This window comes from Neorhizobium sp. P12A, from assembly GCF_008365395.1.
GTDB lineage: Bacteria > Pseudomonadota > Alphaproteobacteria > Rhizobiales > Rhizobiaceae > Rhizobium.
Genome location: NZ_QOVX01000002.1, coordinates 620,654 through 678,324 on the forward strand (window position 1 = coordinate 620,654; position 57,671 = coordinate 678,324).

Annotated in this window: 48 protein-coding genes, 1 tRNA gene and 1 pseudogene (1 of these 50 cut by a window edge); 31 read left to right on the forward strand and 19 right to left on the reverse strand. The window is 60.6% G+C overall.

Features of this window, described 5'->3' with window-relative positions:
• From DTW90_RS09055 to DTW90_RS09070, 4 genes are all read left to right on the forward strand, one after another.
• On the forward strand, positions 1-170 hold the 3' end of the coding sequence (locus tag DTW90_RS09055) for a hypothetical protein (protein WP_132521207.1). It extends 196 nt beyond the left edge of the window; only the last 170 of its 366 coding nucleotides appear in the window; its start codon lies beyond the left edge, outside the window; it ends in the stop codon at positions 168-170.
• Positions 170-709 (forward strand): hypothetical protein, encoded by a 540-nt coding sequence (locus DTW90_RS09060; protein ID WP_149337762.1) that lies wholly within the window; start codon positions 170-172, stop codon positions 707-709. The genes DTW90_RS09055 and DTW90_RS09060 overlap by 1 nt, the downstream gene beginning before the upstream one ends.
• Before the next feature lie 472 nt (positions 710-1,181).
• Positions 1,182-2,030 (forward strand): WecB/TagA/CpsF family glycosyltransferase, encoded by an 849-nt coding sequence (locus DTW90_RS09065; RefSeq protein WP_132521211.1) that lies wholly within the window; start codon positions 1,182-1,184, stop codon positions 2,028-2,030.
• Positions 2,031-2,173: 143 nt separating this feature from the next.
• Complete coding sequence (locus DTW90_RS09070; RefSeq protein WP_188079909.1) at positions 2,174-4,219, forward strand: succinoglycan biosynthesis protein exop; 2,046 nt, start codon at positions 2,174-2,176, stop codon at positions 4,217-4,219.
• Here DTW90_RS09070 and DTW90_RS09075 read toward each other — a convergent pair.
• The 7 genes from DTW90_RS09075 to DTW90_RS09105 all read right to left on the reverse strand — a co-directional run bounded on the left by DTW90_RS09075 (position 4,216) and on the right by DTW90_RS09105 (position 9,631).
• A complete protein-coding gene (locus tag DTW90_RS09075) occupies positions 4,216-6,027 on the reverse strand; it encodes a tetratricopeptide repeat protein (RefSeq protein ID WP_149337765.1) in 1,812 nt (603 codons plus the stop codon). The two genes, DTW90_RS09070 and DTW90_RS09075, sit on opposite strands and share 4 nt — an antisense overlap.
• Before the next feature lie 131 nt (positions 6,028-6,158).
• Positions 6,159-6,455: a hypothetical protein gene (locus tag DTW90_RS09080; protein WP_246664915.1), complete on the reverse strand. Its 297-nt coding sequence runs from the start codon at positions 6,453-6,455 to the stop codon at positions 6,159-6,161.
• Positions 6,456-6,535: 80 nt separating this feature from the next.
• Positions 6,536-7,327: a thioredoxin family protein gene (locus tag DTW90_RS09085; protein WP_149337767.1), complete on the reverse strand. Its 792-nt coding sequence runs from the start codon at positions 7,325-7,327 to the stop codon at positions 6,536-6,538.
• Between the two features lie 147 nt (positions 7,328-7,474).
• Positions 7,475-8,008: an SRPBCC family protein gene (locus tag DTW90_RS09090; protein ID WP_149337769.1), complete on the reverse strand. Its 534-nt coding sequence runs from the start codon at positions 8,006-8,008 to the stop codon at positions 7,475-7,477.
• Positions 8,005-8,373 (reverse strand): metalloregulator ArsR/SmtB family transcription factor, encoded by a 369-nt coding sequence (locus tag DTW90_RS09095; protein ID WP_149337771.1) that lies wholly within the window; start codon positions 8,371-8,373, stop codon positions 8,005-8,007. Before DTW90_RS09095 ends, DTW90_RS09090 begins: the two co-directional genes overlap by 4 nt.
• A gap of 96 nt (positions 8,374-8,469) precedes the next feature.
• Positions 8,470-9,027 (reverse strand): DUF6790 family protein, encoded by a 558-nt coding sequence (locus DTW90_RS09100; protein ID WP_149337773.1) that lies wholly within the window; start codon positions 9,025-9,027, stop codon positions 8,470-8,472.
• 52 nt (positions 9,028-9,079) lie between these two features.
• Positions 9,080-9,631, reverse strand: a complete 552-nt coding sequence (locus tag DTW90_RS09105; protein WP_149337775.1) for a hypothetical protein — start codon at positions 9,629-9,631, stop codon at positions 9,080-9,082.
• Between the two features lie 329 nt (positions 9,632-9,960).
• Between DTW90_RS09105 and folD the strand changes: the two genes are divergently transcribed.
• Positions 9,961-10,860 carry a bifunctional methylenetetrahydrofolate dehydrogenase/methenyltetrahydrofolate cyclohydrolase FolD gene (gene folD, locus DTW90_RS09110; RefSeq protein ID WP_149337777.1) on the forward strand — a complete coding sequence of 300 codons (900 nt, stop codon included), beginning with the start codon at positions 9,961-9,963 and terminating at the stop codon, positions 10,858-10,860.
• Between the two features lie 208 nt (positions 10,861-11,068).
• On the opposite strand, the gene DTW90_RS09115 is transcribed toward folD, so the two are convergent.
• Complete coding sequence (locus tag DTW90_RS09115) at positions 11,069-12,094, reverse strand: substrate-binding domain-containing protein (protein ID WP_149337778.1); 1,026 nt, start codon at positions 12,092-12,094, stop codon at positions 11,069-11,071.
• A gap of 316 nt (positions 12,095-12,410) precedes the next feature.
• Here DTW90_RS09115 and DTW90_RS09120 point away from each other — a divergent pair, with 316 nt between their 5' ends.
• The 6 genes from DTW90_RS09120 to DTW90_RS09145 all read left to right on the forward strand — a co-directional run bounded on the left by DTW90_RS09120 (position 12,411) and on the right by DTW90_RS09145 (position 19,421).
• Positions 12,411-13,772: an ABC transporter substrate-binding protein gene (locus tag DTW90_RS09120; protein ID WP_149337780.1), complete on the forward strand. Its 1,362-nt coding sequence runs from the start codon at positions 12,411-12,413 to the stop codon at positions 13,770-13,772.
• Between the two features lie 93 nt (positions 13,773-13,865).
• The gene (locus tag DTW90_RS09125; protein WP_149337782.1) at positions 13,866-14,876 is read left to right on the forward strand and encodes a sugar ABC transporter permease; all 1,011 of its coding nucleotides are present in this window, start codon (positions 13,866-13,868) and stop codon (positions 14,874-14,876) included.
• Position 14,877: 1 nt separating this feature from the next.
• Positions 14,878-16,038 carry a carbohydrate ABC transporter permease gene (locus tag DTW90_RS09130; protein ID WP_132521236.1) on the forward strand — a complete coding sequence of 387 codons (1,161 nt, stop codon included), beginning with the start codon at positions 14,878-14,880 and terminating at the stop codon, positions 16,036-16,038.
• Positions 16,039-16,071: 33 nt separating this feature from the next.
• Complete coding sequence (locus DTW90_RS09135; protein WP_132521238.1) at positions 16,072-17,724, forward strand: alpha-glucosidase; 1,653 nt, start codon at positions 16,072-16,074, stop codon at positions 17,722-17,724.
• Between the two features lie 80 nt (positions 17,725-17,804).
• Positions 17,805-18,893: a sn-glycerol-3-phosphate ABC transporter ATP-binding protein UgpC gene (ugpC, locus tag DTW90_RS09140; protein WP_149337784.1), complete on the forward strand. Its 1,089-nt coding sequence runs from the start codon at positions 17,805-17,807 to the stop codon at positions 18,891-18,893.
• 174 nt (positions 18,894-19,067) lie between these two features.
• Complete coding sequence (locus tag DTW90_RS09145) at positions 19,068-19,421, forward strand: hypothetical protein (RefSeq protein ID WP_165927793.1); 354 nt, start codon at positions 19,068-19,070, stop codon at positions 19,419-19,421.
• A gap of 220 nt (positions 19,422-19,641) precedes the next feature.
• On the opposite strand, the gene edd is transcribed toward DTW90_RS09145, so the two are convergent.
• The 5 genes from edd to DTW90_RS09170 all read right to left on the reverse strand — a co-directional run bounded on the left by edd (position 19,642) and on the right by DTW90_RS09170 (position 26,680).
• Complete coding sequence (gene edd, locus DTW90_RS09150; RefSeq protein WP_149337786.1) at positions 19,642-21,465, reverse strand: phosphogluconate dehydratase; 1,824 nt, start codon at positions 21,463-21,465, stop codon at positions 19,642-19,644.
• Positions 21,466-21,617: 152 nt separating this feature from the next.
• Positions 21,618-22,316: a 6-phosphogluconolactonase gene (gene pgl / locus DTW90_RS09155; protein WP_132521246.1), complete on the reverse strand. Its 699-nt coding sequence runs from the start codon at positions 22,314-22,316 to the stop codon at positions 21,618-21,620.
• Between the two features lie 10 nt (positions 22,317-22,326).
• Entirely contained in the window at positions 22,327-23,802 is a 1,476-nt protein-coding gene (gene zwf, locus DTW90_RS09160; RefSeq protein WP_149337788.1) for a glucose-6-phosphate dehydrogenase, read from the reverse strand.
• Positions 23,803-23,931: 129 nt separating this feature from the next.
• Positions 23,932-25,230 carry an FAD-binding oxidoreductase gene (locus tag DTW90_RS09165; RefSeq protein WP_149337790.1) on the reverse strand — a complete coding sequence of 433 codons (1,299 nt, stop codon included), beginning with the start codon at positions 25,228-25,230 and terminating at the stop codon, positions 23,932-23,934.
• A gap of 13 nt (positions 25,231-25,243) precedes the next feature.
• The gene (locus DTW90_RS09170; RefSeq protein WP_132521252.1) at positions 25,244-26,680 is read right to left on the reverse strand and encodes a glutamine synthetase family protein; all 1,437 of its coding nucleotides are present in this window, start codon (positions 26,678-26,680) and stop codon (positions 25,244-25,246) included.
• A 178-nt stretch (positions 26,681-26,858) separates the two neighbouring features.
• Here DTW90_RS09170 and DTW90_RS09175 point away from each other — a divergent pair, with 178 nt between their 5' ends.
• The 3 genes from DTW90_RS09175 to DTW90_RS09180 all read left to right on the forward strand — a co-directional run bounded on the left by DTW90_RS09175 (position 26,859) and on the right by DTW90_RS09180 (position 31,204).
• Positions 26,859-27,992, forward strand: coding sequence for an NAD(P)/FAD-dependent oxidoreductase (locus tag DTW90_RS09175; protein WP_246664933.1), 1,134 nt, complete (start codon positions 26,859-26,861; stop codon positions 27,990-27,992).
• Positions 27,993-28,191: 199 nt separating this feature from the next.
• Positions 28,192-28,332, forward strand: coding sequence for a hypothetical protein (locus DTW90_RS37060; RefSeq protein ID WP_188079910.1), 141 nt, complete (start codon positions 28,192-28,194; stop codon positions 28,330-28,332).
• 337 nt (positions 28,333-28,669) lie between these two features.
• On the forward strand, positions 28,670-31,204 hold the full coding sequence (locus DTW90_RS09180) for a HAMP domain-containing methyl-accepting chemotaxis protein (protein WP_149337794.1): 2,535 nt from the start codon (positions 28,670-28,672) through the stop codon (positions 31,202-31,204).
• Positions 31,205-31,279: 75 nt separating this feature from the next.
• On the opposite strand, the gene DTW90_RS09185 is transcribed toward DTW90_RS09180, so the two are convergent.
• Positions 31,280-32,275 (reverse strand): aldo/keto reductase, encoded by a 996-nt coding sequence (locus DTW90_RS09185; RefSeq protein ID WP_149337796.1) that lies wholly within the window; start codon positions 32,273-32,275, stop codon positions 31,280-31,282.
• A 374-nt stretch (positions 32,276-32,649) separates the two neighbouring features.
• Between DTW90_RS09185 and DTW90_RS09190 the strand changes: the two are divergent.
• From DTW90_RS09190 to DTW90_RS09230, 9 genes and pseudogenes are all read left to right on the forward strand, one after another.
• Positions 32,650-34,434, forward strand: a pseudogene (locus tag DTW90_RS09190) (methyl-accepting chemotaxis protein); the annotation flags it as partial.
• 428 nt (positions 34,435-34,862) lie between these two features.
• The gene (locus DTW90_RS09195) at positions 34,863-35,324 is read left to right on the forward strand and encodes a cupin domain-containing protein (RefSeq protein ID WP_149337800.1); all 462 of its coding nucleotides are present in this window, start codon (positions 34,863-34,865) and stop codon (positions 35,322-35,324) included.
• Positions 35,325-35,517: 193 nt separating this feature from the next.
• Positions 35,518-36,888, forward strand: a complete 1,371-nt coding sequence (locus DTW90_RS09200; RefSeq protein ID WP_149338408.1) for a DUF1254 domain-containing protein — start codon at positions 35,518-35,520, stop codon at positions 36,886-36,888.
• 17 nt (positions 36,889-36,905) lie between these two features.
• Positions 36,906-37,934: a DUF1254 domain-containing protein gene (locus DTW90_RS09205; RefSeq protein WP_149337802.1), complete on the forward strand. Its 1,029-nt coding sequence runs from the start codon at positions 36,906-36,908 to the stop codon at positions 37,932-37,934.
• A 144-nt stretch (positions 37,935-38,078) separates the two neighbouring features.
• Positions 38,079-38,465 (forward strand): hypothetical protein, encoded by a 387-nt coding sequence (locus DTW90_RS09210; RefSeq protein ID WP_149337804.1) that lies wholly within the window; start codon positions 38,079-38,081, stop codon positions 38,463-38,465.
• 247 nt (positions 38,466-38,712) lie between these two features.
• Complete coding sequence (locus tag DTW90_RS09215; RefSeq protein ID WP_149337806.1) at positions 38,713-39,813, forward strand: polyamine ABC transporter substrate-binding protein; 1,101 nt, start codon at positions 38,713-38,715, stop codon at positions 39,811-39,813.
• A 135-nt stretch (positions 39,814-39,948) separates the two neighbouring features.
• Positions 39,949-41,091, forward strand: a complete 1,143-nt coding sequence (locus DTW90_RS09220; protein WP_149338410.1) for an ABC transporter ATP-binding protein — start codon at positions 39,949-39,951, stop codon at positions 41,089-41,091.
• 4 nt (positions 41,092-41,095) lie between these two features.
• Positions 41,096-42,007, forward strand: a complete 912-nt coding sequence (locus DTW90_RS09225) for an ABC transporter permease subunit (RefSeq protein ID WP_132521664.1) — start codon at positions 41,096-41,098, stop codon at positions 42,005-42,007.
• Between the two features lie 3 nt (positions 42,008-42,010).
• Complete coding sequence (locus DTW90_RS09230) at positions 42,011-42,829, forward strand: ABC transporter permease subunit (RefSeq protein ID WP_132521276.1); 819 nt, start codon at positions 42,011-42,013, stop codon at positions 42,827-42,829.
• A 64-nt stretch (positions 42,830-42,893) separates the two neighbouring features.
• On the opposite strand, the gene DTW90_RS09235 is transcribed toward DTW90_RS09230, so the two are convergent.
• The gene (locus DTW90_RS09235) at positions 42,894-44,783 is read right to left on the reverse strand and encodes an AsmA-like C-terminal region-containing protein (RefSeq protein WP_149337808.1); all 1,890 of its coding nucleotides are present in this window, start codon (positions 44,781-44,783) and stop codon (positions 42,894-42,896) included.
• A gap of 151 nt (positions 44,784-44,934) precedes the next feature.
• Between DTW90_RS09235 and DTW90_RS09240 the strand changes: the two genes are divergently transcribed.
• The gene (locus DTW90_RS09240) at positions 44,935-46,887 is read left to right on the forward strand and encodes an acetoacetate--CoA ligase (RefSeq protein WP_149337810.1); all 1,953 of its coding nucleotides are present in this window, start codon (positions 44,935-44,937) and stop codon (positions 46,885-46,887) included.
• A gap of 238 nt (positions 46,888-47,125) precedes the next feature.
• Here DTW90_RS09240 and DTW90_RS09245 read toward each other — a convergent pair whose 3' ends face one another.
• Positions 47,126-51,199 (reverse strand): ATP-binding protein, encoded by a 4,074-nt coding sequence (locus DTW90_RS09245; RefSeq protein WP_149337811.1) that lies wholly within the window; start codon positions 51,197-51,199, stop codon positions 47,126-47,128.
• A 228-nt stretch (positions 51,200-51,427) separates the two neighbouring features.
• Between DTW90_RS09245 and DTW90_RS09250 the strand changes: the two genes are divergently transcribed.
• The 4 genes from DTW90_RS09250 to DTW90_RS09265 all read left to right on the forward strand — a co-directional run bounded on the left by DTW90_RS09250 (position 51,428) and on the right by DTW90_RS09265 (position 52,908).
• A complete protein-coding gene (locus DTW90_RS09250; RefSeq protein WP_132521284.1) occupies positions 51,428-51,877 on the forward strand; it encodes a phasin in 450 nt (149 codons plus the stop codon).
• Between the two features lie 129 nt (positions 51,878-52,006).
• A tRNA-His gene (locus tag DTW90_RS09255) sits at positions 52,007-52,083 on the forward strand.
• A gap of 106 nt (positions 52,084-52,189) precedes the next feature.
• Complete coding sequence (locus DTW90_RS09260; protein WP_149337812.1) at positions 52,190-52,630, forward strand: DUF4174 domain-containing protein; 441 nt, start codon at positions 52,190-52,192, stop codon at positions 52,628-52,630.
• Positions 52,631-52,692: 62 nt separating this feature from the next.
• Positions 52,693-52,908 carry a hypothetical protein gene (locus tag DTW90_RS09265; protein ID WP_149337814.1) on the forward strand — a complete coding sequence of 72 codons (216 nt, stop codon included), beginning with the start codon at positions 52,693-52,695 and terminating at the stop codon, positions 52,906-52,908.
• Here DTW90_RS09265 and DTW90_RS09270 read toward each other — a convergent pair.
• Positions 52,867-53,748, reverse strand: a complete 882-nt coding sequence (locus DTW90_RS09270; RefSeq protein WP_149337816.1) for a LysR family transcriptional regulator — start codon at positions 53,746-53,748, stop codon at positions 52,867-52,869. The genes DTW90_RS09265 and DTW90_RS09270 overlap by 42 nt on opposite strands.
• On the reverse strand, positions 53,745-54,059 hold the full coding sequence (locus DTW90_RS09275) for a putative quinol monooxygenase (RefSeq protein ID WP_149337818.1): 315 nt from the start codon (positions 54,057-54,059) through the stop codon (positions 53,745-53,747). The genes DTW90_RS09270 and DTW90_RS09275 overlap by 4 nt, the downstream gene beginning before the upstream one ends.
• Positions 54,060-54,254: 195 nt before the next feature.
• Here DTW90_RS09275 and DTW90_RS09280 point away from each other — a divergent pair, with 195 nt between their 5' ends.
• Together DTW90_RS09280 and DTW90_RS09285 are read left to right on the forward strand one after the other, a co-directional pair.
• Positions 54,255-55,751, forward strand: a complete 1,497-nt coding sequence (locus tag DTW90_RS09280) for a CoA-acylating methylmalonate-semialdehyde dehydrogenase (protein WP_149337820.1) — start codon at positions 54,255-54,257, stop codon at positions 55,749-55,751.
• Between the two features lie 229 nt (positions 55,752-55,980).
• Positions 55,981-56,322: a VOC family protein gene (locus DTW90_RS09285; RefSeq protein ID WP_132521296.1), complete on the forward strand. Its 342-nt coding sequence runs from the start codon at positions 55,981-55,983 to the stop codon at positions 56,320-56,322.
• 29 nt (positions 56,323-56,351) lie between these two features.
• Here DTW90_RS09285 and DTW90_RS09290 read toward each other — a convergent pair whose 3' ends face one another.
• Complete coding sequence (locus DTW90_RS09290; RefSeq protein ID WP_188079912.1) at positions 56,352-56,786, reverse strand: NUDIX domain-containing protein; 435 nt, start codon at positions 56,784-56,786, stop codon at positions 56,352-56,354.
• A 142-nt stretch (positions 56,787-56,928) separates the two neighbouring features.
• On the opposite strand from DTW90_RS09290, the gene rirA reads away from it, so the two are divergent.
• Positions 56,929-57,417, forward strand: coding sequence for an iron-responsive transcriptional regulator RirA (rirA, locus tag DTW90_RS09295; protein WP_132521300.1), 489 nt, complete (start codon positions 56,929-56,931; stop codon positions 57,415-57,417).
• Positions 57,418-57,671: the final 254 nt, after the last annotated feature.

Sequence of the window (57,671 nt, forward strand, 5' to 3'; positions counted from 1 at the left end):
ATATCGAGCAGCTTCATGGCCTGAAGAAAAAGCTGGTACTCAACGCCCGGCGCGTAGAGGCGCATCTGGAGGCGGTTCGCGCCGTCACCGAGATCCTGAAGAACGCCATGCATGATGCCGAAACCGATGGCACCTATTCCCAGGAACAATTCATCGTCCGTGAGGCCTGATGGTCAAGTTCATCATTACAGGTGTTTGGGCATGCGTGGTCGCGCTCGGAGCCGTCTATGGCTCCGTGTGGATGGCGACGAGGCCTGCGCCTGATCCGGCTGCTACCGAAAAGGCGCAGCAGGAATATGTGAAGGGCGAGTCGATCAACATTCCCGTGATCGCCAATGAGCAGGTAACCGGCTATTTTCTGACCACGATCTCCTTCATGATGGACAAGGACAAGGCGAAGGATCTCAAGGTCCCGCTCACTCAGCTGACCACGGACGAGCTCTTCTCTCTATTGGTCGGCAACAAGATGATCGACCTCTCGCACACTTCTAACTTCAACCTTGCTGCGTTTCGCGACGACATCAAGAAGAACATGAACGAGCGGCTTGGCGGCGAGTATGTCGAGAGCGTTCTGGTCGAACAGCTGGACTATCTCTCCAAGGACGAGGTTCGTGCCAACGATGCCGCTCCTGTCAAGAAGAACCTGAAGCCGGTAAAGATCGTCCCGGGCGATCCCGTGCCGGCCGACGCCAAGGCCCCTGCGCACTGATACTTGCGGGCTGATTATTCGATCCATGGTTTTATTGGAAAGAGGCCGCTTCGCTCGCGTTGCGGCCTCTTCTGCGTTAACCGCTTGTTCGCTCCTGGGGCAAAGCAGGGTTAAAGAGCCGTAAACGGGCTCACCGGCGCGCAGATGGAAATGGGACGCTTCCCAAAGGCGAGGCGGCGTTCGGCGCGTCCATAGTTAACAATGTGTTGCGGGACCAATGCAATTTCTAGTGGTTTCCGTAAGGGAAGCTTGTGAGAGCTTTGTTATAAGCATCGCAAGCGATCGCTTTTTCCTTGTCCATGGCCGCTGCGACAGACCGCAGAGGCTTTAAGCCGGGCAGACGGGTCCCACCCGATCATAAGAAGAGTGACTGCCATAGGGGTTGGCCGGCCGCTGCTGCGTGCCGGCGCGTTGCGTGCGTAACGGGTTTGCCAGAGTAGGGCGCATGACGCGTCCATGGCAGGAGGTGTAAGTGAACTTGATCGCGAACTTTGCCGTTCTTGCGTCACGTCGAATGATATTCGACTTGCCGGTTTGCGACCTCGGCTGGGATGATGCCCTGACATTCATAAACGAGCTGGCTTCCCTGCCGCTCGGGCAGACGGTCATTTCCTTCGTCAACGCGCATAATATGCTCGTCATGCTGCGCGATGAGCACTACCGCGATGTCTTGGTGCACAACCTCGTTCTCCCCGATGGCATCGGCGTGGACATTGCCTCGCGCGTCGCTCACGGCGCCTCCTTCCCGGCCAATCTGAACGGTACTGACTTCGTGCCGGCCCTCCTGACTTTCATGGAACAGCCGAAGCGTATCGGTCTCGTCGGCGGTCGCCGCGACATCGTCGAAAAGGCGGCCGAGAATTTTCGCAATCATGCGCCATGGCACGAATTCGTCGTGATATCCGACGGCTATTTCGACAAGGTCGACAGCAGCGCCGTTACATCGGAGATCGAACGGCAGAAGCTCGATGTCCTGATCGTCGGAATGGGGACGCCGTTGCAGGAAAAATGGGTGGCCGATCATATCCGACCGCAGCATGCACGCCTTGTCATGACCGTGGGCGCTCTGTTCGATTTCGTATCCGGAACGGTTCCGCGTGCGCCCCGCATGGTACGTGCGCTCAGGCTGGAGTGGATCTTCCGCCTCCTGCAGGAGCCGTCCCGACTTTGGCGCCGCTATATCGTCGGCGTGCCGGTCTTCCTCTTCCAGGTCGTGTGGCATCGCTTCGGCCCACGCTATTCGACACTGCGGCAGACGGTCGGTTCCGTACGCGCCGACGCCCAAAGGAGACTGCCGGCGCCCGAAAAGTTCGGTCGCTAATGGCTGCCGGCAGGCCGTCCCGGCAGCTCGTCATTGCCGCCACGTTAACACTTTCTTTGCCATAGTAATTTAGAGTGGGTTAATCAATCGGACCTTGAGCGGCGATGTTGCGTCGGCCAAGAAGTGCGCGAGATGGGCCCTCAATGTCGTTCAGCCATGCGAACAGGAACTCGCCTTTTCCTGAGATCGATGCCCAAAAGGCATCGCGCGGAGGCAGTGCGCCCTATCGCGAGGACGACCGCTATCCCGCTCCCGCCAATATCCAGGGACCCAGCGATGCCGAGCTGATCGACATCCTGCAGCGCGCTCTCCGCGGCGACCCCTATCCCGTTTCCGGACGCAAGACTGTTTCCGAGCCAGTCGCCGAACCTCCATTGACAGACCGCATCCGCGGCATATTGCGTAGCGATCCGCCGATGACGAGAAACACGGCGCGAGCCGTTGTTTCGGCAGCATTGCCAACTCCTGCAGCATTGCCGCCCCAGCCTCAAATCTTGCCGAAGCAGGAGATTGCCGAGGAACGCATCGCACCGCCGGCGCCTCAGCCCGTGGCCAAGGTCGCACCGCGGGAAGCGAAAATCGGCCCAGCACCCGAAATCGTGAAAATCAACCAAGCAGCGAAGCCTACCCGTCGGGGCTGGAGCTTTGGCCTATCGTCCATCGCCTTCGTTGCCGCCGTCGCGATTTCAGGCGCAGTTCTGCCGGCATTCCTGGCAGGGCCGCCACAATATGTTGCGACCGCTCGTCTCCAGCTTCAGTCGGGAGCGGCGTCGCAACCCGGCTTTATGGATATTCTTACCAAGCGGATCGCCTCCCCACACCTCCTGTCCCAGGTGGTGGCGAAGCTCAAGCTTGACCGTGACCCGGAATTCACCGGCGGGACGGCAGGGCCGATCGGCGTCGCCGTCGATCTCCTGTCCAGCAGCGGTGCGGCGTCGGACGCCCTGTCCCGCGCCCAGGCTACCTTACGAAGCGCGATCGAGGTGACCCCGAACCGTCCGGCAGGACTGTTGTATCTTTCCGTCACGGCGGGCAGCGCAGAGAAATCGGCGCGGATCGCCAATATGCTGGCCGATGCGACAGTCTATGACGCCGTCATCTCGCCGGGAACAGAAATGCCGGGACAGGCATCCGCCATCGATGCGAACCGCAAGGCCTATGACCAGGCATCGGCAGCGCTTGCCGCCTTCAACACGCAAACTGGCCAGGACAAGATAAAGGCTGCGATTGACCTGCAGCAGGACAAGAGTGAGCTCGATAAGCAGGCTGCTGATGCCGATAAGGCCGTCGACGCCACCCGCATCCGACTCACCGCGGCAAAGACCGCGAAGCTGTCGGATGTTCTCGATGGTTCCCTTTCGCCGGACCTACGCTCCTCGCCGGCGCTCGAGGATATGCGCGACCGTTATGCTGCGGCGAAGACGACGCTTTCGCAGCTCTCAGCCGAGCTTGGCCCGCGCCACCCGCGCTTGCTCGCCCAGCAGGCGACCGTCGATGACCTGCGTGCCAATATACAGACGGAACTTCTGCGCCTCGTCGCCGCCAGCGATTCCGACCTGAAGGCAGCGCTTGCCGACCAGAAGGCGACTGCGGATCGCGTAGCCGCGCTGAGCCGCAAGGATATCGGCGTCGACATGGCACGCTTCGGGCAGTTGCAGGCCGCAGTCGAGGCCGCCCGCGAGCGCTACGAAAACAGCCTTCAGAGGACCGCTGAGACAAAGCCCTCGGCAGCACCCGTGCCGCTGTCAGTGGCCAGCCCCGCCATTGCTCCGAGCGCGCCGATCGAAGACAATCTCACGGCTGCTGAGACCGTCGGCTTCCTGATGGGCCTTGGCATTGCCCTTTGCCTGGTATTCCTTCGCAAGTGGATTGTTGATGCCCTGCTCGATGGAGCGGAAGGCGAGGCGGTTATCGCTGCAGAGCAGTCATCCCTCCGCAGCGAGCCGGTCATGGAGCCGCGCCGCCCGTCGATCGCTCCGTCGCCGCAGAAATTCGACGCCGCCATTCCCGTTGCCAACGATCTGCCGAAGGCTCCGCCCGCCGCCCCTCTGCCGGTCGCGACCCAGACCCCCGGGGTCACCGAGAATCCTGGGGTCACCGAAGATATCGCCGCACTCCAGGCTCGCATGGCATCCCTGCGGGCGAAGGTGGAAAGCTATGCCGCGAAGCGAAACGGCGCCCGCCGCTAGGCTTCGAGCGCCCGCTGCTCCAGCAGGCGCTCGAAAGCGGCCTTGATTCTCATGACGTGCGGCGTCTTGTAGTCGAACCCTTCATTGTGAAGGTGGATGAGCATCGAGGCATTCACCTCGAAGATCACGATCCGTCCGTCGGAATCGACCGAACAATCTATGCCGAAATAATCGAGACCGATTTCCTTGCGGATCGCATCAAGGGTCGCCATCGCCTCCGGTCCGAAGACACGGCCCGGGTTGTCGAGAAATGCCTGCTCTTCGTTGCGCATCCATTCCGCTTCGGCCATCCGAGTCGACGCGTGATGCACTTTCCAGGCATCGCCGATCGCCAGATGATAGGGAAGGATCTCTTCGCCGACGAAGACCAGCCGGTATTTCCGGAAAAAGCCGTCCGGGGAACTGTAGTCGACGAACTCGGTCAGATAGAGGGTGCGGTCTCCCGCCTCTTCGGCAAAGCCAAGCAACGCGGCCGGATCGGAAACCAGTTCCATCTTCTCCCCGCCATGTGTACCGGCGTGGCGAACGATCAACGGAAAGCCCTGGATCTCGCTTTCACTGAGCAGGTGCCGAAGATCGGCGCCATCCATGCGGACCGTCGTTGGCATGACCGCACCCGAAATCCCGGCAAGACGCTGCGAGATCGATTGGCGATCCGTTCCTGATATCAATTTGGGATGATTGATGACCGGCTTTTGAAGGGTGCTGATGAGGTCGGCAACAGAGGCGATCACATCAAGTCCGAAATCAGTCTCCGAAACCAGATTGACGACGACGTCGGCCTTGTCACCCAAGACGCCTGGATCGTAGCGGTAATCCGGCAGCACGATCGCGACATCCGCATCGAAGCTGGCGCCCTTGATCAAATCCTCATAGGGCGTGTTGCCGGCCATGGGCGAGAAAAGCATGAGCGCGCGAAGTCTTGCGGGCTGGTGCGCTGCCGGGTAGCTGCGAACTGCTCCCAGGCTGGCGAGGGAGCGAAAGCAGATGCGCGCTGCCTGCTCGTTGCCGAGTTCGTATTCGAGGTTTCCGCAAAGGAGCAGCGCTTCCCGATTGGTCGGGTCGGCCCGCAGCGCGTTCTGGGCGCATGCCAGCGCCGGCTCCGTGAGCCCTGCCTTCTTCAGCGCCTGCGCCTTGTTGCAAAGGCAGTAAAAATCAGTCGGGGCAAGCGACAGCCCCCGGTCGTAGGCCGCGATTGCCTGCTGAAGATTACCATCCGTCTGCAGCGCATCGCCAAGCAGCACCCAGGACGATACCTCGCCCGGCGCCAGCCGGCAGCACCGCGCCGCCGAGGCAACGGCCTCCGCCAAGTTGCCGGCGGACATAAGCAGACGGCTGCGTCTCGCCCATGCCAGGTTATAGTCGTCCTTCAGGGCGACTGCCCGGTCGAGACTGGAGAGGGCTTCGTCCGAGCGGCCGAGGTCCGCAAGTACCACCCCATGGTGATACCAGTGCCCGGCATCTTTCGGCCTTAGCGCAATTGCCTTGTCGTAACATTCCAATGCTCGCCCGAGATCGCCGACGGTCTGAGAGGCCATTCCGAGGCCGGCAACCACCTGGGCATCGTCAGGCTTGATGGCGAGCGACGCGTCGAACCACGCAACCGCTTCCTGCGGTCTGTCCGCCTGCAGAAGCAGAAATGCCAGCATGTTGCAGGCAACAGGCGCGCGGCGAACGAGATGATCCGACGACAGGAGCAGGGCGATCGCTCCGTCATTGTCGCCCGCACCCATCAGATCGCTGACCTGCGTCAGGACGGACAGAAGCGCCGAAGCATCAAACGAGGAAGCGGCTGGCGACTGGTTCATTCAAGGCGGCTTTCAAAAACGGAAGGACGGCAGCTGAACGCTGTAACTCTCGTATTTTAGAGGTTCAGCCTTGCCATAGGCTGACCAGTCCGACCTTTTCGCCGCGCGTCCGGGGATCGCGGAACGCCATTTCAGGATTGAAGGGCGCCACTTCGATAATTGGTGATCAACCGCAGCCAGGGCGCTGAGTGAAAGACGCTCATCAGCAGGTACATCGGCACCATGCCGCCCAGCAGCGACGCGTCTTGCGTGGTCGAGCACATCATCGCCATCTGGTCGCCGCCGAGGGCAACCGTCAGCAGCGCCATGATCGCAAAGGTCGGCGCGGTCGCGAGGCATAGCAAGTCGATTGCGCCGAAGGCGGCGGCGTTGCCGCCATTCTCGTTGCCAGCGCCGCGGGCGCCGTCGTCAATATGAATATTGCTCATGTTTTCCTCCTCCGCCGAGATGCGGCTACGCGGCGCAGGGCCGGGAGTTGAAATCCCGGTCCCGCCTTTGCGCGTCTCACTCAGCCCAGCTTGTATTCGTCGTGGCGGCGCCACCACATGCCTGTCTCGTTTCGGCCTCTCGGGGCGCGGTCGAGCCACTGGTACATGCCCCACAGCCCATCGAGCCCGCGGGAATAGGCGGAATAGGTATGGTAGACGACGCCGTCTTCAATCGCGAAAGCGCTCAGGCCCGGCCTTTCCCGTGCGTAAGTCGCCGTGTCGGTTCCGGACATTGCAGCACCAGAGGCTGCTCCGTCAGGTGTCTTGCGCGAGGGGACTGCGACAGAACCTTCGTCCTCGCGTGGCTGCCACGCCGCTTCGCGCCGGTAATTGTAGTCGATGCCTCCGCCGCGCTGTTGCTCCTCGCTGAACCAGACATTGAAATCGGCGTTGAAGTCGCCGCCATAGGACGAGGCCCAGGGAAAGGTCCATCCCATCCGCTCCTGATACGCTTTGAGCTTCGCAAGGGGAGCGCGCGACACGGCGGAAAACATCACGTCGTGGTTCTGCAAGTGGACGGCGATGCCGTTGAACCCGTCGGCGATCGACGAACAGGACGGGCAGCCCGCGCTATAGTCTGGCCCGAACATGAAATGGTAGACGAGAAGCTGGGAGCGTCCCTTGAAGAGATCGACCAGAGAAACGGTTCCCTTGTCGGTTTCGAATCGATACTCATTGTCGATCCGAACCCAGGGCATCTTCTGACGCCATTGCGCCAGTTCGTCGCTGCGCCGCGTCAGTTCCTTCTCCTCCTGGAGCAGCCCGAGCCGCGCCTTCAACCATTCATCGCGTGAAACAACTTGATTAAGCATAGCGAACCTCCTGTTGGTGTATGCCTGTTGCGTTGACGATCAATTCCGGTCGAGCTCCGTTTCAGCGGGTCGACCTCGCCCGCCCGCCGGCGCAGCGCGCCGTCGGCATGGGTTTCGATTTCTGTCGTTCAGTTCGTCTGCCTGCCGTCAGGCCGGCAGCATGCGGTCATAATCCGCCCTGAGGCGGCTCCAGCCGTCCCAGTAAGGCTCGGGCTCCGTGGCCGTGACGCGGGCGACCAGAATGTCGAGGTGCATGTGCCAGCCGGCACCGACCATCAAGGTGATTGCGCGGTCGGGCAGGCGACGATGGATAACTGTCAGCAAGACCTCGGCACCTTTCGAGGCCAGCTCAAAGGAAACCTCGCCGCCAGTTCCCCAGGTGAAGGTGAGCTTGTTGGGAGGATCGAGCTCGACAATACGGCTTTCCATCCGATGCTCATCGGAGAAGCCGGACGGCCGATGACCGGGCGGGTTAGTAAGTTCATTGTTTCGCCAGACCAGCTCGAAAGGCGCACCAACCTTCATCTCCATCTGGCCCGCGGCCAGCCACTGGCGGCGCAGATCTCCATCGGTGAGATACGCCCATATGCGCTCGATCGGGCCAGGCAGAAGGCGCTGGATCTTCATCGTCGCCGGTTCGGTCAGCATGCCATAGGCACTCGGGCTCGCAAGCTCGGTCATTTCTCATCTCCTCTTTTTGGGTTGGTGGATTCGCGTGCGTCCTCTTCGCGCAGCAGCCGTTCGAGTACATCCAGACGACCGCTCCAGAAGCGTTCGTAGAAGCTCAGCCATTGATGGGCGCTGGCGAGCGGTCCGGGCTCAAGACGGCACAAATGGGTTCTGCCGCGTATTTCGCGACGGATCAGCCCGGCACCTTCCAGCACCTTGATGTGCTTCGAGGCCGCCGCAAGCGAGATTGCGAAGGGTTCGGCAAGCTGGCCGACCGTTCGCTCGCCATCGGCGAGTTCATGAAGCATCTCTCGGCGCGTGGCGTCGGAAAGGGCGTGAAAGATCGAATCCATCTCAATCGCCTCTAATTCAACCATGTGGTTGAATATGGACTGGAACGAATTAATAGTCAACCGATTAGTTGAATGACGAGCTGGCGCCCGAATTGCCCATCATTGTGCGGCGTCGCGAATTTACCGTCTCTGCGTCTCGAACTTCGGCCGCAAACCCAATGAGGCCAGCCCGTAGCGATGCTGCAGCCACAGCAGCAGAAAACCGAACAGCGGGATGATGATGTCCATGTAGAAAATGACGCCCGCGTTGCCGGGAGCGAAATTGTGCTGCGTGATCATCTGCCACACATGTCCCGCGGCGGCGCCGAGCGTGAAGACGCTCGGACCGATGATGGCTGCGAGGCGCAGATCGAAGCTGCGGAATGCCGCGATGAAGCCGACGACGGCAAAGCCGAGGCTCGCAGTCGCGACTTCGAACTGGAACGGGCTGTCTGCCCAACCGATGAAGGCGGCGGACATCCGCCCGAAAAAGGCATGCATGACGAAGTTGTAGAAGTTGCCGACCCCAACGACCCAGAACACGTGCCAGGCAAGCACCTTTTCGATGATGACCGACCAGCCGGCGGGCTTCGGCGCTCGCGCGATGGCGACGATCGAAAACAACAGGCCGATGACGAGAAAGGTGAAGGAGTAATTCGACGCGGCGAAGGAAATTGTCCCTTTGATGATGTCTGCCATCACGGCTCCTCCCTGTTGCGCCTCCCTGTTGCCCCCATGGGCGAAGGTCAATTCAACTCGTTGCCCTTGCCCGTATGCTCTCGGGATACCATTGGGTAAATTTGACCGCCGCGACGAGTGCCGCGATCGTTGCGATAATGCCGACCCGCTGCGGCAACGAGGGGACATAGAGAAGCAGGAGATCGGCGATAACCATGACGACGGAGGCCAGGGCCCATACCGCCGTGATGATATAGTTCGTGCGGATGAATACCGGACTGTCCCAAAGCTCGCGGGGAACGCTTTCCCTTGCATATTGCAGAGTGAACGGCCGCCGAAGCGCCATGGAAACGAGCACGATGAAAAGGAGGCCGAGATCGACTCGCAGCCTGATGGCCACGATCGGCCATGTCGGATTGGCAAGGATGGCGTAGAGCGCGAGCGCGGCAAACAGGATCACTGTTCCGATCTCAAGCACCTTCGGAGCGCGACCGGGCATCACGAGATCGCGGATGAGCATTGCCGCCGATATCACGGCGCCGGCAATCAGCCCCTCTGTCGCACCGACGAAATGGTCGACGAGCGCGAAAACGACAAACGGAACGAAGGCCAGTACAATTCCCATCACTTCCTCTGGCACTGCGAAATGTCTGGGCTGGTCAGGTTTCCTTGCGCATCGGCCTTGGCCGAATGGCGAGCATCCGCTTGGGGGATGCTTCTGTCTATATGATGCTATAGGTAGAATCTTAACGTACGAGCAAACGGTAGCGTTGTAAATGGAAATTCGGCGCAGGTCCCGAAGGATGGGGCAATATCCGCGAAGGTCCTTGCGTCCCAGTGGCGTTGGATTCTCCTTGCAATTGGCGCTTTTTGACAGCATAGGGCGCTAGGAGGCAAATCTGCTCGTCCTTCGGCTTGTAGATTGCCGCAGAAACCATTCTCGGGGAGAAACGCGTGGCTGATGTGATCGACGGCAAGCAGGTTGCAGCTTCGGTAATCGATAAGGTCAAGGCCGCTGCGAGCGCCCTTGAGACGGAAACCGTCTTGAAGACGGGCCTTGCCGTCGTCATCGTCGGCGACGATCCGGCAAGCCACACCTATGTCGCCGCCAAGAGCCGCATGGCCAAGGAATGCGGCTTCAATTCCATCCAGCACACGCTGCCGGCCGAGACCACGCAAGTCGAGCTTGCAGCTCTGGTCGCAACGCTCAATGCGGATCCGGCGGTCAACGGCATCCTCGTCCAGCTGCCGCTGCCAAAGCACCTGAACTCAGACGCCATCATCCAGTCGATCCTGCCGGAAAAGGATGTCGATGGCCTGCATGTCGTCAATGCCGGCAAGCTTGCGACCGGCGATCTCGCAACCGGCCTGATCTCCTGCACGCCGGCTGGCGCCATGCTCTTCGTGCGCCGCACCCATGGCGAGGACCTGTCGGGCCTGAACGCCGTCGTCATCGGCCGCTCCAACCTCTTCGGCAAGCCGATGGCGCAGCTTCTGCTCAATGCCAACGCGACCGTCACCATTGCCCATTCGCGCACCAGGGACCTGCCATCCGTCGCCCGCAACGCCGATATCCTGGTCGCCGCCGTCGGTCGTCCGGAAATGGTGAGGGCCGATTGGGTAAAGCCCGGTGCAACCGTCATTGACGTCGGTATCAACCGCATCGATGCGCCGGAGCGCGGCGAGGGCAAGAGCCGCCTCGTCGGCGACGTCGCCTTTGCGGAATGCGCCGAAGTCGCCTGCGTCATCACCCCGGTCCCGGGTGGCGTCGGTCCGATGACGATCGCCATGCTGATGGCAAACACCGTCATCGCCGCCTACCGCGCCGCCGGGAAGGTCGCGCCGACGTTTTGAGGATTTGTTGCTGAGGAATTGCCTGCCGTCGGATGGTCCAGTATGCCCCTCATCCGCCTGCCGGCACCTTCTCCCCGCTTGCGGGGCCAAGGGGACTCTCGGCAACGCTCCAGTTCCTCTCCAGCGTAGCACAAGGCACGTCCTCTCGCCCCGCCTGCGGGGAGAGGGGCAAAGCCAGGACGGAAAATGCCAGTGGTCCGGGATTTATTCACCCTGCCGGCGCCGCCCCCGTAGACGCCCGCACGATCAGCTCCGCCTTCCACAATTCCTGTTCCGGATAGCTGCCGAGATCCTTGATCTGGCCGATCAGACGCTCGGCGATGCGCACGCCCGCGGCGCGCAGCGGCGAGCGGGTGGTCGTCAGCGGAACGGAGAAATTTTCCGGTTTCAAGAGCGGCAGCACGTCGTCATGGGCAATCAGCGAGATATCCTCGCCGAGTTTCAGGCCGGCCTGGTTGATGATGCGGATGGCGCCGAGCGCAAGCACCGTGCTCGAACAGAGGATGGCCGTCGGCCGCTCGGGCAGCTGCAGGAAGCGCTCCATGGCAAACAGCCCCTGTTCATCCGTCATTGCGGTGTGGGTAACACAGACCTCGTCAAGCGTCAGCCCTCGTTCGGCAAGGGCAGCACCCACGCCCATCTTCCGGCGGATCGCGAAGTCGAGATGCTCTGGCCCGTTCATGACGGCGAACCGGCGATGTCCGAGCTGGAGCAGCAGTTTCGTCGCGTCGTAGAAGGCCGCCTCGTTGTCGATGTCGAGATAGGGATAGTCAGGCTCGCTGCCGATTGAGCGGCCATGCACGACAAAAGGGATGGACAGCGATTTCAGCATGTCGAGCCGCGGATCGTGGCCGCGCATATAGGCGACGAACAACGCGTCCACGTTGCCGCTGATCGCAAGCCGCCGAAGTGCACCCACTTCGTCGTTCGGGTCGGCGGGGGTGATGACGAAGTGAAAGTCGTGCCGCAGCGCCTCCTCGCCAAGGCCGGTCAGGAACTCGCCGAAATGCACGTCGGAGGGATGGCCGGGCGCCGTCGGCATGACGAGGCCGAGCGACCCGGCCTTTCCGGTCGCCAGCCGTTGTGCGGCCTTGTTGGGACGATATCCTGTCTCGCGGACGGCCTGAAGCACGCGTTCGCGCGTTTCCCTGTTGACTTCCGGATATCCGTTGAGGGCGCGGCTGACTGTGGTCTGCGACAGGCCTAACATTTGCGATAGCTGCTTCAGATTCACGGCCTGCAATCCTCTTCCCGGCGCGCATGAACGTCTTCGAAACGTTACGAGCCGCGCTGCTTCAGCGCCTTAATGTCTTCCAAAGCGCTTTAAAATATGTAGCACGCGAACGGCTTGACTCAAGAAAAATCGCTCCATATTTCCGTTTAATCGATGCTGCATTGCGAGATTTCCGCTGCGTAACAGTCGATTTCGCAAATTCACTTGACTTCAAACGCGCCTCAGTAGAATGAATTTAGTAGCCAAAGCGCTTTGAGGAATTGCGCATTTTGAGCTTTGGGGGGACGATCCCCTTATGTGATGGGAGGTTGATCACATGAAGAAGATACTTTTGCTGAGCGTTGCCGTGGCGGCAATGGTCGCCGGCACCGCATCCGCCGCCGACCTGAAATTTCCGCCTGGCCAGGATTCCAAGTTCAACTGGAAGAGCTATGACGATTTCAAGGCCGGCCATGCCGACCTGAAGGGTCAGGAACTGACCATCTTCGGCCCGTGGCGCGGCGAAGACGAAGCGCTGTTCACCAGCGTTCTCAATTATTTCACCGAAGCGACCGGCGTGAACGCCAAGTATTCCTCCTCCGAAAACTATGAGCAGCAGATCGTCATCGACACGCAGGCCGGTTCGCCGCCGAATGTCGCGATCCTGCCGCAGCCGGGTCTTCTGGCAAACCTCGCAAGTCAGGGGCACCTGACGCCGCTCGGCGACGATCTGGCAAAGTGGGTCAAGGATAATTACGGCGCCGGCGACAGCTGGGTCAGCTACGGCACCTACAAGGGCAAGGACGGCAAGGAGGCCTTCTATGCCTTCCCCTACAAGGCCGACCTGAAGTCGCTCGTCTGGTACGTGCCGGAGAATTTCAAGGAAGGCGGCTATCAGGTCCCGACCACCCTGGAAGACCTTGAAAAGCTGACCGACCAGATCGCCAAGGATGGCGGCGTTCCCTGGTGCATCGGCCTTGGTTCCGGCGGTGCGACGGGTTGGCCGGCAACCGACTGGGTCGAAGACATCATGCTGCGCATCAACACGCCGCAGGATTACGATCACTGGACGACCAACGAGCTGAAGTTCAACGATCCGAAGGTCGTTGCCGCGATCGACGAGTTCGGCAAGTTTGCCAAGAACCCGAAATATGTCGACGGCGGCGTTGCAGCCGTGGCCTCGACCGACTTCCGCGACAGCCCGAAGGGTCTCTTCTCGGTGCCGCCGAAGTGCTACATGCACAAGCAGGCCTCGTTCATTCCGTCCTTCTTCCCTGAAGGCACGAAGCTTGGCCAGGACGCCGACTTCTTCTACTTCCCGCCCGCTGCCGCCCATCCGGAACTCGGCAAGCCCGTGCTCGGCGCCGGTACGCTTGCAACCATCACCAAGGATTCGCCGGCTGCCCGCGCCTTCATCCAGTTCCTGCAGACGCCGATCGCCCAGGAAATCTGGATGGCGCAATCAGGTTTCCTGACCCCGTATAAGGGCGTCAACAAGGCCGCCTACGCCAACGATACGCTCCGCAAGGAAGGTGAACTCCTGACGACGGCTACGACCTTCCGCTTCGACGGCTCGGACCTGATGCCCGGCAAGATCGGTGCAGGCTCCTTCTGGACCGGCATGGTCGACTTCGTCGGCGGCAAGTCGGCGCAGGAAGCCGGCGACGCCATCCAGAAGTCCTGGGACGGCATCAAGTAAGCGACCCCATCGCTCAGATCATCGGCCACGAGGGGTGGCCGGTGATCTCGCCTGCCGCGACTGCCAATAAAAATGAGATAAAGGGAGGGGTGGATGATTTCGCAAATCCTGTCGGCCTTGGGGGCCGTCGTGCTCGGAGTGGGCGCCTGTGTGCTCTATTTCTGGGCCTCGAACAAGCTGCTCGACATGGCGCTGCCGGACAAGGGGGATGTCCAGGTTGCTTCTCGCAATCTGCGTTATCGTTCGGTGATCCGCCCCTGGCTCTTTCTCGGGCCGGCGCTGATCCTGCTCGCCGTCTATCTCGTCTATCCTGTCATCGCGACCTTCATTCTGTCCTTCTACGATCGCAACGGCGCTCAATTCGTCGGTCTTGCCAATTATCATTGGGCGATCAACGACGATGAATTTCGCCAATCGATCTTCAACAACATCCTCTGGCTCGCCGTCGTCCCGGCCGCCTGCACCTTCTTCGGCCTCGTCATCGCCGTCATGACCGACCGCATCTGGTGGGGCAATATCGCCAAGAGCATCGTCTTCATGCCGATGGCGATCTCCTTCGTTGGCGCCTCCGTCATCTGGAAGTTCATCTACGAGTATCGCGGCGGCAACGACGTGCAGATCGGCCTCCTGAACGCCATCGTCCAGCTCTTCGGCGGCACGCCTGAAGTCTGGATCTCGGTACCCTTCTGGAACAATTTCTTCCTGATGATCATCCTGATCTGGATCCAGACAGGCTTTGCCATGGTCATCCTGTCAGCGGCCCTGCGCGGCATTCCGGAAGAGACCATCGAGGCTGCCGTCATCGATGGCGCCAATGGTTGGCAGATCTTCTGGAAGATCATGGTGCCGCAGGTCTGGGGCACGATCGCCGTCGTCTGGACGACGATCACCATTCTCGTGCTCAAGGTCTTCGATATCGTGCTGACCATGACCAATGGTCAGTGGAACACCATGGTTCTCGCCAATCTCATGTTCAACTGGCTGTTCCGTGGCGGCGGCGACAGCGGCCGAAGCGCCGTCATCGCGCTGATCATCATGCTCGCCGTCACGCCGATCATGATCTGGAACGTGCGTCGCGCCAATCGCGAACTGGGAGGCCGCTAAGATGCAGGCCACATCAAGCCTTCGCCGTATCGGAGCGGCGCGCCTCTTCGTCCACCTCGTCGTCCTCATCATCGTCATCATCTGGCTGGTGCCGACGCTCGGCATCTTCGTCAGCGCGCTGCGCGACAAGGATCAGATCACCGTCTCCGGTTGGTGGACGGCATTTGCCGGTTCCTCGCAGATGTCGGCCGTTCGTCTCGCGGGCGGCGACAAGGCGCAGCAGGACGGCGCCAATTATGTCATCTCCGGTTCCGTCTTTGGTCCCGGTGGTGGCGGCACCGTCCGCTCCTTCGGCACGCGCGTCCAGGCGCCCTCGGCCTACGAGGCCGGAACGACTGCCGACCTTGGCGATGGCGAAACGCTGCTGATCAACAGCGATGGCACCTATCGTTACAGCAAGAACGCCCCCTTCGGCGACGCAAGCGGCCGGCGCGTCTATCTCTCCGTCGCGACCCCGCCGAAATTCACGATGCAGAACTACAAGAACGTTCTGACGAGCGAGGGCATCGGCCAGTCCTTCATCAACTCGCTGACGGTCACGATCCCGGCCACGATCATCCCGATCCTGGTCGCAGCCTTCGCCGCCTATGCGCTCGCCTGGATGGAGTTTCCCGGGCGTGCGCTGTTGATTGCGGTCGTGGTCGGCCTCATCGTCGTGCCGCTGCAGATGTCGCTGATCCCGCTTCTTCGCATCTATAACGAGATCGGCCAGCTCTTCGGTGTGCCTTCCAAGACCTATCCGGGCATATGGCTGGCGCACACCGCCTTCGGCATGCCGCTCGCCATCTATCTGCTGCGCGCCTATATCGCCGGCCTGCCGCGCGAGATCATCGAATCCGCCCGTGTCGATGGCGCCAGCGATTTCGATATCTTCGTGAAGATCATCCTGCCGCTGTCTTTCCCCGCGCTCGCCTCCTTCGCGATCTTCCAGTTCCTGTGGGTCTGGAACGACCTTTTGATCGCCATGGTCTTCCTCGGCACCGACAAGGACCATCTGGTTCTAACAGGGGCGCTCAACGCGCTGCTCGGTTCGCGCGGCGGCAATTGGGAAATCCTGACGGCCTCGGCCTTCGTCACCATCGTAGTCCCGCTCCTCGTCTTCTTCGGTCTGCAGCGCTATCTCGTGCGCGGTCTGCTTGCCGGGTCGGTGAAGGGGGGCTGATCCATAATCCGCATTGATACAGGACACTAAGTAATGAGCGTTGCCCCTCAATCCCTCTCGGCACCTGATAAGGACTGGTGGCGTGGTGCTGTGATCTACCAGATCTATCCGCGCTCCTATCAGGACAGCAACGGCGACGGCATCGGTGATCTGAAGGGCATCGCCGCGCGCCTGCCGCATGTGGCGGGCCTCGGCGCTGATGCCATCTGGATCTCGCCGTTCTTCATGTCGCCGATGCGGGATTTCGGTTACGACGTGTCCGATTACGAAGATGTCGACCCGATCTTCGGCACGCTTGCCGATTTCGATAGCCTGATCGCGGAGGCACACCGTCTCGGTATCAAGGTTCTGATCGATCTCGTCATTTCTCACAGCTCCGACCGCCATCCCTGGTTCGTCGAAAGCCGCTCCAGCAAGGGCAACAAGAAGGCCGACTGGTACGTCTGGAGCGATGCGAAGCCGGACGGCACGCCGCCGAACAATTGGCTGTCGATCTTCGGCGGCTCCGCCTGGGCCTGGGACCCCACCCGCATGCAATATTACATGCACAACTTCCTGGTCTCGCAGCCCGATCTCAATCTGCACAATCCCGAGGTCCAGGACCGCCTGCTGGAGGTCGTGCGCTTCTGGCTCGACCGCGGTGTCGACGGCTTCCGGCTGGATACGATCAACTTCTACTTCCATGACCGCGAACTGCGCGACAATCCGGCGCTGGAGGTATCCCGCCGCAATGCGTCGACGGCGCCGGCGGTCAATCCCTACAATTTTCAGGAACATGTCTACGACAAGAACCGCCCGGAGAACCTCGCCTTCCTGAAGCGCTTCCGCGCCGTGCTCGAGGAATATCCGGCGATCGCAGCGGTCGGCGAAGTCGGCGACAGCCAGCGCGGCCTTGAGATCGTCGGCGAATACACGTCAGGCGGCGACAAGATGCACATGTGCTACGCCTTCGAATTCCTGGCGCCCGATCCGCTCTCGCCGGAGCGCGTCGAGGAGGTCATGCAGGATTTCGGCAAGGCGGCTCCTGATGGCTGGGCTTGCTGGGCATTCTCCAACCACGACGTGATGCGCTATGTCAGCCGCTGGGGCAGCCTGGTTGCCGATCGCGACAGTTTCGCCAAGCTCTATTCCTCGATCCTGATGACGCTGCGTGGCTCCGTCTGCCTCTATCAGGGCGAGGAACTGGGCCTCACCGAAGCCGATCTCGCCTATCAGGATCTGCAGGACCCTTATGGCATCCAGTTCTGGCCGGAATTCAAGGGTCGCGACGGCTGCCGCACCCCGATGGTCTGGGACAGCCAGGTCGCACAGGGCGGCTTCTCGACAGTTAAGCCCTGGCTCCCGGTGCCGGTCGAGCACATCCTGCGCGCCGTCAGCGTCCAGAGCGGCGACGAGAATTCGGTGCTGGAGCACTATCGCCGCTTCATTGGCTTCCGCAAGCAATACCCTGCCTTCGCCAAGGGCGAGATCGCCTTTTTCGAGCCGCAGGGCGACGCGCTGCTTTACACCCGCACCTACGGCAACGAGACCATCCTTTGCGTTTTCAATATGGGTGCGGCAGAGACGCTGACCGAACTGCCCGATGGAAACTGGCAGGCTTTGTCAGGGCACGGATTTGCGAGCAACAACTACGGCAACAAGATCGATATTCCGGCCTGGGGAGCTTACTTCGCGCGTCTGGCCTAGAGCAATTCCAGCAAAAGTGTGAAACGGTTTTGCGTCTGGAATTGCGCAAAACCAAAAATATCAAGGGGAGGGGAGAGGGCATGACCGCACTTGAATTGAAGGGCATCAAAAAGTCATACGGCGCAGTCAACGTGCTGCACGGCATCGATCTCGACATCAAGCAGGGCGAATTCGTCGTCTTCGTCGGCCCTTCCGGTTGCGGAAAGTCGACGCTGCTGCGCATGATCGCCGGGCTCGAGAGCATCACCGGCGGCGAGATGGTGATCGACGGCAAGGTCGTCAACGAGGTGCCGCCGTCGCGTCGCGGCATCGCCATGGTCTTCCAGTCCTACGCGCTCTATCCCCACATGACGGTCTACGACAACATGGCCTTCGGCATGCGGATCGCCCGCGAGAACAAGCAGGAAATCGACCGGCGCGTGAAGGCCGCCGCCGCCAGCCTGCAACTGACCCAATATCTGGAACGGCTGCCGAAGGCTCTATCCGGCGGCCAGCGCCAGCGCGTGGCGATCGGCCGGGCGATCTGCCGCAACCCGAAGGTCTTCCTCTTCGACGAGCCCCTGTCGAACCTCGATGCCGCATTGCGCGTCGCCACTCGCATCGAGATTGCGCGGCTGAACGATTCCATGCCGGACACGACGATGATCTACGTCACCCACGACCAGGTCGAGGCGATGACGCTGGCGGACCGTATCGTCGTGCTGTCGGCCGGTCGCGTCGAGCAGGTCGGTGCGCCGCTGGAGCTTTACGAGCGTCCCGCCAACCTCTTCGTCGCCAAATTCATCGGCTCGCCTGCCATGAACATCATCCCGGCGACCGTTACGGCCAGCGGCGCAACGACGACGGTCACCCTGACGGGCGGCAAGTCTGTCACGCTCGATGTCCCGAGCGCCGAGTCCGAAAAGGGCAAGAAGGCAAGCTTCGGCGTGCGTCCCGAGGATCTGCGCGTCGCGACCGGCGACGACTATCTTTTCGAGGGCGAGATATCGATTGTCGAAGCGCTCGGCGAGGTAACCCTGCTCTATATCGAAGGCCTGGTCGAGGGCGAGCCGATCATCGCCAAGATTCCAGGAATTCTCGATGCCCATAGGGGCCAGAAGATGCGTTTTGCGGCAGACCGCAACAAGCTTCATCTCTTCGACGCCGAGGGCCAGACCTACCGCCGATAACCCCAAAAAAAGTCCACTCATAATTCATATTCGCCCCCGAAAACCCATGGTTCAAAACCATCTGTTAAGCCTTCCGATGTTAGCGTTATGGTTGCCAATGTTTTAGGGATTTTAGAGATGGCGGCGCCAGGGACTCCGGGTCACAACCACTTTTTGAACAAGGAAGAATCCTTCATGTACGACCGCGAAGTGCGGTTCCGCATGGAGGATACGATGAATGCCGCGCGCATCGAATTTACCGAGAAGGGCGTCATGCACATGGCGTCCCGTCGCTGCGACATCATCCGCATCTCACAGAGCGGTGCGATCCTCGCGATCCTGACGCAATACAATCTCCCGCAGCAGTTCTATCTTGATATTCCCGACGCCCGCATCACCAAGGTCGGCTGCATGCTGATGAAGGTCTTTGCCAACAACACGATCGAAGTCCGCTTCCTGCGCCTGATGACGGAGAAGGAACTGAACAAGATCTTCGTCTACTCGACCCATCCGGCGCATCGTGACAGGGTTCTGGATATTCGCGGATAAGCTATTTGAGGGGTGCGCCAATGGCCCTCTCGTCCGGCTGCCGCCACCTTTTCCCCGAGGGGACAAGGGGATAACGCTCCCGCGCCATTCTTATCTCACTGTTCAATGCCAGGCGAAGCATCGCCACGAGTTTCTTCTCCCCAGCGGGGGAGAAGGTGCCGGCAGGCGGATGAGGGGGCGGCAGGGCGCGAAGGCCAGACGCCCGTTCATCCATACCCCATCAATGATGAAACAGCACACTCGCCCCCTGATCCGCCGGCCCCGCAGCATGGCGGAACGGTGCAAAGAGCTCGCGGCCCATGCCGAATTCGTTAGCGGAAAGATCGATCCTCTCCGGCTCGCGCTCGGCCATATCGGCGGCGTCGACCAGCACTTCCAGCGTGCCGGCTACCGCATCGATGCGGATCATGTCGCCTTCCCTAATGCGAGCGATCGGCCCACCGTCGACGGCTTCCGGCGTCACATGGATCGCCGCCGGGATCTTGCCTGAGGCACCCGACATGCGCCCGTCGGTCAGAAGCGCCACGCGGAAGCCGCGGTCCTGCAGGACGCCGAGCGCCGGCGTCAGCTTGTGCAGTTCCGGCATGCCGTTCGCCTTCGGTCCCTGGAAGCGCACGACGGCGACGAAATCGCGGTTGAGCTTGCCGTCCTTGAAAGCCTGCTGCATTTCCAACTGGTCGTGGAAAATGATGGCGGGAGCCTCGATGATATGACGCTCCGGCTTGACGGCGGAGATCTTGATGACCGCCTTGCCGATATTGCCGCGCAGCATCTTCAGCCCGCCAGTTGGCTGGAAGGGCGTGTCGACGCCGGTAAGCACCTTCGGATCGGCGCTCTTCTCGGCCGTCCGTTCGCGCTTGACAGCGCCGTTCCCGTCGAGCTTCACGTCGATCGAGTAGGCGTCGAGCCCGTGGCCGAAGACGGTGCGGACGTCGTCATGGATAAGCCCGTGCTTCAAGAGCTCCTTGATCAGGAAACCCATGCCGCCGGCGGCGTGGAAATGGTTCACGTCGGCAAGCCCGTTCGGATAGACGCGCGCCAGCAGCGGGACGTGATCCGAAAGCTCGGAAATATCCTGCCAGGTGAGCAATATGCCGGCCGCGCGCGCCATGGCGACGAGGTGCATCGTGTGGTTCGTCGAGCCGCCGGTCGCATGCAGGCCGACAACGCCGTTGACGATCGATCGCTCGTCGATCATCTCGCCCGCCGGCGTGAATTCGTTGCCGAGTGCTGATATGGCAAGCGCCCGCTTGGTCGCCTCTCGGGTCAACGCATCGCGCAGCGGCGTGTTGGGATTGACGAAGGACGCGCCGGGCATATGGAAGCCCATGATCTCCATCAGCATCTGGTTGGAATTGGCCGTGCCGTAGAAGGTACAGGTACCGGGACCGTGATAGGACTTGGATTCCGCTTCCAGAAGCTCCGGCCGACCGACCTTGCCCTCGGCAAAAAGCTGGCGCACGCGCGACTTCTCGTCGTTTGCGAGGCCCGAGGTCATCGGCCCGGCCGGAATGAAGATCGCAGGTAGATGACCGAAGGAGAGTGCAGCGATGACGAGGCCCGGCACGATTTTGTCGCAGACGCCGAGGAACAGCGCTGCATCGAACATGTTGTGCGACAGGCCGACACCCGCCGACATCGCGATCAGGTCACGGGAAAACAGCGACAGTTCCATGCCCGGCTGGCCCTGCGTGACGCCGTCGCACATGGCAGGCACCCCGCCGGCAACCTGCGCGATGCCGCCGGCCTCGGCCGCTGCCGCGCGGATGATTGCAGGATAGGTCTCGAACGGCTGGTGGGCCGAGAGCATGTCGTTATAGGAGGTGATGATCCCGAGATTGGGAACATGGTCGCCCGCAAGCGCCTCCTTCTCGGAGGTGGAACAGACCGCAAAGCCATGGGCAAGGTTGGCGCAACCGAGCACGCTGCGTTGGGCACCCTTTGATGCGGCGCTGCGCAGACGTGCGAGATAGGCTTCCCGCGTAGGCTTCGAGCGCTCGACAATGCGTGCGGTAATCGCGGAAATGCGTGCGTCAGCGGACATGGTTACCCCCTGGCTGGTTGTTCGCAGGCCGCTACGATCATCGAGCCGCCGGCATGGATTGAAGACAAAGACTATCCGTCCGCGCGCCCGAGGGCGCACGGCATATTGCACATTTTGTTCGCATCAGCTCCGACGCTGCCCGAAGGCGGCCTTTAGGGAGCCCAGTATATCTCGACTGTGGAAGCCGCCCGACGCAGGAAGGAGCGGATCGGCATTTCCATTTCGTCGCCCGGCCCTTCGGCCTTGGCGAGCACATCCTTCTTGCTGTCGCCCTCGATATGGAGAACCAGCAGTTTGGCATCCTGAAGGCTGGAGAAGGTGAAGGTCAGGCGCGGTTCGCCCGCACCTTCCGCTTCCATCGTCATGACGCCGCGCGGCGTCTTCGGATCGAGCGCGGTGGCAAGATTATTGCCGCCTGGGAAGAACGAAGCGGTATGGCCATCGCCACCCATGCCGACGATGGCGACGTCGAACGGATTGCAGATGCCCTTCGTCTTCTCGGTGACGATGGCGGCGGCTTCCTGAACGGTTGCCGCCTCATGATAGAGCGGGATGAAGGTCGCTGCCGCAGCCTTGTCCTTCAGCAGGTTGTCCTTGACCAGCTGATGGTTCGAGCGCGGATTTTCGATGGGCACGAAACGCTCGTCGACGAGCGTGATCGTCACCTTTGCCCAGTCGATGGCGCGCGATGACAGCTCACCGAAAAAGGCCTTCGGCGTCGAGCCGCCGGAGACCGCAATGCTTGCGGAGCCGCGGGCCGAGATGGTGGCAGAGAGTGTCTCGGCCACTTTGTCCGCGAGTTTGGCGGCAAGTTCCGCGCCGCTGGCAAATGCATTCATGTTCGCTGTCATCGCTATCACCTTACAGGTCGTCGTGCCATGTGCGGCCATCGCGCTCAATCAGCGCGATCGCCTGGCTTGGGCCCCATGTGCCGGCTGTGTAGCCCTGCACCTGCTGGCCGGCTTCTTCCCAGCCCTTGAGGATCGGATCGACCCACTTCCACGCCGCTTCGACTTCGTCACGGCGCATGAACAGGGTCTGGTTCGCACGGACGACGTCCATCAACAGGCGCTCGTAGGCGTCGGGGTTGCGGACGTTGAAGGAAGACGCAAAGCTCATGTCGAGCGAGACGTTGCGCAGGCGCATGCCGCCCGGACCCGGATCCTTAATCATCAGCGACTGCTTGACGCCTTCGTCCGGCTGCAGGCGGATGATCAACTGGTTCTGGTTGATGCGGCCGGCGGAGCTATCGAAGACCGAGTGCGGGATCGGCTTGAAGGTGATGACGATTTCCGACACGCGGCCGGCGAGACGCTTGCCGGTGCGGATGTAGAAGGGAACGCCGGCCCAGCGCCAGTTGTTGATCTCCGCCTTGATGGCGACGAAGGTCTCGGTGTTGGAAACGCCGCCTTCCAGCTCGTCGAGGTAGCCCTTGACGGCTCCGCCTGCAGAGGCGCCGGCGCGGTATTGGCCGCGAACGGTGTAGTGCTCGACATTCGAAGCATCGATCGGCTTCAGCGCGCGCAGAACCTTAAGCTTCTCGTCGCGAACGGCCTCGGAGTCCATCGAGGAGGGAACTTCCATCGCCGTCAGGCAGACGAGCTGCATGATGTGGTTCTGCACCATGTCGCGCAGAGCGCCTGCGGTGTCATAATAGCCTGCACGGCCTTCCAGACCGACGGTTTCGGCAACCGTGATCTGGACGTGGTCGATGTGGTCGGCATTCCACAGCGGCTCATAGAGCGCGTTTGCGAAGCGCAGCGCCATCAGGTTCTGCACCGTCTCTTTGCCGAGATAGTGGTCGATACGGTAGATCTGCTCTTCCTTGAAGACCCGGCCGATCGTGTCGTTCAGCTGCAGGGCGGATGCGAGGTCGCGGCCGATAGGCTTTTCGACGACGATGCGGGTCGACTTGGTGATCAGCTTGTGCTCGTGGATCTTCTGCGAGATATCGCCGAAAATGCCGGGTGCGACCGCAAGGTAGAAGGCGCGGACGCGATCCTTGCCCTCATCGAGAAGCTTCTTCAGCTTGTCCCAGCCACTGTCGGTCTTGGCATCGACGGGCACGTAGAATAGGCGGGCGCAGAACTTGGCGACTTCAGCCTCGTCATATTCGCCCTTCTTGAGGTGCTCCTTCAGAGCATCCTGCGCGAACTTGCGGTATTCGTCATCGGAAAGCGCGCTGCGCGAGGCACCGATGATCCGGGTCGGCTCGCTGAACTGGCCTTCGATCTGGCGATGATAGAGGGCGGGGAGGAGTTTGCGCTCGGCGAGGTCGCCGCTACCGCCGAAAACGACATAGTCAAATGGCTCAACGGGAATGATTTGGCTGCTCATGAGGTATCTCTCAATCAGACTTGGTTGAGGCCTCTTTTAATCTAATCGATTTAAAAAGGCCAGTGTGCATTGCGGTGAATCTCAATCCTGCTTGTAAAACGGATTCCTCCAAGAGGAAACCGCGACTTGTCAAAACCTGTCGCGCAACGCAAACCAGGTAAGCGCCAGGAAGAGCAGGGGGCTGCGCATGCGGCGGCCTCCCGGAAACGGCGGAATGTCCAGCGCCTTGAAAAGATCAAGTTCGCCGGGACGCCCCAGCACCGATTCAGCGTAAAGCCTACCGCAGTAATTTGACAACATGACGCCATGACCGGAATAGCCTCCGATCGAGGTCACGCCGGGCATGACGTCGCGCACGAAAAGCTGGCGCGGCATCGTGATTCCAACAGTGCCGCCCCAGGCGTGGGTGATCTCGATCTCATTCAGGGCCGGATAGATTTCGGCGATCTGGCGGCGGATATGCTGCGTGATGTCGCGCGGATTGTCCGATGTATAGGCCTCGCGTCCGCCGAAGAGCAGCCGCCCGTCGATCGACTTGCGGAAATAGCGAACGACGAAACGGGAATCGGCCACCGCCTCGCCGCCGGGCAGGATATCGGGATATCGGTCGAGAGGGGCAGTCGCGCCGATGAAGGAGCGGATCGGCATGACATGGCTTGCCGTGATCGGTTCGAGGTCGCCAATATGGCCGTTGCAGGCGATCAGAACCCGGTCGGCGGTAATCGTGCCGGCCGATGTCTCGATGACGGTCGCGCCGCCGGATTTCCGGATCGCCGTCGCGCTGGTCATCTCGAACAGGGCAGCGCCCGCAGCCTTTGCCACGCGCGCCAGCCCGACCAAAAGCTTCAGCGGGTGGATATGCCCGGTGCCCATGTCGCGAACGCCGCCATAATAGCGTTGCGAGCCCAGCCGCTCCCGTGTCTCGGCCTCGTCCATGAAATGCGCATGCGGATAGTCATAGCGCTCTGCTGCGATCCTGGCATTTTCGGCGTAGCTGCGGACATAACTCCGCTTGTGCGCCACATTCATTTGGCCGGGGATGAAATCGATGTCGATGGCGTGTTCCCGGGCAAAGTCCAGAAGATGCTGCTTGGCGCGCTCGGCAAGATCGAATAGCGCCTTCGAGCGCTCGTATCCGAGCGTCTCTTCCATCTCCTCCGGCCACCAGCGCTGTCCCGTGCCGAGCTGGCCGCCATTGCGCCCGGAAGCGCCGTCGCCGAAGCGGTTGGCGTCGATCAGCACGACGTCGACGCCCGCCTTTGCCAGCGTATAGGCCGCCTGCAGACCGGTATAGCCGCCGCCGATGATGGCAATGTCCGCTTGCCGCGACCCATCGAGGGCGGGATAGGTCTCTCGATCGCCGACCGTTGCCTGATAGAGCGATAGGCCGGGCGCGATGGGGCTCTGCCACGTCTGCTGCAGCTTCATGGGGAATGCTCCCTCACACGTTGAGCAGAAGGAATTCCCGCTCCCAGGGGCTGATCACCTGCATGAAGGTTTCGAATTCGCCCCGTTTGACGCCGGCATAGAGCCCGATGAATTCCTTGCCGAAGACCTCCTCGAAGGCTTCTTCCTCCTCCATCAGGGCGACGGCTTCCAGAAGCCCGCGCGGCAGGTCGATCGATCCTTCGTTGGCCGCATCGTCCGTCGGCGCCGTCGGCTCGATCTCCTTCATGATGCCGAGCAGGCCCGAAGCAAGAGAGGCGGCAAGCGCCAGATAGGGATTGGCATCGGAACTCGGCAGACGGTTCTCGACGCGGCGCGCCTGTGGATCGGAAACCGGCACGCGGAATGCCGTGGTGCGGTTGTCGTAACCCCAGGCGTTGTTGACCGGGCAGGACATGTTCGGCGCCAGCCGGCGATAGGAGTTGACGTAGGGCGCAAGCATCGCCAGCGCATTCGGCACGAATTTCTGCATGCCGCCGATGAAATGGAAGAATTCCTTCGAGGGCGAACCATCCGCGTTCGAGAAGACATTCTTGCCGGTCTCGATATTGACCACCGACTGGTGGATATGCATCGCCGATCCCGGCTGCCCCTGCATCGGCTTCGCCATGAAGGTGGCATAGATATTGTGCTTCAGCGCTGCCTCGCGGATCGTGCGCTTGAACAGGAAGACCTGGTCGGCAAGCTCGATCGGATCGCCGTGGCGTAGGTTGATCTCGAGCTGCGCCGGTCCTTCCTCATGGATCAGCGTATCGATCTCCAGCCCCTGTTTCTCGGAGAAGTGATAGATATCATCGATCAGCTCGTCGAATTCGTTGATGCCGGCGATCGAATAACCCTGTCCGCCAAGGATGGAGCGGCCAGACCGGCCCTTCGGCGGACGCAGCGGGTAGTCCGGGTCGTCATTGGTCCCAACCAGATAGAATTCGATCTCGGGCGCCACGACAGGCTTCCAGCCTCGGTCCGCATAGAGCGCCAGAATGCGCTTCAGCACGTTGCGCGGCGTATAGGATACTTCCTGGCCCTCGGAATTGACGATGTCGCAGATCACCTGCGCCGTCGGATCCGTCTCCCAAGGTACGACCGATAGCGTCGAAAGATCGGGCACGAGCTTCAGGTCGCTGTCGCGCGGCTCGTAGCGGAAGCTCTCGGTTTCCTCGGGGTATTCGCCCGATATCGTGTGGCGATAGATGGCCGAGGGCAGCGCCAGCGAGGTGTTGGAGGTGAACTTGGAGGTCGGCATCATCTTGCCGCGCGGCACGCCGGCAAGATCGGGCGTGATGCATTCTATGTCCTCGATCCCGCGCATCCGCAGCCATTGCGCTGCGTCCTTCCAGTTGTTGACGCCACGGGCCGAACGGAGGCTGGGTGGCATGGTCACGACTTTCGAAACCTGTTTGGAAGCTTTCAGCGGAGTCTTCTTGGCGGGCATAAAACACCGTCATCGGGTTGGTCGGAATTGTCATCATAACCGCAGTTTGGCAATTGGCGAGGGGGTGGCGGCGTTGACATTCGCTCCCTGATGGAAAAATGAGAGCGTCGGACACTAAAAGGAATGTGGTTTGGCTCAGAAATGCGATGTAGTCGTCATCGGCGCGGGCGCAGCGGGAATGATGTGCGCCATTCGCGCCGGCAGGCGCGGGCGCTCGGTGACAGTGCTCGATCATGCCGCTGCACCCGGTGAGAAGATCCGCATTTCCGGCGGCGGCCGTTGCAACTTCACCAATATAAACGCCGGCCCGAAGAACTTTCTCTCCGCCAACCCGCATTTCGCCAAGTCGGCGCTTGCGCGGTTCACGCCGCAGGATTTCATTGCCATGGTCGAACGCTATGGCATCGCCTGGCATGAGAAGACGCTCGGCCAGCTCTTCTGCGATGAAAGCGCCAAGGACATCATCCGCATGCTTGTCGACGAGATGCGGTCAGCCTCCGTCGATCTCAGGTTGCGAACGGAGATCGCCTCGGTCGAGCGCCATGGAGACGGTTTCCGCATCCACGCATCGGATGGCCCGATCGACGCAACCTCCCTGGTCATCGCAAGCGGTGGCAAATCGATCCCGAAAATGGGAGCGTCAGGCTTTGCCTATCGCATCGCCGAGCAATTCTCGCTGCCCGTCGTGGAGACACGCCCAGGCCTCGTGCCGCTCACCATCGAGCCCTCCCTGCTGCAGCGGTTGACGCCACTGTCGGGCATTGCGGCGCCTGCCGAAATTCGCCACGGCAAGACCTCGTTTCGCGAAGCATTGCTCTTTACCCATCGTGGTCTGAGCGGACCGGCGATCCTGCAGATTTCCTCCTATTGGCGGGAAGGGGATGAGATATCGATCGGCATCGAACCCGATATCGACGTCTTCGAACACCTGAAGGCGGCACGACAGGCCAATGGCCGCCAATCCGCCCAGACCGCTCTTGCGGAGATCCTGCCGAAACGTCTTGCGCAACATGTGGTCGAGGCGGAAGAGATGGACGGCAACATGGCCGATCAGTCCGACAAGCGTCTGCAGCGCCTCGCGGCATCGGTCCAGGACTGGCGGATCAAGCCATCGGGCTCGGAAGGATATCGCACGGCCGAGGTTACGCTTGGCGGCATCGATACGGCGTGCCTCGATTCCCGCAGCATGCAGGTCAAGACAATCCCCGGCCTCTTCTTCATCGGCGAATGCGTCGATGTCACGGGCTGGCTCGGCGGCTACAATTTTCAGTGGGCCTGGGCATCGGGATTTGTTGCGGGAGAGGCTGCCTGACGGCTTGCTTGCCGCCCTGCTTGCAAGCCTGTCTGACCGCTGAGCCGGCTACGTCTTCTTCACCATCGAGTTCAAGACTTCCTTAAGGGACCTGCGCCATTCTGTCCCGATGTCGTCAGCTGCACGATTTCCTATATTAGCAGTTGCCGGTCTGCCGCATTAGCGGTTATCGTGTCGGTGTGAAATGGGAAACGGACTCATGAACAAGATCAAGCGCGCTCGCGCCATCGCAATTGCTGATACCCAGACAAACACAAAATTGCTGGCTGCCCGGCTTTTGATGCTGGCGACCGGCGTGACCGCTGCCTGCATTGCCTATCTGGCGGCACGCAGCTTCTGATTATTCCGGTCTGATTTTTATCGAAGCACTGCCGCATTTGCTTGCGCTGTGCATGTATAGACTGGCTTATACTTGCCGATCGGCGACCTTTCAGCGCAATGCTTGGATTTAAGTCCCACTGCTGTTTCGCGCTACGACCCCTTATCTGAAAATTAATATATGCCCTCCAAAATCTCGTCAACGATAAAGGGGGTTCTAATCGATTAGAACCTGGCAATGATTGCCTTCGTCACCGACGAAACCCCGCCCTGTCAAAAATCCGAGGTTGCTGTTGTGCACCCAGTCAACGCCGTGCAGGCGTCGGCGGGGGAGAGGTGTATGAAAGGCCCGAGCCACCATGTTCATCGATAAGATTCTTTCCCGCTTCAAAATCCAGACGAAGGTTCTGCTCTTCGTCCTGCCTTTCGTCATCAGCATTTCAGCGGTCGGATTGACCGGCCTTTATGCCTCCGGCCTTCTGCAGGGGCGCATGGAGATATCAAACAACGTCCTGCAGTCGCTGACGGGGTTCAAAAACCTCTATAGCTCCATGGACGACTTCCTGCGCATCACCAACGAGCAGGCTCGCGACAAGCTCTATGCCGACGTCAAGTCGCAGGGCTCGGTGCTCGATGCGACCCTGTCGCAGCTCGGCAAGGATTCCGATGGTCGCGACAGCCTGGCAGATGCCGCCGCCAAGACGGCCGATATCTCCAAGGTGGTCGGCAGCCTCTGGGATCTGCACCAGCAGGAAGTGAACCTTCGCAAATCGATCAGCGACGCGCAGCGCGCCTTGATCGGCGTTCGCTTCAACATCGATTTCGACGCCCAGCAGATGCAGGATTCGGTCCGCACCGACGAGGGCAACGCCACAGCGACGCTTCGCTCGGCCGACCGGCTGCTAAAGGGTGGCGACACGCTCGTCAGCGTTGCCGATGACTTCAACAAGGCGCAGACACCTGCCGACAAGCTGAAGGCGATCAAGGATCGCATCGGCGACGTCGTTAAGGCTCAGCGCTCGATCGCCCTCGCCCTGCCGCAGAACCAGAAGAGCATGGTCGACTCGCTCGCAGGCACGATCAAGGATCTGAATGCCGGCATCGACGCCGCAACCGCATCCACGACCGACGACACCATTGGCGGCATCTCCCGCCTGCTTTCCCGCTTCCGTCAGATGTCGACCTACACGCAGCTGCAGGCGACGCAGATGATGCGGTCGGCCACGACCACCTTTGTTGAGCTTGACAGCCGCGTGGTGCAGACCAACGCCGTCATCGAGGACACCCGCCGCGTCGAGGCCTCGATCTATTCGCTGCAGCTGGTGATGGCGGATTTCCTTGCCGGCATCAACAAGGACAATATGGTTCGTTTCCATCAGGAAATCGCCAAGCTCGGCCAGGATCTCAATACGCTGGACCAGAGTGCTACGGGCATGGATTTCGTCGGCGACATCAACGACGCGATCAACCCGGCTTTGAAGTCGCTCGATAGCGACAGCACCAAGCTTGTCGACACGATCACCCAGCGCACGACACAATATGCAAGCGCCCGCCAGCAGCTCGACGAAGTCTGGGGCAAGCTGACCACCTTTGCTGAAACGCAGAAGCAGAGCGCCGGGGTCGAGCGCGAGCAGGCAAACTGGATCTCGATCCTCGCCACCGTCCTCGGCATCGTCCTTTCGGTCGCCGGCGGCATTGCGCTGGTGCTCACCCTGCAGCGTCCGATCGGCCAGATCACGGCCGCCATGCGTCGCATCGCCGACGGTCTCCTGGAAACCTCGATATCGGGCGAGCAGCGCCGCGACGAAATCGGCGACATGGCCCGTGCCCTTGGCATCTTCAAGGAAAATGCCATCTCCAAGATCCGCATCGAGGAGCAGAGCGATGAGGAACGTGCGGCTGCCGAACACGAACGCCAGCGCAACGATGAAGAGAAGCGCGAACTCGACCGCCAGATCGACTTTGCGGTCAGCGAACTCGCAGCCGGCCTCGAGCGTCTTGCGCATGGCGACATCTCGGCGACCATCGAAACGCCCTTCATCGGCCGTCTCGAACAGCTCCGCCAGGATTTCAACGGCTCGCTCTTGCGCCTTCAGGAAACGCTGAGCCAGGTGCGCGACAATGTGGAGATGATCCAGAGCAACGGCAACCAAATGGCTGCGTCAGCCGAGGATCTTTCCAAGCGCACCGAACAGCAGGCGGCTTCTCTCGAGGAAACCGCAGCCGCCGTCGACGAGATCACGGTCACCGTCCGCTCGTCTGCCGAGCGCGCCAAGGATGCCGATGCGATCGTTCGAGAAGCCAAGCGTAGCGCCGACGATAGTTCCGTGGTCGTCGCCAACGCCATTGACGCCATGGCCCGCATCGAGGATGCCTCGCAGAAGATCGAGCAGATCATCGGCGTCATCGACGAGATCGCCTTCCAGACCAACCTGCTGGCGCTCAACGCCGGTATTGAAGCAGCCCGCGCCGGTGAAGCCGGCAAGGGCTTCGCAGTCGTCGCCATGGAAGTCCGCGAACTCGCCCAGCGCTCCGCCGATGCGGCAAGGGAGATCAAGGGTCTCATCAATACCTCGTCTCGCGAAGTGAATTCCGGATCACAGTTCGTGCAGGAAGCGGGTACGGTTCTGGCGCAGATCAGCGGCCAGATCGTCACCATCAGCCAGCATGTCGAGATGATCGCCCGCGCTAGCCATGACCAGGCAAGCGCGCTTCAGGAGGTCAACTCATCAGTCAACCAGATGGACCAGATGACCCAGAAGAACGCCGCCATGGTCGAGGAAACCACCGCCTCCAGCCGCGAGCTGGCGAACGAGGCGGATTCGCTCCTGCGGCTCATCCAGCAGTTCAAGATCGATAGCGGCGCCGACCAGTCCTACTACCGCGCCGCCTGAGGATTGCAGGCCACCCATTGAAAAAGCCCGCTGCACGGAGGTGCGGCGGGCTTTTTACTTTCGGAAACTGCCGACTCAGCGCGCGGCGTCGCCCCAGCGATATTCGACCGTTGCATCATCGAGCCGTGCCTTAAGCGCCGGATCGAGGGTAATGTCGATCGCATCGAGTGTGTCGGTCAGCTGTTCGGCACGGCTGGCACCGATGATCGGCGCGGTGATAGTTGGATTGGCCGCGACCCAGGCGATAGCCAGCTTGACCAGCGGAATGCCGCTTTCAGCCGCGATGCCCTTCAGCTTCTCGACCGTCGAGAACTCGCGCTCGTGCCAGTAACGCTCCTGGTATCGGGCGCCGGCATCGCGCATCTGCGAGCTGAAACGGCCTTCCGTCGGCTTGTCGCTGACCTGATGCTTGCCGGTCAGCATCCCGCCGGCGATCGGATTGTAAGGAATGACCGCCAGCCCTTCCTCTGTCGCAAGCGGAAGCAATTCCCGCTCGATCTGGCGGAACAGCAGATTGTAGCGCGGCTGGACCGAAACGAAGCGGGCGACACGCATGACATCGGCACGCCCGAGCGCCCGGGCGAGGCGATAGGCAAGGTAGTTCGAGACGCCGACATAGCGTGCCCTGCCCGACTGCACGATGGTTTCCATCGCCAGCAGCATCTCGTCGAGCGGCGTTTCCTGGTCGTCCGAATGCAGCTGATAGAGGTCGACATAATCGGTGCCGAGACGGCGCAGCGACGCATCGATCGCATCCAGCAGGCTCTTGCGCGATGCACCTTGCTGCCAGGGATGGGCGCCCATCTTGCCGACGGCCTTGGTGGCGATGATGAAATCGTCGCGCTTGCCCTTCAGCCAGCGGCCGACGATGTCCTCCGTCGTGCCGGCGAGCGATGGGCCGCCGCCGAGCGGATAGACGTTTGCCGTGTCGATGAAGTTGACGCCGCCCTCGGCCGCCTTGTCGAGGATCGCGTGCGCGCCCGCCTCTTCGGTCTGGAGCCCGAAGGTCATGGTTCCGAGGCAAAGGCGGGAAACGGTAAGGCCCGTGCTGCCAAACTTGCAATACTGCATCTGAAGCTCCTGAAATGATGAAGTGGCGCCTTGGAGAATCTTCGAATGAAGGGCAGGCGGCGTCGACCTCGCCGTTGAAGACGGCACGGTGACAAGGCTAGCGCCGAATTGCGAAGGGAAAAAGTCACGAATTCGGGATCGGCTCTTCGAGACTGTGGGGCAATTTTCGTTTGCGAAATCGCAAATTCAATCCCTGGTTTATATTTTTTGACATGGTAGAAATAAAATTCCTTCAACGCTGAAGGAATTCAGTCATTGGCGAAGTCCTGGTCGCCGGTACCGCAATATACCTCGCCTTTTTACTGTTCAGGAGGACGATTTTCCTTAACCGTTTTTGTTTACCATGTTGTCCGTTGTATCAATGAGGAATTGTAATGCCGCGCCTGTTCTCCACGTCGATCGTCCGCCAGATCGTTGCGATCACGCTCGCTCTGTTATGCATCAGCACGGCGGTGATCGGCTGCGTCACCTATTACAATCTCAGCGGCTATGTGATGCGCAATGCAGTGTCTGATGCGCGCGATGCCAGCCGCGCCATGGCCGTCCTCTATGGGGCAGCCCTTGCCGATGCCAGGGTCGATATGCGCGACAACGCGCTGTCGGGTGTCACGGAGGACAAGATCCCTGTATTCGCCGACCATTCCATCGTCGATCGTGTCGCCCAGTCGATTGCCGGCGTTGCCACCATCTTCGAAAAGCGCGGCGACAGCTATGTCCGCGTCTCGACCAACCTGAAGAAGGAAAACGGCGACCGCGCCGTCGGCACCAGCCTTGCGCCCGACCATCCGGCCCAGCCGGTGCTTGCTCGGGGCGAGGCCTATTATGGCCCTGCCGATCTCTTCGGCCATAAGTTCATGACCGGCTATTTCCCGATCAAGAATGCATCGGGTGCGAATGTCGGCATCCTCTTCATCGGCATCCCGATGGAAGTCTACTATGCCGACATGCGCGATCTCCAGGTGCTGGTGCTCGGCGTCGGCGCGGCGGTCATGCTCATCGTCTGCGGCCTCGCCTATCTGACGATCCGCAATTCGGTCCGTCCGATCGAGACCCTGACCGGAACCGTCAGCCGCATCGCCAATGGCGACCTGTCGGCGCAGGTGCCTTATATCGAGAAGAAGAACGAGTTCGGCGCCATCGCCCGCGCGCTCTCGATCTTCCGCGACAATGCCCATGCCAAGCAGGAGATGGAAATCCGCGCCTCCGAGCAGCGCGCACTCTCCGAAGCCGAGCGCGCCCGCAACGACGAAGACAAGCGCAACCTCGACAACCAGATCGATTTCGCCGTCACGGAGCTGGCAGCCGGCCTCGGTCGCCTCTCGCGTGGTGATATTTCCCAGACGATCGAAAAGCCCTTCGTCGGCCGCCTGGAACAGCTGCGTACGGATTTCAACGGTTCGCTCTCGCGGCTGCAGGATACGCTGTCGAAGATCAGCGACAATGCCCGCGCCATTCAGAACAACAGCAACTCGATGCTCCATTCCGCCGACGAACTGTCCAAACGGACGGAATCGCAGGCGGCATCGCTGGAACAGACGGCAGCCGCCGTGGATGAGATCACCGTGACAGTCCGCTCCTCGGCCGACCGCGCGCGGGAAGCGAACCAGGCCGTCTCGACCACCAAGAAGACGGCCGACAGCTCCGGCGCCGTCGTCGAGAATGCGATCAGCGCGATGGGCCGCATCGAGGAATCCTCCCAGAAGATCGAGCAGATCATCGAGGTGATCGACGACATCGCCTTCCAGACTAATCTGCTGGCGCTGAACGCAGGCATCGAAGCCGCTCGCGCCGGGGAGGCGGGCAAGGGCTTTGCGGTCGTTGCGATGGAAGTGCGGGAACTTGCGCAGCGCTCGGCCGACGCCGCAAAGGAAATCAAGACGCTGATCAACGATTCCAGCCGCGAAGTCGGCGCCGGCTCCGGTCTCGTTCAGGAGACGGGACGGGTGCTCGCCACGATCAGCCGCGAGATCATCACAATCAGCAGCCATGTCGAAGTGATCGCCACCGCCGCCAAGGACCAGTCGGCAGCGCTGGAAGAGGTCAACGGCGCCGTCAACGCCATGGACCAGATGACGCAGAAGAATGCGTCGATGGTCGAGGAAGCCACCGAATCCAGCCGCCGCTTGGCCCGCGAGGCGGACGACCTGATGGCATTGATCGGCTCGCTGATCGCGGTGACTGCAGGCGGCAGGCCCGGATTGCCTCTATGCTCATCATGTCGCCAGGTTCGTTTGTGGATTCAATCTAGGCGGCGGCCCTTGCGCATAGCTGACGGCCATTGCGCGTTTTACGCGTAGCTAAAATAGACAATTCAAAACTCTGTAAGATCGCGAGGATGGAGGCAAGCCGCGCCGTCTTGCCAAACCTCAACGTCAAGGACATCGTCGGTGCGGCATCTCTCTTCTCCACTCGGGGGTCCGAAGGACGGGGCGAGACCCGCAGCTCGGCCCTGGTCGGTGGCGGCAGCCGGATGAGGGGTTCTTGGCTCCGCCTGCAACACTAGACGAGCTTTCAGTCGTTCGAGCCCCATATCACTCGCGGATAGCCGATAATCCAGATCCATTTCGCCACTCTCTAGGAGGCCCTCATGCCCGGGATTGATGTCGCCACCGTGCCGAAAATCAAAGGTTCCGGCTATCCGAAACCATTCGACAGGCCCTGTGCCGAGCGTGTGCGGCAGCGCCTGGGCAACGCAGGCGGGTTGACGGATTTCGGGGTCAACCTCATGCATCTGCCGCCGGGCGGCTGGTCGAGCCAGCGCCACTGGCATTCGCACGAAGACGAATTGGTCTATGTGCTGGAAGGAGAGTTGACGCTCGTCGAGGATAGCGGGGAAACGGTTCTGCGGGCCGGTGATTGCGCAACCTTTGCCAAAGGTACAGGCAATGGCCACCACATGATCAACAGGTCGGGCGCAATGGCGATCTACCTCGAAGTCGGCTCGCGCCAGCCGTCCGATCTGACGACCTGCTCCGATATAGACATGATGAGTTCGAATGCTGATGGGCGCTTCGTACACAAGGATGGCACGCCCTTTCAGCAGTCGTGAGACATAGGAGATTGGCTGAAACGGGATAGCGTCAGACCTCTGCTGTTACGTCGCATTTACCGTTGCGTACTTCCTTTCGAACCATCGCCATCCGACACTCCAGATCCGAATGGTCGGCGTCATGGGGAGATTTGCGATGCTGCGGAGACGGGATTTTGTGGCAGCGGGCGCGGCCGTCGCCTTTCTGCCTCGGATGCTGATGCCGACTGCGGCGGCGGCGAAGGGGCCAGCGCTGGATGCGACGCCTCAGGAGGCGCGGGCAATCGCCAAGGAGGCAACGATCTACGGCTTCCCGATGGTCGACAACTATCGCATCCAGTATGCCTATTTCGTCGACAAGAAGGACCCGGAATACAAGGGCAACTGGAATACGCTCTTCAATACGGCGAGGGTCTATACGCCTGACGACAAGGCGATCCAGACGCCGAATTCCGATACGCCTTATTCCTCTGTCGGTATCGATCTGCGGGCGGAGCCGCTGGTCTTCACCGTGCCCGAGGTCGAGAAGGGCCGGTACTATTCGATCCAGTTCATCGACATGTACACTTTCAACTTCGCCTATGTCGGCAGCCGCGCCACCGGCAACGAGGCCGGCAAGTTCCTGCTGGTCGGACCCGGCTGGACGGGCGAGACGCCTCCCGGCATCAAGGCAGTCATCCATTGCGAGACGGAACTCGCAATGGCGCTCTATCGCACGCAGCTCTTCAACCCCACCGATATAGACAATGTTAAGAAGATACAGGCCGGCTACAAGGTGGAGCCTCTATCGGCATTTCTCGGCAAGCCTGCGCCCGCGGCAGCGCCGAAGATCGATTTCATCAAGCCGTTGAGCGGCAAGGCGGAGAAGACGTCGCCGCGCTTCTTCGCCGTTCTTAATTTCATCCTGCCGTTCTGCCCAACCAATCCTGCCGAAATTGACATCATGGCGCGCTTCGCCAAGATCGGCGTCGGGGGAGGCAAGGTATTCGATCCGAAGGCGCTGCCGCCAGATCTGCAGAAGGCGATCAAGGCGGGCATGGCCGATGCCTGGGCGGAATTCGCCGACTACAAGAAAACCGAGCTAGATACCGGCAAGCGCTCCAGCGCCAACGGCTTCGGGACACGTGCCTTCCTGAACGGCGACTATATGTCCCGCATGGCGGGCGCAGTGCTCGGCATCTACGGCAACTCCAAGGAAGAGGCGCTCTATCCCGTTTATTTCATCGATTCCCAGGGCAAATCGCTTGATGGCAGCGCAAAATATACAGTGCACTTCGGACCGGACGGATTGCCACCGGTCAATGCCTTCTGGTCGCTGACCCTCTACAAACTCCCATCCAGCCTTCTCAGCGCCAATCCGCTCAATCGCTACCTGATCAACTCGCCGATGCTTCCCGATCTCAAGCGCGACGCCGACGGCGGTATCACCCTCCATATCCAGCACGACTCGCCGGACAAGGACATTGAGGCCAACTGGTTGCCCGCGCCGGAAGGGCCGTTCTTCGTGGTCATGCGTCTCTACTGGCCGAAGCAGGAGGCGATCGACGGAAAATGGAAGGCACCGCCGCTGGAACGCACGAGCTGATCGAGGAGAAGGCCGCCATGACGAATAGATACCTGACCACGGTTGCGTTTCTGGCGCTGATCTGCGCCGGTCCGGCATTCCCGCAGACGAAGGGGGATGCCGTTCCCGTTACGCCGGACAATTTCGTCCGGGCTGAATCCGATCTCTATTTCAGCAACATAGCCAAGGACGACGGCTTCGGAAAATTCATGCACCATCGCCAGCTCAGCCCGATCGACAAGCAGCTCGTCATCCGGACGAACCGCGACACGCTCTATTCCGCTGCAGTCTTCGATCTCGACGCCGGCCCTGTCACCATCACGATGCCGGATGCCGGCAAGCGCTTCATGTCGATGCAGGTGATCGATGAGGATCAATACACGCCCGAGGTCACCTATAAGGCCGGAAGCTATACGCTTTCAAAGGATAAGATCGGCACGCGATATGTGATCGTGGGTGTGCGGACGCTGGTTAACCCGCAAGACCCGGACGACATGAAGCAGGCGCATGACCTGCAGGATGCAATCAAGGTGGAGCAATCCGCGTCCGGCAGTTTCGAGGTTCCGAAATGGGATCAGGTAAGCCAGGCAAAGGTCAGGGCGGCGCTGCTGGAACTTGCCTCGACGCTGCCGGACACGAACCACATGTTCGGGACAAAGGATGAGGTCGATCCCGTTCGACGACTGATCGGCGCTGCCTCCGCGTGGGGCGGCAATCCCGAGAAGGAGGCGATCTATCTCAACGTCACGCCAGACCAGAACGAGGGCAAGACCGTCTACGGTCTCGACGTCAAGGACGTGCCGGTGGACGGCTTCTGGTCGATAAGCGTCTATGACGCGAAGGGCTACTACCGGGCCAACAAGCTGAACGCCTATACGCTGAACAACCTGACGGCCAAAGCAGACGGCGATGGATCGGTGCATGTCCAGTTCGGTGGCTGCGACGGGAAGATTGCCAATTGCCTGCCTATCACCAAGGGCTGGAACTACATGGTGCGCCTCTATCGCCCTTCGCCGGACATCATCGATGGCAAATGGACCTTTCCGAAGGCGGAGCCGGCAGATTGACCCCGCGTATAGTTCAGCCATGCGCCAAGCCCCGACAGATAATGCAGGATACGCTAATATAGATTTCGCCAGCAGAGCTGGGAAAACGGCCCCATTGAAAACCTGAAAGACGACGATTGAGGAGATCGCGATATGAGGAAGTCAATGAAATTTTTGATGGCATTGATGATGGTCGTTTCGCCGGAGGTGGTGGGTGCCATGCCGATGGGCAACATTCCCACGATCCAGATGGCGCCTGCCGGTCCACTTGTCCATAAGGTCGAGGTTATCAGGCGCCATGGCACGACGGTTCGTCGCGGGCCTGCCGGTAACACAGTCGTCCACCACGGCTCGACGACAGTCGCGAGGCGTCCATACTATCGACCCTGGGTCCGCCGGCCATATTACGGGACGGTCGTGGCAGGCGTAGCACTTGGTACCGTCGTTGCCGCAACGGCAGTTGCGGTGGCACCGCGTCCGCCAAGTCCTAGCCTGTGCTGGTACTGGTCCAACAGCTCCCAGACTCGCGGGTACTGGGATTACTGCCGCTGATCGTGCGCTTGCGATGTCCCAACCGCTTGCGAAGCAGGAAGGGTCGCTGAGAGACGACAGGAAAGAAGGCGCCTGCGGTTTCGCAAGCCGGGACCAGCGGGCGTCGGCCTTCCCATTTTCGCAGTTTTGCAAAACCGTCTCGCTCCTCATCTTTCCCCTTGTGGCCGTCCGAATTCCTTTCTAGTCTGACGGGAAAAACAGAGGGTTGGGTATCGCAAAGATGCCCTTGAACGGAACAGGAGAGACAATGAAATCCATTTTCAAGCGCTTGGCAGCGACCGCATTCTTTGCTGTCGGACTGGTAGCCTCCGCCTCCGCCGCAGACCGGGTGGTCAATATTTATAACTGGTCGGACTATATCGACGATTCCGTGCTCGCCGACTTCACCAAGGAAACCGGCATCAAGGTCGTTTACGACACCTTCGATTCCAACGAGACGCTGGAGACCAAGCTGCTCGCGGGCCATACGGGCTATGACGTGGTCGTGCCGAGCGCCGACTTCCTGCAGCGCCAGATCCAGGCCGGCGTATTCCAGAAGCTCGACAAGTCCAAGCTTCCGAACATGTCCAACATGTGGGACATGGTGCAGCAGCGCATCGCAGCTTACGATCCCGGCAACGAATATGCCGTCGACTACATGTGGGGCACCAACGGCATCGGCTACAATGTCGACAAGGTGAAGCAGATTCTCGGCACCGACGCCAAGCCGGGCCTGGAAGTGATCTTCGATCCGAAGATTGCCGCCAAGTTCAAGGATTGCGGCATCTATATTCTTGATGCGCCGAAGGACGTTATCCCCGGGGCTCTGCGTTATCTCGGCCTTGATCCGAATTCCAACAAGCCGGAAGATTTCAAGAAGGTCGAGGAGTTGCTGACCTCGATCCGGCCCTATGTCCGCAAGTTCCACTCCTCCGAATACATCAATGCGCTGGCAAACGGCGACATCTGCGTCGCCTTCGGCTATTCCGGCGACGTACTGCAGGCCCGCAATCGCGCAGCCGATGCCAAGAACGGCGTGAACGTCGACTACTCCATCCCGTCGCAGGGCGCGCAGATGTGGTTCGACGTGATGGCGATCCCGGCCGATGCGCCGCATGTCGCCGAAGCGCATGAATTCCTGAACTACATGATGAAGCCTGAGGTCATCGCCAAGGCATCCAACTTCGTTTCCTATGCCAATGGCAACAAGGCATCGCAGCAGTTCATGAACAAGGAAGTGCTGGACGACACGGCCGTCTATCCGACTGAAGACATGATGAAGAACCTGCTCTTCACCGTGAAGCCATGGGATGCGAAAACGCAGCGTCTCGCGACGCGACTGTGGACCAAGGTCCTGACCGGCCAATAACCGACACATCCGGCCCGGGCGGCAACGCCCGGGCCTTTCTTTAGAGCATGTCGCGCAAAAGTGTGCAGCACGCTTTAAGCGGGCAGGGCGGATGGGGAAGAGCCGTCTTCGCTGCGCTTCATTTGGGGATAGATGATGAAGTCTCTCGGCAATATCCGGCGTTCCTTTGCTCCCTGGACGGATCCTTCTGAAAAGCCGTTCATTTCCTTCAATAATGTCACTAAGAAATTCGGCGATTTCACCGCCGTCGACGATCTCTCGCTCAATATCTACACCCGCGAATTCTTCGCACTTCTCGGCGCCTCCGGCTGTGGCAAGTCCACGCTTCTGCGCATGCTCGCCGGCTTCGAGCAGCCGACCTCGGGCGAAATTGTCCTCGACGGCCAGAACCTTGCCGGCACGCCGCCCTATCGCCGCCCCGTCAACATGATGTTCCAGTCCTACGCGCTCTTTCCGCATATGACGGTCGAAAAGAACATCGCCTTCGGCCTGCGACAGGACGGCATGCCGAAGAACGAAATCGCCGAGCGCGTCGCGCAGATGCTGAAGCTCGTGAAGCTGGAGCAGTTCGCCAAGCGCAAGCCCAATCAGCTTTCCGGCGGCCAGCGTCAGCGCGTGGCTCTCGCCCGCTCGCTTGCCAAGCGCCCCAAGGTGCTTTTGCTCGACGAGCCGCTCGGCGCGCTCGACAAGAAGCTGCGCGAGGAAACCCAGTTCGAGCTTATGGACCTTCAGCAGAGCCTCGGCCTCACCTTCGTCGTCGTCACCCACGACCAGGAAGAGGCGATGACCATGGCCGACCGCATCGCCGTCATGAGCCACGGCAAGGTGGTACAGGTGGCAACGCCGGCCGAGGTTTACGAGGCCCCGAACTGCCGCTTCGTTGCTGACTTCATCGGCGACGTGAACATCTTCGACGGAAATGTCACGACAGCCGCATCAGGCATCGTCGAGATCGCGGTGGACAACGGCTTCACGATAAGGACCGCGACGACCGAAAGCCCGGCCGCAAGCAGCCGCGCTGGTTTTGCCGTCCGCCCGGAAAAGCTGCGCGTCAGCAGGAATGCGCCAGCCAACGCCTCCACCAACGCGACCGAAGGCGAAATTTGGGACATCGGCTATCTCGGCGACATGACTGTCTTCCACGTCAGGCTGAAGAACGGCCAGGTGGTGAAGGCCTCCTCGCTGAACGCCGTGCGAGCGGTCGAGGAACCCTTCGGCTACGACCAGCAGGTCTGGGTATCCTTCGACGAGAATGCCGGCGTGCTCTTGAAGGATTGAGATGATGAAATCGATCGGTTCGTCATTCACCCAGCGCCTCGTCATCATCATCCCCTTTGCCTGGTTGCTGCTCTTCTTCCTCGCGCCCTTCTTCATCGTCTTCCGCATTTCGCTGTCAACGACTGAAGTCGCAGTGCCGCCCTATACGCCGGCCTTCTACCTCGCCGACGGCATCAGCGGTCTGTGGGACAAGTTCCAGCAGCTAAGCTTCGACAATTACACCTGGCTTGCGGGTGATCCGCTCTATTTCAATGCCTATCTCCAGAGCCTGAAGATCGCCGGCATCTCGACCCTGCTCACGCTTCTGGTCGCCTATCCCATCGCCTACGGCATGGCGCAAGCGCCGCGCTCTATTCGCCCGACGCTGCTGATGCTCGTCATCCTTCCCTTCTGGACGAGCTTCCTCATCCGCGTCTATTCCTGGATGGCGATCCTGAGCACGACCGGGCTTCTGAACCAGTTGCTGCTCTATCTCGGCATCATCCATCAGCCGCTTGTGATCCTGAATACCAACACGGCCGTGTATATCGGCATGGTCTATTCCTATCTGCCTTTCATGGTGCTGCCGCTCTATTCCTCGCTGGAAAAGATGGACGGCACGCTGATCGAGGCGGCGCAGGATCTCGGCTGTCCGCCGATCACGGCCTTCTGGCGGGTGACCTTCCCGCTGTCGATCCCCGGCGTCATCGCCGGCTGCATGCTGGTCTTCATTCCTGCCGTCGGCGAATTCGTCATCCCCGATCTGCTCGGTGGTTCCGAAACCCTCATGATCGGCAAGACGCTCTGGTCGGAATTCTACGGCAACCACGACTGGCCGGTGGCATCGGCGGTCGCGACCATCCTGCTTCTGGTCCTCGTCATCCCGATTGTGTTTTTCCAGAACGCGCAGGCCAAGGCCGACGAGGCGGGGAGATAGACGATGCTCAAATGGTCCCGCTTCAACATCGTTTCGGTCACGCTCGGCCTTGCTTTCCTCTATCTGCCGATCCTGCTGCTCGTGATCTACTCCTTCAATGCGTCCAGGCTCGTTACCGTTTGGGCCGGCTTTTCGACGCAGTGGTACGGCCGCCTCCTGCAGAACACCGACATGCTCGACGCGGCCTGGCTGACGGTGCGCATCGCCCTTCTCTCGGCAACGCTTGCCACCGTTCTCGGCACTCTCGCGGCGCTGACGCTGGTGCGTTACACGCGGTTCCGCGGACGCATCCTGTTTTCAGGCATGGTCTATGCGCCGCTGGTCATGCCTGACGTCATCACCGGCCTGTCGCTGCTTCTGCTCTTCGTGACGGCTGGCGTCGAACGCGGCTTCTGGACGATCACGCTAGCGCATACGACGCTGACCATGTGCTTTGTCGCCATTGTCGTGCAGTCGCGGCTGCTGAGCTTCGATCGCTCGATCGAGGAGGCGGCACTCGATCTCGGTGCGACCCCGGTTCGCACCTTCTTCGAGGTGACGCTGCCGATCATCGCACCCGCTGTCTTTTCCGGCTGGGTGCTGGCGTTGACCCTGTCGCTCGACGATCTGGTCATTGCAAGCTTTGCATCCGGGGCCGGTGCCAAGACCCTGCCGATGCTGATCTACAGCCAGGTGAAGCTCGGCGTGACGCCCGAGATCAATGCAATTTGCACCATTCTCGTCGGCATCGTAGCGATCGGCGTCATCTGCGCGTCAGTCGTGACCAAGCGCCGCGAGGTGCAGCGCCAGCGCGATGAGCAGGCGGCTGCTGCAGGCCGCTGAAGCGGCATTGAAAAAGCAAAAAGGTTAGAGATTGCCGGCGCTTCAGGGGGAAAGCGCCGGAGTTCTATTGGGCCGGAGGCTTCTGCAGAAGGGCGGTGACGGGCGAGGCGACAGGATCGGGCCAGGTGCCGCCGAGGAAGAACGGCAGCATCGGCAGATCAGCTGCATTTGCTGGATCGGTCGCTGCAAGGGTCCCGGAAAGCGCCAGGCCATTGCTGCGGTAGGGTATCAAGCCGTTCAGCGTTATCGTCTCGTTGCGTCCGACGATCTTGAGATCGCGAACATCTGCCGATCCCTTGGCAACCGTTGCGTTGGCGCTGATGCTGTCGAAATCAAAGGCGGTATCGGCGACATCGCTCATTCGGAAGAATGTCTTCTGGGTTGCGAGCGCCCGGAAGGCCGAGATGTTGAACTGACGGAAGGAACCGGCCTTGCCCCGGAAGTGCAGCGTGCCTGTTACGTCGGAAAGATTGGCGGCCCAGATTGGCTTTGACGTTGCGAGCGACAGATCGAGCGAGCCAGTTGCAAGAGGCAGCGGGCCCGGCAGTTTCAGCCGGCTGATCAATCCGCCGAAATCGGCATCGCGGATGGAAATCTGCAGCTTGCCGCCACCGTCGAAATCGCGCTCCATCACTTCGAGATGCGCGGTCAGGTCGCCGCCCTCGAAAGAGCTGTCGCCGATATCGAATTTGGCTGTACCGCCGGCAACGAGCAGGCTTGCGCCGATGTCGTCGAACCGGAACGGACCGAGCGCGGCATTTTTTGCCGACAGCCTGACATCCATGTCCAGGCGCTGCAGGGGATTGCCGTTGAGCAACGCGTCGATTGCCGTATCCGCCGCAAGCCGCATCGAAAAGGCTGCCAGGAACGGATTGAGGTTCATCTGGTCGAAGGCGAGCGTGCCGGAGATTTTCGGCTTGCCGGCGGCCGTGTAGCCGAAATCCATGATGCCTGTTGCGGCCGCGTCATTGACCTTGAAGCTGAGGTCGTTGAAGCGCAGGCCGCTGGAGACTGTGGAGATATTGGCGTTGAGCGAGACGCTCTTCAGCGTGTCGCCGCCCGGCAAATGCTCGCCGCTCCAGACCAGGAATGACGGCACGTCTGGAATGGCAAGATCAAGGTTGCCTGCGAGAGCCGAAAAATTGGAGATATTGGTAGTTCCGGTGAAGCTGCCCCTGATCATGGGAGAGGTGAAGGTCGTCTTGGCGTCGACGTTCTTTCCGGCAAAGAAGAGCAGCGGCTGATCCGAATTGAAATCGACCTTGATGTCCTGACCGTTGAGACGGGCCAGTAGAACGGCGCTCATCGGACGGGAAAGGCGGGGCCAGGAAATATCCGCATTGATGCTGTCGAGCTTGTAGGTGTTGCCGCTGCGCTCGTCGGCCATCTGCAATATGCCGTCTTCGATGGTCAGCGTGCCGATCTTGGCGTCCTGGTCGGGCCTCATGCCCGGCGTAGTGGAAGAAGAACGTTCCGCCCGGTCGATCGCCTTGGCGAGAAGCCCCTCATTCGTCCAGTCGATCAGGCCGGCTTCGTCGCGGCGGATGTAGATGATCGGGCGGAGGAAATGAAATTCATGAAAATCTGCACGGCCCCTGATGGCGGCCCACAGCGAAAAATCGGCGGACAGGCTGTCGACATGACCGAGCACCTTGCCATCGGTGGTACGCTCGCGAATGGTCACCTGGTTGAGCGTGACACGCGGCGTCGGCCAAAAGTCGAGCGTCGGCGCGCCCTCGATCTCCGCCTTGTAGCCCGTCCACTTCGACAGCACGTCCTCGATGCCCGAACGCACGAGGCCGCTGGAAATCAGGAAGGGGGCCGTTGCCCGGAATACGGCAAAAACGATGACGATCGTGAGCACGACCGTGCCCGTCGTGCGCGCAACGGCAGGCAGCCATCGCCCCACAGACCTCATGGCAAGCCGCCATCTTCTATTTCTTGACGCCCTCATGATGCTGCGGAAACTTTCAAACAGTTGCGCATGATTTTGCCTGCGTTTGCCCGATATAGGAAATGCTTCTGATATGCAAATGCCGCTCGGCGAACATCGTTTTTATAGGCGATGCAGCATGATATAGAAGTCACGAAATGGAGGTGATGCAATGCAGAATGAAATACCGCTCTGGACGCCTTCCGAAGAGGCCCGCAGGCAAGCCCCGATGTATGCCTTCATGCAGGCCTGCAACGAGCGTTTCGGCTTGTCCCTGTCGGATTTCGCCGGCCTTCATGCCTGGTCGATCGAAGATCGGGAGAGCTTCTGGACGGCTGTCTGGGATTTCTGCGGCATCAAGGGAAACAGAGGCGAAAGAGCGCTCGTCGATGGCGACCGGATGCTGGACGCGCGCTTCTTTCCCGATGCCGAACTGAACTTCGCCGAGAATCTTCTGACTGAGAGCGGCGAGGGGGATGCGCTGATCTTCCGCGGTGAAGACAAGGTGCGCGACCGCTGGTCCTGGGATCGGCTGACGGCAACGGTCTCGCGGCTGCAGCAGGCCTATCGCGCGATCGGCATTCGCAAGGGTGATCGCATCGCTGCGATGATGCCGAACATGCCCGAAACCATCGCCTGCATGCTTGCAGCAGCCTCGATCGGTGCCATCTGGTCCTCCTGCTCGCCCGATTTCGGCGAACAGGGCGTTCTCGACCGCTTCGGCCAGATCGAGCCCAAGCTCTTCATCGCCTGCAGCGGATACTGGTATAATGGCAAGCTCCAGGAGGTGAGCGAGAAAGTCGCCGCCATCACCAGCCGCCTGAACACGCCTGCAGTCATCGTCCCCTATGCCGGCGATGCACCCTCCGTCGCAGCGGCAGTGCCGGGTTCGAAGACGCTTGATGCCTTCATCGCGCCGTTCCCGGCAAAGGCGGTGGAGTTCGTTCCGCTTCCCTTCGCACACCCGCTCTATATCCTGTTTTCCTCGGGCACGACCGGCATTCCCAAATGCATCGTCCACTCAGCCGGCGGAACGCTGCTGCAACTGGTCAAGGAGCTCCGTCTTCATTGCGGTGTGCGGCCCGGCGATAAGGTGTTCTATTTCACCACCTGCGGCTGGATGATGTGGAACTGGCTGGTGAACGGATTGGCGGCAGGTGCGACGCTTTGCCTCTATGACGGCTCGCCCTTCGCGCCCGATGGCAATGTCCTCTTCGACTATGCACAGGAAGAGAAGTTCGCGATCTTCGGCACCTCCGCAAAATATATCGATGCTGTCCGCAAGAGCGGCATCACGCCGATCAGCTCCCATGATCTCTCCAGCCTGCGGCTGATGACGTCGACCGGGTCGCCGCTGTCGCCAGAAGGCTTCACCTTCGTCTATGACGGAATCAAGAGCGATATCCAGCTTGCGTCCATCTCCGGCGGCACCGATATCGTCTCCTGCTTCGTGCTCGGCAATCCGCTGTCGCCGGTCTGGCGTGGTGAGATCCAGGGGCCGGGCCTTGGCCTTGCGGTCGATGTCTGGAACGAGGACGGCAAACCCGTTCGCGAGGAGAAGGGCGAACTGGTCTGCACCAGGGCATTTCCCTCAATGCCGGTCATGTTCTGGAACGACCCGGATCGCGTCAAATACCGCGCCGCCTATTTCGAGCGTTTCGACAACGTCTGGTGCCACGGCGATTTCGCCGAATGGACGGAGCATGGCGGCCTTATCATCCACGGCCGTTCCGACGCCACGCTCAATCCGGGCGGCGTGCGGATCGGTACAGCTGAGATCTATAATCAGGTCGAGCAAATGCCCGAGGTCGCGGAGGCGCTTTGCATCGGCCAGGATTGGGAAGATGATGTCCGCGTCGTCCTCTTCATCCGCCTCGCCTCAGGGGTGGAGCTGACGGAGGGCCTTGCCAAGGCAATCCGCAATCGCATTCGCTCCGGCGCCTCGCCGCGTCACGTGCCGGCAAAGATCATCGCCGTTGCCGACATTCCGCGCACCAAGTCGGGCAAGATCGTCGAACTCGCCGTACGCGAGGTCGTCCACGGCCGCCCTGTCAAGAACAGGGAAGCGCTCGCCAACCCGGATGCATTGCGCCTGTTCGACGGGCTCGAGGAATTGAAGAGCTGAGGAATCGGGGACCCGAAGGCCAGATTTAACAGGCAAAAGCTGGCCTTCCGATCTTAACCCCGCATTAAGAGGCGTGGGTCAAAGGTAAACCCAACTTGGGGCCGCCTCATGAGTTTGGCGGCAAGGAGCTTCCCCGCTCCCGAAACATGACGTTGATCGACTCGAGCTCTCGTTGAACAGCATCCACTCTCAAAGGCAGCCTCTGGCTGCCTTTTTTTCGTTGGGTGCAAGACAAAACCTAATTCGCCAGAACTCGCGGCGAGGGGAAGGTGATTTCCACCAGCGTGCCTTCGTTCGGCGCGGAGTTGATCGAGAAGATCGCGCGGTTGGCGTCGACCATGGCCTTGGTGAGAGGCAGGCCGAGGCCGGTGCCGTCGCCGCGCTGGCGGGAATTGGTCGAGACCTGCCGGAAGGGCTTCATCGCCTGCTCCAGCTCCGTTCGGGTCATGCCGACGCCGGTGTCGCGAATGCGCATGACGACGGTGCCTGACGGCTCGTATGAGGTGGAGACGACGATCTGGCCGCCTGAAGGCGTGAACCGGATCGCGTTCGACAGGATGTTGAGGGCGATCTGCTTGATCGAGCGCAGGTCTGCGACCACGTTCGGCACCGATTGCGACAGCGCGGTGCGGATGATGACCCTCTGGCTGTTGGCCTGCGGCTGCACCAGCGAGACGGCCTCCGAGATCGCCTCGTTGAGGCCGACGGCGCCGAATTCGAGGTCCATCTCGCCAGCCTCGATCTTGGAAATGTCGAGCAGGTCGTTGACGATATCGAGCACATGCCGGCCGGAACGGCCGATGTCATTGGCATATTCGATATAGCGCGAATGACCGATCGGGCCGAAGCGCTCGCCGGCCATCATGTCGGAGAAGCCGATGATCGCGTTGAGCGGCGTGCGAATCTCGTGGCTGACGCGCGCGAGGAAATCGCTCTTGTGGGCATTGGCGGTCTCGGCGGCGCGCTTGGCGTTGCGGAGTTCTTCTTCCGTGCGCTTCCATTGCGTGATGTCGCGGATGACGGCGCAGTAGCCGTTCGACGAGGTGAGCCGGCCCATGGTCATGAACAGCGGCACGAAGCCGCCCGACGCCTCGCGGCCGATGACCTCGCGGCCGTCGTTCAGCACGCTCGCGACGCCATGGCCGGAAAGCCCGCTCAGATAGTCCAGCACCGCCTTCTGGCTCTCATGCGCAAACAGCATGACGAAGGGCTTTCCGCGCGTTTCCTGGTCGTCATAATTGAACAGCGCGCTTGCCGAGCGGTTCATCGAACGCATCTCGCCTTCCGGCCCGATGATGACCACGCCGTCGGTTGCCGTTTCCAGGATCGATTGAAGTTCCTCGACCTCGACCTGCAGCTTGGCGACCTTTTCCAGCATGCGTTCGGGGCGGGCCTCTTCCCTGATATCTGCGTGCTGTTCGTCGCGGGCCTCGTCCTTTTCAACAGGCATCAGCGCCAGCATCAGGGCGCTGCCGTCTTCCCAGCGGATCGACTGCAGCCGCGCGGTGACCGGGATCAGAGCATCGTCGGCACGCACCACCATCATCGTGCCCGGCCGCTCGGTCTTGCCCTCGAGGTCATGGCGCTGCAGCAGCGCATCAAGACCGCCCACGCGTTCGATATCGGCAAGCGATTCGTAGCCCGTCAGGCGCAACAGTTCGGGGTTGGCGTGCATCAGCTTGTCGCCGGCATGGACCAGAAGCGCCACCGGCATCTGGTCGACAGTGTCGGCGGAAAGTCCGCTCGTCATCTTCACGCGCGGCGGAATAGCCGTGCTTAGCACGTCGAGCGGATTGAAATCCTCTTCCGGTTCGCTGGCAGCCAGCGGCGGACGCTCTTCACCCTCTTCGCCTGCAACCAGTTCCTGATTGTCATTGTCGCTTTCGACGGCCACGGCCACGGATTCCGGCGCGGCAACCGATTGCTCCTGTTCGGCTGCAGTCTCAGCCTCAGCCATGCTCTCGCTCTTGCGGGGAGCTTCCGTTTGTGCCTCTTGGTCTGCCGGGATGTTCTGCCTTCCGGCATCACCAGCAAGGGCCTCATCAGCGATATTCGCTGCGGGTTCGGCTTCCGCCGCCTCCGTCGCCTGCTCGATCGGCGGCTCGCTGCGCTGGCCGAATGGCTGAAGCTGGCGTGCGATCTCGTTGAAAGCGGCCTGTTCGCTTGCGGACAGACCATCGCGGATATTCAGGCGGTGCTCATGCAGCCGTACGATCTTGTCCGAAAGACGCCTGTTCGGCGAATCGGAGATCTTCAGCGCAGGGGGTTCCGACAACGGTGGGAATTCAAGCTCGGGATTGTCGGTCTCAAGCTCCTCGGCGGCAGCGTGGTCCGCTATTTCCTCATCCTGATGCGTCTCTATCTGCTCGGACTCGGACTCAGACTCGGCTTCGCTTTGCGCCACATCAATTCCGTGGCCAGCGACATGCTCCACTGCTTCATGAGACCCATCCGTCTCCGGCTCAATTGCGCTTGGGACCGACACGGCCTCATTCTCGGACGGCACTTCAGCGTCCGACGGCATTTCCTCGGCTTGCTTCGCTTCATCGGAGGCCGGGGCCAGCGTCAGGCCAAGCTTCGACGGATCCTCGATCGCGTCGGAAAGGCGGACCACGCCAAAACCCCGGAAGCCGTCGAATTCGCGGCTGCGCGTATAGGTCGGCAGGGCGGCCAGATCGACGGGCACCATCAGGCTCGTCCCTTCGATCGGCCAGTAGATCGTGCGGCCGGACCACGTATCGCGCCGCGCCAGCAACTCGGCGATCTTTCCGTCCGGGTCGAGATTGAAGAGCGCTGCGATATCCGTGAAGGCGACGCCGGTTACATTGGTGGCATGCGGGCCTACGGCATCGGCAAATTCATGGGAGACTTCGCTGAAACGTCCCTCGGCATCGATCTTCCAGACGAAACGGGTGGCGCGACCATTCGGCTTGTAGGCAAAGGCCTGCGGTCCATCCGGTGCTGCCGTTATTTCCTGCTGCTTGGGCTCATTGGCAGCGGCTTCGATTGCCGCATGCTCAACGACGGGCTCTACCGGAGATGCGGCATGTGCGGTCTCGGCGACATGGCTTTCCTCGGGTCGCGTGGTCTCTTCAGCCGGCTCGCTCTGCTCGAAGAGCTGTTCGCTTACCGAAGCCGTATCGACGGCGGGCGCGGCGGGCTCAGCTTCTGGCAATGCCTCATCATGCGTTTCGGCGCGAGCATTGGTTTCGTCGAAGGCCGTTTGCGTCTGCTCGAGCTTGGGCTCTTCGGTCTCGCCAGATACGTCAGTCACCTCATACCGGCCGGCAGCCTCGATATCCTCCACCGTCGCGCCATCGACCACGGCGAGCGCGTCGACATCCTCGAGGCTTGCATCGGATTCATCCGGCGCCTCGGCGTCCAGCGCTACATCGTCCGCAGTCTCCTCGACATCCTCGATGTCGGCGACGGCGTCGAGGACATCGGCGAATTGGCCATCTGCCGCTCGCTCGGCTGGATGCGGCACCGTCTCCAGCGCTGGGACCCGCTGCTCGACGACCGGCATTGTTTCTTCAGTCGCATCCTCCAGGGCTGTTGCAGATTCAACGGCTGCGGCAGCGGTAACAGCTTGCGGCGCGCCTGCCTCTTCTTCCGGCTCGAAGTTCTCAACCGGATCGAGGTGGCCAATGACGGTTTCGACGACGAAGAGCAGGTTCAGCGCCGGAATTTCGGAAAGCTTGCCAAGCGCTGCCGGCAGGTAGCCCTGGCCGGTCGGGATAGGCCGTTTGATCAGCCGGTCTGGCTGGGCGCCGGCCATGTTGATCAGCATGCGCGCCGTCTGCGGCGTGATGTCGAGCGCCTTGAAATGGCTGGATGCGGCGATGACGTCGCCCTCGCGGCCGATCACGGCCATATGCGTATCGGCATCGTCAAAACCGTCGAGCATGCGCCGCGCGCTCTCGGCCGCCGAAAGCGGCTGGGTCGAGACCGGCGCGGAAAAGAGAACTGCATCCTCGCCGGACTGAACGCGGATCATTTCGACCGCGGCGTTGACCACGGTGCGCCGGAAGCCCGACGCCATGCGGATCAGGAAATTGCGGCTGTCGCCGACCGATGCCAGCTGATGCGCCGTCGCAGCGATCTGCCGGAAAGAGACGTCGCCTGGCCGCGCACCCTGCTCGAGAAAATCATAGATGGCGGAATAGCCGAACAGACCGGCGCCCGCGCCATTGGCCCAGAGCACCCGGTCCAATCCGGTCGAGAACAGGACCATCGCCTCGCCGCGTGCAAAGCGCTCCCGCACGCGCGGATGGACGGCGATATCGATGAACGGATACTGGATTGCGGGCATTTTCCAACCTGCTGCTCGGGCTTCAAGGCCTTCCTTCAATTAACGTTTCATTAATAACGGCGCCCCCGTTTGAGGTCCAGCGAGGCGCCCGGCTTTCGGACGGAAAGGTTAACGCGTTGTGCGTCGCACAAAAAATGTTGCAATGCACAACGAGCTGCATTATATGACGTTTATCGAATTCATCATCGGGTGCCTCTGGAGAGGGCCCGCCAACAGGAGCGCTTACGCATGGCTACCGTAAAGAAAGATGACGTTTTTTCAATCTCCTCCTTCGACCCTTCGAAGTTCCAGGAAACCCTGCGCGATTTCGCTGAAAAGGGCGCTTTCCAGTCCAAGGAAGCCTTTGCCAAGATGAAGGTCGCTGCAGAAGATGCAAGCAAGACCGTCGAGGCTACGATGCAGAGCGCACAGGCCGGCACCGTCGAACTCGGTCTCAAGGCGATCGACGCCCTGCGCACCAATGCTGAAAACTCCTTCGCGCACATGGAAGCGCTGCTTGGCGTCAAGTCGGTTGCCGAATTCGTCGAGCTCCAGACCTCCTTCATCCGCAAGCAGGCTGAAGTGACCGTCGAGCAGGCCAAGGCCATGCAGGAAGCCTCCAAGAAGGTTGTCGAGACCGTTGCAAAGCCGGCCAAGACCGCCGCTGAAAAGGCCATGTCCTCCTTCAAGGCTGCCTGAATTAAATAGCCTCCCAAGGCAAAAGGCTGGACTTCATGTCCGGCCTTTTTCTATATTATGCCAGATAGGACTTGAAATAATTTCGAAGTCCTCGTATTGGGACCCCGTCGCGCCAAGGCGACGATTTGTGCGGTTGTAGCTCAGTTGGTTAGAGCGCAGGTTTGTGGCACCTGAGGTCGGAGGTTCGAGACCCCCCAACCGTACCATTCCACTAAAATCCTTATTCTCCCCGGTGATTCCCATCACCCATCATGTTCCATGGAACCCATCATGGTTGGCCTCCGTTCTCCCTAAACAAGCGGAGATGCGAGCATGACGAAATCCCTTCTTTACGGCGCGACCAAAGTGGACGAGACGAGCGGAGCCTATGCGCCTGTTGCAAGCCTTGATCAGTTCCAGTGGAAGAACCGGGTTCTCATTGTCTTTTCCGATGAGAACAATGCGCGCGCTGCCCGTCAGGAAAACCTGCTTCTGGCTCAGAGAAACGACCTCGAAGAGCGGGACATGATCATTCTGCGCCTGCGTGGCGACGCCGTTTCGTTTCTCTTTGGGTCCGGTCAGGATATTGACGGTCAAGCGATCCGCAGGGATCTCGACAGGCCGGAGGATGGCGAATTTGCCATGGTGCTGATCGGCAAGGACGGCACGGTGAAACTCAGGGCGGCCGAGCCTGTTGTCGCAGACGAACTCTTCGCCATCATCGACAGCATGCCCGTTCGCGCTGCCGAACCCGGCCCGCAGACGCAGCAATAGCGGCCATCCGCTGCTGAGACGAAAGCCCAGCCAAGACGCGAGACAGAGAAAGGAGTTTGGTCATGTCCGTACCGACCGAACCTATCCCCGATCAGCCGCCAATGCCGGGACCCGGCTGGAAGCCGACGCCGCCGATCAAGGAGCCGGAGCCCGATACGCTTCCGGACGAAGTGCCCTTGCCCAATCCTGACGAGAATGACGAACCGCCGAAGCATGCGATCGGAGGCAACTTCCGCCTACAGGAATATCTGCCGCTCCCCACCCACCAGCTCCTGTAGGAAATCGACGACGGTGCGCACGCGCACGAGGTCGCGGGCGCTTTCGTGATAGGTCGTCCAATAGGCGCGGCGGATTGAAATGTCGGGCAGAATGCGGACGAGTTCCGGATATTGCCGGGCGATGTAGTCGTGCAGGATGCCGATGCCGGCGCCGGAACGGACGGCTTCCGTCTGGCCGATCGCCGTCGATATCTCGAAGGCGGCATCCCAGCTGCGCATCACTTCGCCGGTGAAATCCAGCGAGGCGGTAAAGATCAGGTCTTCGACATAGCCGATGCGCGGATGCGCCTTCAGCGCGTCCACGGTTTCAGGCGCGCTCGCTCTGTCGAGATAGCTCCGCGACGCATAGAGTCCGAGCGTATAGTCGGTGAGCTTCGAGGAAATAAGCCGGCCCTTCTCTGGTCGCTCCAGCGTGATGGCGATATCGGCCTCGCGCTGCGACAGCGAGAAGGAGCGGGGGACCGGCACCAGCTGGATGCGCAGTTCCGGATGGCGCTCGATCAGCCTCCCCATTCGCGGCGCAAGAAAGGAGACGCCGAAGCCGTCGGGCGCTCCGATGCGGACCGTGCCGGCGATTGCAGTGTCGGTCCGGCCCAGTTTGGTTTGGGCCGCAAGCATTTCGGTTTCCATGCGTTCCGCCGAGACGAGAAAGCTTCCCCCTTCCTCGGTCAGTTCACAGCCATTGGTGCGCCGGATGAAGAGCCGGGTCTTCAGCGCCTCCTCCAACGAGGTCAGCCGTCGCGAAAGCGTGGCATGGTTCAGGCCCAGCCGCTTGGAAGCGGCCAGAAGCTGCCCTGTCCGGGCAACGGCGAGGAAGATGCGAACGTCGTCCCAATTCATGGCTTGCCGCGCATAATGATCGGCTCGACGTCGATCAGCATCAGCGATACCACCATATCGGCGGTCTGCTGCTTGTATTTCAAGAAATGTGGCGTCTTCAGATGCGCCTCGTAAGCCTCCTGGCTGGCATAGACTTCGAGGATACGGATCTGGTGCGGCTTGTCCTTGATGGTGACCGCGTTCAGCGAAAGGACGCCCTCTTCGAGCCGGATCGACGCCTCGATTTCCTCGGCCAGCAACGCGCGATAGGCATCGAGCCGCGCCGGATCGATTTCCAGCTCCGCCATTCTGACAATATGCTTTTCGCTCATCGCTCTCAGATCCCTTTGTCCGCCTCCGACACCTTGTCCCGCCGCTTTGCTGCGCCAAGTCTCGCATAACGGCTGAAGAGACAGCCGGTGCGATGGAACTGCAATTTCTGCACAACGGTTGCTTATATCAGCGCATTGATTTGTGCAAATTGAAGTGCAATTGTTGACCATCCAATAATCAGGAGGAGAACATCCATGCGTGAGATCGGCCATTTCATCGGCGGCAAACAGGTCGCCGGCAAGAGCGGACGCGTCAGCAACGTCTACAATCCCGCAACGGGCGAAGTGCAGGCGACTGTCGCGCTTGCGGGCGTTGAAGAGATCCGCGCAGCGGTCGAAAACGCCAAGGCGGCGCAGCCGAAATGGGCAGCAACCAACCCGCAGCGCCGCGCCCGCGTCTTCTTCAAGTTCGTCGAATTGCTGAACCAGCATATGGATGAGTTGGCCACTTTGCTCTCCAGCGAGCATGGCAAGACCGTCGAGGATTCCAAGGGTGACCTCATCCGCGGCCTCGAAGTCTGCGAATTTGTCTGCGGCATCCCGCATCTGCAGAAGGGCGAGTTCACCGAGGGCGCAGGTCCGGCGATCGACATGTATTCGATCCGCCAGCCCGTCGGCATCGGCGCCGGCATCACCCCGTTCAATTTCCCGGCCATGATCCCGATGTGGATGTTTGCGCCGGCGATCGCCTGCGGCAATGCCTTCATCCTCAAGCCTTCCGAGCGCGATCCTTCCGTGCCGATCCGCTTGGCCGAGCTGATGATCGAGGCCGGCCTGCCTGAAGGCATCCTCAACGTCGTCAACGGCGACAAGGCATCCGTCGATGCGATCCTGACCGATCCGGATATCGGCGCCGTCACCTTCGTCGGCTCGACGCCGATCGCCCGCTATGTCTATGGCACCGCCGCCATGAACGGCAAGCGCGCCCAGTGCTTCGGCGGCGCAAAGAACCACATGATCATCATGCCCGACGCCGACATGGACCAGGCCGTCAATGCGCTGATGGGCGCCGGCTATGGCTCTGCCGGCGAACGCTGCATGGCGATCTCGGTTGCCGTTCCGGTCGGCGAGGAAACCGCCGATCGTCTGGTCGAAAAGCTGACGCCGAAGATCGAATCGCTCCGCATCGGCCCCTATACGGACGAAAAGGCCGACATGGGACCGCTGGTCACTAAGGACGCTTATAACAGGGTCAACGGCCTGATCGATCGTGGCGTTGAGCAGGGCGCCAAGCTCGTCGTCGACGGCCGCGGCTTCAAGCTCCAGGGTTACGAGGACGGCTATTTCGTCGGCGGCACCCTGTTCGACCACGTTACGCCCGACATGGATATCTACAAGACCGAAATCTTCGGGCCTGTCCTCTCGGTCGTTCGCGCCAAGAACTATGAAGAAGCCCTCGACCTGCCGATGAAGCATGAATACGGCAATGGCGTTGCGATCTACACCCGCGATGGCGATGCAGCCCGCGACTTCGCCTCGCGCATCAACATCGGCATGATCGGCGTCAACGTCCCGATCCCGGTTCCGCTGGCCTACCACTCTTTCGGCGGCTGGAAGGCATCGAGCTTCGGCGACCTGAACCAGCACGGTACCGACTCGATCAAGTTCTGGACCAGGACCAAGACGATCACCGCCCGCTGGCCGTCAGGCATCAAGGACGGCGCTGAATTCGTCATGCCGACCATGAAGTAAGGTCCGGGTTCAGCCCGGATTTTCCTGCCGCCATTTCCCTCGTGGATTGGCGGCAGTTTTGTTTCTGCAACCAAGTCCGATTTTCTCTTGCCGCATCAGCGGGGATGATTTAGAACAAAACATGAACTAAATTCGGGCCTGCTGAAGCAATCGCTTGGTCGAGCCCGTGAACGGAACCAACACCTTACTGCGCAATTTCACGGAATACAGCGCAGCGATGGAGAGCTCCATGGTCACGTACCAGATCGACTATCTCGAATTTCCGTCATCGGATGGGCTGAAGACCCGGCGCTTCTTCGAGGAAGCCTTCGAATGGAGCTTCGTCAGCTACGGGCCGACCTATCATGCCATCGAGGCGGCTGGCATAGACGCCGGCATCCAGGGCGATGCTGCGGAAGCCACAGCCGCACCCTTGCCTGTCGTGCGTACCACCGATCTGGAAGCGGCCCTGCGCACGGTCGAGCTGGCAGGCGGCGTCGTCACCCGCGCGCCCTTCAACTTCCCCGGCGGCCGCCGCTTTCATTTCCGCGAACCCGGCGGAATGGAGATGGCGGTCTGGGTTTCGGCTTGACGCTCGTCCGCGTGCCGGCTGCCTTGGCGTCATCCAAGCAGATGGAACGATGCCAGGACTTGCGGCAGCTCGTCGGGAAATAGAGTAGTTTGGCTTTCCGCAGATCGCCAGAATCCAAATTCGCCATTGCCCTCGAGGTCGGGAAAGATATCGTGGGCGTAAAGGCTGTTTTCAGCGAAGCGGCATTCTACGAGCAGGGCTATCTCATGCCGGTGCCTGTTTTCGGAAACGAAGATTGATTGCATGGCCGTCAGCAATCGTTGCGGAACGATCTCGACGCCGATCTCTTCCATGACTTCTCGCCGGACCGCCATTTCCGCAGTTTCACCAAATGCGATGCCACCGCCGAACGGCCGGTTATAGGTGAGGTCCCGTGTCCGGTCTCGCCCTTCGAAGACCAGCAGCCGTTTCGTCGACGGGTGGATGATGCAGGCGAGCGCAATTGCGCGGATCGCTTGTTCCATGGCCTGTTCTCCGTCCCCGATTGCAGAACGCATCGGGTATCACGGTCCTGTTAACGTGACTATGAATTTCATCTTTTGGAATTGTTCAAAACTACGAAAGGCACTATATACCATCCAGAAGGCTGTGATTCAGGAGATCGGCATGCGTTTGACGAAGCAGACCAACTATGCGGTGCGCATGCTGATGTATTGTGCGGCCAATGACGGTCATCTGAGCCGTATTCCGGAAATCGCAAGAGCTTACGGCGTCTCCGAACTGTTCCTCTTCAAGATTCTCCAGCCGTTGACCAAGGCCGGTCTCGTTGAAACCGTGCGCGGCCGCAATGGTGGCGTGCGTCTTGCCAAGTCGGCGGAGAAGATCAGCCTTTTCGATGTCGTGCGTGTGACCGAGGACAGCTTCGCCATGGCGGAATGTTTCGAGGATGGCGCCGTCGAATGCCCGCTGGTCGATAGCTGCGGCCTGAATTCGGCATTGCGCAAGGCGCTGAACGCTTTCTTCGATGTGCTGACCGAGTACTCGATCGATGATCTCGTTAAGGCGCGCCCGCAGATCAATTTCCTACTTGGCCTTACCGATCTCGACCACAAGGTTGTAGCCAAGAAGGCTGTCATCGCTGCACCGGCAGCGTGAAGTTCAAAGTTTCAATTCAACGAGAAGGCGGTCGTATCCACGGCCGCCTTTTTTTTACGCGGACTACGGGGGTGCGTCGCATTCACTTCATAAGGCGTCGGAAATATGACAGAATTGTTCCGAATCCGTCGATTTTGCTCATTTTTTAATCCGATTATTTCCTATCCAAGACGATTTTTGATTGAAAATTTCCAAACTGGACCAACCGGAAAAATTTTCGAAACGGCGTGTTGCTTTCACACTTCAAATATCGT

Coding starts and splice junctions, on each gene's coding strand:
- DTW90_RS09060 (WP_149337762.1), top strand. CDS start 170: ATGGTCAAGTTCATCATTACAGGTGTTTGGGCATGCGTGGTCGCGCTC.
- DTW90_RS09070 (WP_188079909.1), top strand. CDS start 2,174: ATGTCGTTCAGCCATGCGAACAGGAACTCGCCTTTTCCTGAGATCGAT.
- DTW90_RS09075 (WP_149337765.1), bottom strand. CDS start 6,027: ATGAACCAGTCGCCAGCCGCTTCCTCGTTTGATGCTTCGGCGCTTCTG.
- DTW90_RS09080 (WP_246664915.1), bottom strand. CDS start 6,455: ATGAGCAATATTCATATTGACGACGGCGCCCGCGGCGCTGGCAACGAG.
- DTW90_RS09085 (WP_149337767.1), bottom strand. CDS start 7,327: ATGCTTAATCAAGTTGTTTCACGCGATGAATGGTTGAAGGCGCGGCTC.
- DTW90_RS09090 (WP_149337769.1), bottom strand. CDS start 8,008: ATGACCGAGCTTGCGAGCCCGAGTGCCTATGGCATGCTGACCGAACCG.
- DTW90_RS09095 (WP_149337771.1), bottom strand. CDS start 8,373: ATGGTTGAATTAGAGGCGATTGAGATGGATTCGATCTTTCACGCCCTT.
- DTW90_RS09100 (WP_149337773.1), bottom strand. CDS start 9,027: ATGGCAGACATCATCAAAGGGACAATTTCCTTCGCCGCGTCGAATTAC.
- DTW90_RS09105 (WP_149337775.1), bottom strand. CDS start 9,631: ATGGGAATTGTACTGGCCTTCGTTCCGTTTGTCGTTTTCGCGCTCGTC.
- DTW90_RS09120 (WP_149337780.1), top strand. CDS start 12,411: ATGAAGAAGATACTTTTGCTGAGCGTTGCCGTGGCGGCAATGGTCGCC.
- DTW90_RS09125 (WP_149337782.1), top strand. CDS start 13,866: ATGATTTCGCAAATCCTGTCGGCCTTGGGGGCCGTCGTGCTCGGAGTG.
- DTW90_RS09130 (WP_132521236.1), top strand. CDS start 14,878: ATGCAGGCCACATCAAGCCTTCGCCGTATCGGAGCGGCGCGCCTCTTC.
- DTW90_RS09135 (WP_132521238.1), top strand. CDS start 16,072: ATGAGCGTTGCCCCTCAATCCCTCTCGGCACCTGATAAGGACTGGTGG.
- ugpC (WP_149337784.1), top strand. CDS start 17,805: ATGACCGCACTTGAATTGAAGGGCATCAAAAAGTCATACGGCGCAGTC.
- DTW90_RS09145 (WP_165927793.1), top strand. CDS start 19,068: ATGTACGACCGCGAAGTGCGGTTCCGCATGGAGGATACGATGAATGCC.
- edd (WP_149337786.1), bottom strand. CDS start 21,465: ATGTCCGCTGACGCACGCATTTCCGCGATTACCGCACGCATTGTCGAG.
- pgl (WP_132521246.1), bottom strand. CDS start 22,316: ATGACAGCGAACATGAATGCATTTGCCAGCGGCGCGGAACTTGCCGCC.
- zwf (WP_149337788.1), bottom strand. CDS start 23,802: ATGAGCAGCCAAATCATTCCCGTTGAGCCATTTGACTATGTCGTTTTC.
- DTW90_RS09165 (WP_149337790.1), bottom strand. CDS start 25,230: ATGAAGCTGCAGCAGACGTGGCAGAGCCCCATCGCGCCCGGCCTATCG.
- DTW90_RS09170 (WP_132521252.1), bottom strand. CDS start 26,680: ATGCCCGCCAAGAAGACTCCGCTGAAAGCTTCCAAACAGGTTTCGAAA.
- DTW90_RS09175 (WP_246664933.1), top strand. CDS start 26,859: ATGATGTGCGCCATTCGCGCCGGCAGGCGCGGGCGCTCGGTGACAGTG.
- DTW90_RS37060 (WP_188079910.1), top strand. CDS start 28,192: ATGAACAAGATCAAGCGCGCTCGCGCCATCGCAATTGCTGATACCCAG.
- DTW90_RS09180 (WP_149337794.1), top strand. CDS start 28,670: ATGTTCATCGATAAGATTCTTTCCCGCTTCAAAATCCAGACGAAGGTT.
- DTW90_RS09185 (WP_149337796.1), bottom strand. CDS start 32,275: ATGCAGTATTGCAAGTTTGGCAGCACGGGCCTTACCGTTTCCCGCCTT.
- DTW90_RS09195 (WP_149337800.1), top strand. CDS start 34,863: ATGCCCGGGATTGATGTCGCCACCGTGCCGAAAATCAAAGGTTCCGGC.
- DTW90_RS09200 (WP_149338408.1), top strand. CDS start 35,518: ATGCTGATGCCGACTGCGGCGGCGGCGAAGGGGCCAGCGCTGGATGCG.
- DTW90_RS09205 (WP_149337802.1), top strand. CDS start 36,906: ATGACGAATAGATACCTGACCACGGTTGCGTTTCTGGCGCTGATCTGC.
- DTW90_RS09210 (WP_149337804.1), top strand. CDS start 38,079: ATGAAATTTTTGATGGCATTGATGATGGTCGTTTCGCCGGAGGTGGTG.
- DTW90_RS09215 (WP_149337806.1), top strand. CDS start 38,713: ATGAAATCCATTTTCAAGCGCTTGGCAGCGACCGCATTCTTTGCTGTC.
- DTW90_RS09220 (WP_149338410.1), top strand. CDS start 39,949: ATGAAGTCTCTCGGCAATATCCGGCGTTCCTTTGCTCCCTGGACGGAT.
- DTW90_RS09225 (WP_132521664.1), top strand. CDS start 41,096: ATGAAATCGATCGGTTCGTCATTCACCCAGCGCCTCGTCATCATCATC.
- DTW90_RS09230 (WP_132521276.1), top strand. CDS start 42,011: ATGCTCAAATGGTCCCGCTTCAACATCGTTTCGGTCACGCTCGGCCTT.
- DTW90_RS09235 (WP_149337808.1), bottom strand. CDS start 44,783: ATGAGGGCGTCAAGAAATAGAAGATGGCGGCTTGCCATGAGGTCTGTG.
- DTW90_RS09240 (WP_149337810.1), top strand. CDS start 44,935: ATGCAGAATGAAATACCGCTCTGGACGCCTTCCGAAGAGGCCCGCAGG.
- DTW90_RS09245 (WP_149337811.1), bottom strand. CDS start 51,199: ATGCCCGCAATCCAGTATCCGTTCATCGATATCGCCGTCCATCCGCGC.
- DTW90_RS09250 (WP_132521284.1), top strand. CDS start 51,428: ATGGCTACCGTAAAGAAAGATGACGTTTTTTCAATCTCCTCCTTCGAC.
- DTW90_RS09260 (WP_149337812.1), top strand. CDS start 52,190: ATGACGAAATCCCTTCTTTACGGCGCGACCAAAGTGGACGAGACGAGC.
- DTW90_RS09265 (WP_149337814.1), top strand. CDS start 52,693: ATGTCCGTACCGACCGAACCTATCCCCGATCAGCCGCCAATGCCGGGA.
- DTW90_RS09270 (WP_149337816.1), bottom strand. CDS start 53,748: ATGAATTGGGACGACGTTCGCATCTTCCTCGCCGTTGCCCGGACAGGG.
- DTW90_RS09275 (WP_149337818.1), bottom strand. CDS start 54,059: ATGAGCGAAAAGCATATTGTCAGAATGGCGGAGCTGGAAATCGATCCG.
- DTW90_RS09280 (WP_149337820.1), top strand. CDS start 54,255: ATGCGTGAGATCGGCCATTTCATCGGCGGCAAACAGGTCGCCGGCAAG.
- DTW90_RS09285 (WP_132521296.1), top strand. CDS start 55,981: ATGGTCACGTACCAGATCGACTATCTCGAATTTCCGTCATCGGATGGG.
- DTW90_RS09290 (WP_188079912.1), bottom strand. CDS start 56,786: ATGGAACAAGCGATCCGCGCAATTGCGCTCGCCTGCATCATCCACCCG.
- rirA (WP_132521300.1), top strand. CDS start 56,929: ATGCGTTTGACGAAGCAGACCAACTATGCGGTGCGCATGCTGATGTAT.